The organism is Mycobacterium sp. PSTR-4-N (genome assembly GCF_022348085.1).
GTDB lineage: Bacteria > Actinomycetota > Actinomycetes > Mycobacteriales > Mycobacteriaceae > Mycobacterium.
Genome location: NZ_JAKRFN010000001.1, coordinates 568,256 through 625,433, shown reverse-complemented (window position 1 = coordinate 625,433; position 57,178 = coordinate 568,256). Strand labels below are relative to the sequence as shown.

54 protein-coding genes (2 of these 54 cut by a window edge) are annotated in these 57,178 nt (G+C 68.8%); 34 read left to right on the top strand and 20 right to left on the bottom strand.

What is annotated here, in order from left to right:
* The 7 genes in view from alr to MHN84_RS02950 are tightly spaced (each overlapping or abutting the next) and all read left to right on the top strand, a layout consistent with a single transcriptional unit that may run on beyond the window.
* Positions 1–1,057 carry the 3' portion of an alanine racemase gene (gene alr, locus MHN84_RS02980; protein ID WP_241203126.1) on the top strand. It extends 95 nt beyond the left edge of the window, so 1,057 of the gene's 1,152 nt are visible here — the last part of the coding sequence; its start codon lies off the left edge, out of view; it ends in the stop codon at positions 1,055–1,057.
* Positions 1,054–2,142 (top strand): alpha/beta fold hydrolase, encoded by a 1,089-nt coding sequence (locus tag MHN84_RS02975; protein ID WP_241203125.1) that lies wholly within the window; start codon positions 1,054–1,056, stop codon positions 2,140–2,142. The genes alr and MHN84_RS02975 overlap by 4 nt, the downstream gene beginning before the upstream one ends.
* Positions 2,135–2,596, top strand: a complete 462-nt coding sequence (tsaE, locus tag MHN84_RS02970; protein WP_241203124.1) for a tRNA (adenosine(37)-N6)-threonylcarbamoyltransferase complex ATPase subunit type 1 TsaE — start codon at positions 2,135–2,137, stop codon at positions 2,594–2,596. The genes MHN84_RS02975 and tsaE overlap by 8 nt, the downstream gene beginning before the upstream one ends.
* Positions 2,593–3,219: a tRNA (adenosine(37)-N6)-threonylcarbamoyltransferase complex dimerization subunit type 1 TsaB gene (gene tsaB / locus MHN84_RS02965; RefSeq protein ID WP_241203123.1), complete on the top strand. Its 627-nt coding sequence runs from the start codon at positions 2,593–2,595 to the stop codon at positions 3,217–3,219. Before tsaE ends, tsaB begins: the two co-directional genes overlap by 4 nt.
* Complete coding sequence (rimI, locus tag MHN84_RS02960) at positions 3,216–3,668, top strand: ribosomal protein S18-alanine N-acetyltransferase (RefSeq protein ID WP_241203122.1); 453 nt, start codon at positions 3,216–3,218, stop codon at positions 3,666–3,668. The genes tsaB and rimI overlap by 4 nt, the downstream gene beginning before the upstream one ends.
* Complete coding sequence (gene tsaD / locus MHN84_RS02955; protein ID WP_241203121.1) at positions 3,665–4,687, top strand: tRNA (adenosine(37)-N6)-threonylcarbamoyltransferase complex transferase subunit TsaD; 1,023 nt, start codon at positions 3,665–3,667, stop codon at positions 4,685–4,687. Before rimI ends, tsaD begins: the two co-directional genes overlap by 4 nt.
* A complete protein-coding gene (locus tag MHN84_RS02950) occupies positions 4,684–5,115 on the top strand; it encodes a nuclear transport factor 2 family protein (RefSeq protein WP_241203120.1) in 432 nt (143 codons plus the stop codon). Before tsaD ends, MHN84_RS02950 begins: the two co-directional genes overlap by 4 nt.
* On the opposite strand, the gene MHN84_RS02945 is transcribed toward MHN84_RS02950, so the two are convergent.
* On the bottom strand, positions 5,112–6,743 hold the full coding sequence (locus MHN84_RS02945; protein WP_241203119.1) for an HNH endonuclease signature motif containing protein: 1,632 nt from the start codon (positions 6,741–6,743) through the stop codon (positions 5,112–5,114). The genes MHN84_RS02950 and MHN84_RS02945 overlap by 4 nt on opposite strands.
* 263 nt (positions 6,744–7,006) lie before the next feature.
* Here MHN84_RS02945 and groES point away from each other — a divergent pair, with 263 nt between their 5' ends.
* From groES to MHN84_RS02930, 3 genes are all read left to right on the top strand, one after another.
* The gene (gene groES / locus MHN84_RS02940; protein ID WP_032668542.1) at positions 7,007–7,309 is read left to right on the top strand and encodes a co-chaperone GroES; all 303 of its coding nucleotides are present in this window, start codon (positions 7,007–7,009) and stop codon (positions 7,307–7,309) included.
* A gap of 89 nt (positions 7,310–7,398) precedes the next feature.
* Positions 7,399–9,030: a chaperonin GroEL gene (gene groL, locus MHN84_RS02935; protein WP_241203118.1), complete on the top strand. Its 1,632-nt coding sequence runs from the start codon at positions 7,399–7,401 to the stop codon at positions 9,028–9,030.
* A gap of 83 nt (positions 9,031–9,113) precedes the next feature.
* Positions 9,114–10,646 carry an adenylate/guanylate cyclase domain-containing protein gene (locus tag MHN84_RS02930; RefSeq protein ID WP_241203117.1) on the top strand — a complete coding sequence of 511 codons (1,533 nt, stop codon included), beginning with the start codon at positions 9,114–9,116 and terminating at the stop codon, positions 10,644–10,646.
* Here MHN84_RS02930 and MHN84_RS02925 read toward each other — a convergent pair.
* The gene (locus tag MHN84_RS02925) at positions 10,625–11,908 is read right to left on the bottom strand and encodes a carboxylesterase family protein (protein WP_241203116.1); all 1,284 of its coding nucleotides are present in this window, start codon (positions 11,906–11,908) and stop codon (positions 10,625–10,627) included. The genes MHN84_RS02930 and MHN84_RS02925 overlap by 22 nt on opposite strands.
* Positions 11,909–12,041: 133 nt before the next feature.
* Here MHN84_RS02925 and MHN84_RS02920 point away from each other — a divergent pair, with 133 nt between their 5' ends.
* On the top strand, positions 12,042–13,469 hold the full coding sequence (locus MHN84_RS02920; RefSeq protein WP_241203115.1) for a threonine/serine exporter ThrE family protein: 1,428 nt from the start codon (positions 12,042–12,044) through the stop codon (positions 13,467–13,469).
* On the opposite strand, the gene MHN84_RS02915 is transcribed toward MHN84_RS02920, so the two are convergent.
* The 4 genes from MHN84_RS02915 to MHN84_RS02900 all read right to left on the bottom strand — a co-directional run bounded on the left by MHN84_RS02915 (position 13,466) and on the right by MHN84_RS02900 (position 15,760).
* Complete coding sequence (locus MHN84_RS02915; RefSeq protein WP_241203210.1) at positions 13,466–13,780, bottom strand: thiocyanate hydrolase; 315 nt, start codon at positions 13,778–13,780, stop codon at positions 13,466–13,468. The two genes, MHN84_RS02920 and MHN84_RS02915, sit on opposite strands and share 4 nt — an antisense overlap.
* A 26-nt stretch (positions 13,781–13,806) precedes the next feature.
* Positions 13,807–14,469, bottom strand: coding sequence for a thiocyanate hydrolase subunit gamma (scnC, locus tag MHN84_RS02910; RefSeq protein WP_241203209.1), 663 nt, complete (start codon positions 14,467–14,469; stop codon positions 13,807–13,809).
* Between the two features lie 79 nt (positions 14,470–14,548).
* Positions 14,549–15,385: an SH3-like domain-containing protein gene (locus MHN84_RS02905; protein WP_241203114.1), complete on the bottom strand. Its 837-nt coding sequence runs from the start codon at positions 15,383–15,385 to the stop codon at positions 14,549–14,551.
* 84 nt (positions 15,386–15,469) lie between these two features.
* Positions 15,470–15,760: a WhiB family transcriptional regulator gene (locus MHN84_RS02900; RefSeq protein ID WP_046365189.1), complete on the bottom strand. Its 291-nt coding sequence runs from the start codon at positions 15,758–15,760 to the stop codon at positions 15,470–15,472.
* Between the two features lie 392 nt (positions 15,761–16,152).
* Here MHN84_RS02900 and MHN84_RS02895 point away from each other — a divergent pair, with 392 nt between their 5' ends.
* The 3 genes from MHN84_RS02895 (at position 16,153) to MHN84_RS02885 (ending at position 18,825) form a co-directional block, all read left to right on the top strand.
* The gene (locus MHN84_RS02895) at positions 16,153–16,956 is read left to right on the top strand and encodes a hypothetical protein (protein WP_241203113.1); all 804 of its coding nucleotides are present in this window, start codon (positions 16,153–16,155) and stop codon (positions 16,954–16,956) included.
* 98 nt (positions 16,957–17,054) lie between these two features.
* A complete protein-coding gene (locus MHN84_RS02890; RefSeq protein WP_241203112.1) occupies positions 17,055–17,633 on the top strand; it encodes a sigma-70 family RNA polymerase sigma factor in 579 nt (192 codons plus the stop codon).
* A complete protein-coding gene (locus tag MHN84_RS02885; protein WP_241203111.1) occupies positions 17,626–18,825 on the top strand; it encodes an anti-sigma-D factor RsdA in 1,200 nt (399 codons plus the stop codon). The genes MHN84_RS02890 and MHN84_RS02885 overlap by 8 nt, the downstream gene beginning before the upstream one ends.
* A 19-nt stretch (positions 18,826–18,844) precedes the next feature.
* Here the strand turns inward: MHN84_RS02885 and MHN84_RS02880 are convergent, their stop codons facing one another.
* Positions 18,845–19,249, bottom strand: a complete 405-nt coding sequence (locus MHN84_RS02880) for a DUF5319 domain-containing protein (protein ID WP_043406106.1) — start codon at positions 19,247–19,249, stop codon at positions 18,845–18,847.
* 160 nt (positions 19,250–19,409) lie between these two features.
* Here MHN84_RS02880 and guaB point away from each other — a divergent pair, with 160 nt between their 5' ends.
* The 4 genes from guaB to guaA all read left to right on the top strand — a co-directional run bounded on the left by guaB (position 19,410) and on the right by guaA (position 25,565).
* The gene (gene guaB, locus MHN84_RS02875; protein ID WP_241203110.1) at positions 19,410–20,963 is read left to right on the top strand and encodes an IMP dehydrogenase; all 1,554 of its coding nucleotides are present in this window, start codon (positions 19,410–19,412) and stop codon (positions 20,961–20,963) included.
* A gap of 42 nt (positions 20,964–21,005) precedes the next feature.
* Entirely contained in the window at positions 21,006–22,133 is a 1,128-nt protein-coding gene (locus tag MHN84_RS02870; protein WP_241203109.1) for a GuaB3 family IMP dehydrogenase-related protein, read from the top strand.
* 67 nt (positions 22,134–22,200) lie between these two features.
* Positions 22,201–23,967, top strand: coding sequence for a GMC family oxidoreductase (locus MHN84_RS02865; RefSeq protein WP_241203108.1), 1,767 nt, complete (start codon positions 22,201–22,203; stop codon positions 23,965–23,967).
* Between the two features lie 29 nt (positions 23,968–23,996).
* On the top strand, positions 23,997–25,565 hold the full coding sequence (gene guaA / locus MHN84_RS02860; protein WP_241203107.1) for a glutamine-hydrolyzing GMP synthase: 1,569 nt from the start codon (positions 23,997–23,999) through the stop codon (positions 25,563–25,565).
* 26 nt (positions 25,566–25,591) lie between these two features.
* Here the strand turns inward: guaA and MHN84_RS02855 are convergent, their stop codons facing one another.
* From MHN84_RS02855 to MHN84_RS02835, 5 genes are read right to left on the bottom strand one after another with little or no spacing between them, the layout of a single operon-like run.
* Positions 25,592–26,464 (bottom strand): MerR family transcriptional regulator, encoded by an 873-nt coding sequence (locus MHN84_RS02855; RefSeq protein WP_241203106.1) that lies wholly within the window; start codon positions 26,462–26,464, stop codon positions 25,592–25,594.
* An 11-nt stretch (positions 26,465–26,475) separates the two neighbouring features.
* Entirely contained in the window at positions 26,476–27,975 is a 1,500-nt protein-coding gene (locus MHN84_RS02850) for an NAD(P)/FAD-dependent oxidoreductase (RefSeq protein WP_241203105.1), read from the bottom strand.
* Between the two features lie 3 nt (positions 27,976–27,978).
* Entirely contained in the window at positions 27,979–28,908 is a 930-nt protein-coding gene (locus MHN84_RS02845) for a ferritin-like domain-containing protein (protein ID WP_241203104.1), read from the bottom strand.
* Between the two features lie 12 nt (positions 28,909–28,920).
* Positions 28,921–29,748, bottom strand: coding sequence for an SDR family NAD(P)-dependent oxidoreductase (locus MHN84_RS02840; protein ID WP_241203103.1), 828 nt, complete (start codon positions 29,746–29,748; stop codon positions 28,921–28,923).
* Positions 29,749–30,741, bottom strand: coding sequence for an alpha/beta hydrolase (locus MHN84_RS02835; protein ID WP_241203102.1), 993 nt, complete (start codon positions 30,739–30,741; stop codon positions 29,749–29,751).
* Between the two features lie 139 nt (positions 30,742–30,880).
* On the opposite strand from MHN84_RS02835, the gene MHN84_RS02830 reads away from it, so the two are divergent.
* The 3 genes from MHN84_RS02830 (at position 30,881) to MHN84_RS02820 (ending at position 33,666) form a co-directional block, all read left to right on the top strand.
* Positions 30,881–31,579 carry a hypothetical protein gene (locus tag MHN84_RS02830; RefSeq protein ID WP_255729754.1) on the top strand — a complete coding sequence of 233 codons (699 nt, stop codon included), beginning with the start codon at positions 30,881–30,883 and terminating at the stop codon, positions 31,577–31,579.
* A complete protein-coding gene (locus MHN84_RS02825; protein ID WP_241203100.1) occupies positions 31,580–33,166 on the top strand; it encodes a DNA polymerase Y family protein in 1,587 nt (528 codons plus the stop codon).
* A gap of 77 nt (positions 33,167–33,243) precedes the next feature.
* Positions 33,244–33,666, top strand: a complete 423-nt coding sequence (locus MHN84_RS02820) for an organic hydroperoxide resistance protein (protein ID WP_241203099.1) — start codon at positions 33,244–33,246, stop codon at positions 33,664–33,666.
* Here the strand turns inward: MHN84_RS02820 and MHN84_RS02815 are convergent.
* Complete coding sequence (locus tag MHN84_RS02815; protein ID WP_374238298.1) at positions 33,653–34,687, bottom strand: nucleoside hydrolase; 1,035 nt, start codon at positions 34,685–34,687, stop codon at positions 33,653–33,655. The genes MHN84_RS02820 and MHN84_RS02815 overlap by 14 nt on opposite strands.
* A complete protein-coding gene (locus MHN84_RS02810) occupies positions 34,684–36,672 on the bottom strand; it encodes an SDR family oxidoreductase (RefSeq protein ID WP_241203098.1) in 1,989 nt (662 codons plus the stop codon). Before MHN84_RS02810 ends, MHN84_RS02815 begins: the two co-directional genes overlap by 4 nt.
* A gap of 88 nt (positions 36,673–36,760) precedes the next feature.
* On the opposite strand from MHN84_RS02810, the gene MHN84_RS02805 reads away from it, so the two are divergent.
* Both MHN84_RS02805 and MHN84_RS02800 read left to right on the top strand, forming a co-directional pair.
* On the top strand, positions 36,761–37,483 hold the full coding sequence (locus MHN84_RS02805; RefSeq protein WP_241203097.1) for a GntR family transcriptional regulator: 723 nt from the start codon (positions 36,761–36,763) through the stop codon (positions 37,481–37,483).
* 53 nt (positions 37,484–37,536) lie between these two features.
* Complete coding sequence (locus MHN84_RS02800; RefSeq protein ID WP_241203096.1) at positions 37,537–39,093, top strand: NCS1 family nucleobase:cation symporter-1; 1,557 nt, start codon at positions 37,537–37,539, stop codon at positions 39,091–39,093.
* A gap of 1 nt (position 39,094) precedes the next feature.
* Here the strand turns inward: MHN84_RS02800 and puuE are convergent, their stop codons facing one another.
* Positions 39,095–40,006, bottom strand: a complete 912-nt coding sequence (puuE, locus tag MHN84_RS02795; RefSeq protein WP_241203095.1) for an allantoinase PuuE — start codon at positions 40,004–40,006, stop codon at positions 39,095–39,097.
* Between the two features lie 88 nt (positions 40,007–40,094).
* Here puuE and MHN84_RS02790 point away from each other — a divergent pair, with 88 nt between their 5' ends.
* The 4 genes from MHN84_RS02790 to MHN84_RS02775 all read left to right on the top strand — a co-directional run bounded on the left by MHN84_RS02790 (position 40,095) and on the right by MHN84_RS02775 (position 46,271).
* A complete protein-coding gene (locus tag MHN84_RS02790; RefSeq protein ID WP_241203094.1) occupies positions 40,095–40,961 on the top strand; it encodes a MaoC/PaaZ C-terminal domain-containing protein in 867 nt (288 codons plus the stop codon).
* Between the two features lie 140 nt (positions 40,962–41,101).
* Positions 41,102–42,256: a diguanylate cyclase domain-containing protein gene (locus MHN84_RS02785; protein ID WP_241203093.1), complete on the top strand. Its 1,155-nt coding sequence runs from the start codon at positions 41,102–41,104 to the stop codon at positions 42,254–42,256.
* A 32-nt stretch (positions 42,257–42,288) separates the two neighbouring features.
* The gene (locus MHN84_RS02780; RefSeq protein ID WP_241203092.1) at positions 42,289–45,594 is read left to right on the top strand and encodes an error-prone DNA polymerase; all 3,306 of its coding nucleotides are present in this window, start codon (positions 42,289–42,291) and stop codon (positions 45,592–45,594) included.
* A gap of 14 nt (positions 45,595–45,608) precedes the next feature.
* Complete coding sequence (locus tag MHN84_RS02775) at positions 45,609–46,271, top strand: nitroreductase family protein (protein WP_241203091.1); 663 nt, start codon at positions 45,609–45,611, stop codon at positions 46,269–46,271.
* Between the two features lies 1 nt (position 46,272).
* Here MHN84_RS02775 and MHN84_RS02770 read toward each other — a convergent pair whose 3' ends face one another.
* A complete protein-coding gene (locus tag MHN84_RS02770; RefSeq protein WP_241203090.1) occupies positions 46,273–46,737 on the bottom strand; it encodes a tRNA (cytidine(34)-2'-O)-methyltransferase in 465 nt (154 codons plus the stop codon).
* 21 nt (positions 46,738–46,758) lie between these two features.
* Entirely contained in the window at positions 46,759–46,911 is a 153-nt protein-coding gene (locus MHN84_RS02765) for a hypothetical protein (RefSeq protein ID WP_241203089.1), read from the bottom strand.
* A 243-nt stretch (positions 46,912–47,154) separates the two neighbouring features.
* Between MHN84_RS02765 and MHN84_RS02760 the strand changes: the two genes are divergently transcribed.
* Genes MHN84_RS02760 through MHN84_RS02740 form a run of 5 tightly spaced genes read left to right on the top strand, consistent with a single transcriptional unit; the run spans position 47,155 to position 51,348 of the window.
* Complete coding sequence (locus MHN84_RS02760) at positions 47,155–49,473, top strand: sensor histidine kinase KdpD (protein ID WP_241203088.1); 2,319 nt, start codon at positions 47,155–47,157, stop codon at positions 49,471–49,473.
* On the top strand, positions 49,470–49,862 hold the full coding sequence (locus MHN84_RS02755) for a roadblock/LC7 domain-containing protein (RefSeq protein ID WP_241203087.1): 393 nt from the start codon (positions 49,470–49,472) through the stop codon (positions 49,860–49,862). The genes MHN84_RS02760 and MHN84_RS02755 overlap by 4 nt, the downstream gene beginning before the upstream one ends.
* 7 nt (positions 49,863–49,869) lie before the next feature.
* On the top strand, positions 49,870–50,226 hold the full coding sequence (locus MHN84_RS02750) for a DUF742 domain-containing protein (RefSeq protein WP_241203086.1): 357 nt from the start codon (positions 49,870–49,872) through the stop codon (positions 50,224–50,226).
* Positions 50,207–50,791 (top strand): ATP/GTP-binding protein, encoded by a 585-nt coding sequence (locus MHN84_RS02745; protein WP_241203085.1) that lies wholly within the window; start codon positions 50,207–50,209, stop codon positions 50,789–50,791. The genes MHN84_RS02750 and MHN84_RS02745 overlap by 20 nt, the downstream gene beginning before the upstream one ends.
* 5 nt (positions 50,792–50,796) lie before the next feature.
* Positions 50,797–51,348: a pentapeptide repeat-containing protein gene (locus MHN84_RS02740; protein ID WP_241203084.1), complete on the top strand. Its 552-nt coding sequence runs from the start codon at positions 50,797–50,799 to the stop codon at positions 51,346–51,348.
* A gap of 2 nt (positions 51,349–51,350) precedes the next feature.
* On the opposite strand, the gene MHN84_RS02735 is transcribed toward MHN84_RS02740, so the two are convergent.
* Both MHN84_RS02735 and MHN84_RS02730 read right to left on the bottom strand, forming a co-directional pair.
* Entirely contained in the window at positions 51,351–51,917 is a 567-nt protein-coding gene (locus MHN84_RS02735; RefSeq protein ID WP_241203083.1) for a TetR-like C-terminal domain-containing protein, read from the bottom strand.
* 100 nt (positions 51,918–52,017) lie between these two features.
* Positions 52,018–54,585: an FHA domain-containing protein gene (locus tag MHN84_RS02730; protein WP_241203082.1), complete on the bottom strand. Its 2,568-nt coding sequence runs from the start codon at positions 54,583–54,585 to the stop codon at positions 52,018–52,020.
* A gap of 286 nt (positions 54,586–54,871) precedes the next feature.
* Between MHN84_RS02730 and MHN84_RS02725 the strand changes: the two genes are divergently transcribed.
* The gene (locus MHN84_RS02725) at positions 54,872–55,447 is read left to right on the top strand and encodes a TetR/AcrR family transcriptional regulator (RefSeq protein WP_241203081.1); all 576 of its coding nucleotides are present in this window, start codon (positions 54,872–54,874) and stop codon (positions 55,445–55,447) included.
* On the opposite strand, the gene MHN84_RS02720 is transcribed toward MHN84_RS02725, so the two are convergent.
* Positions 55,431–56,639, bottom strand: a complete 1,209-nt coding sequence (locus MHN84_RS02720; protein WP_241203080.1) for an NADH:flavin oxidoreductase — start codon at positions 56,637–56,639, stop codon at positions 55,431–55,433. The two genes, MHN84_RS02725 and MHN84_RS02720, sit on opposite strands and share 17 nt — an antisense overlap.
* A gap of 28 nt (positions 56,640–56,667) precedes the next feature.
* Between MHN84_RS02720 and MHN84_RS02715 the strand changes: the two genes are divergently transcribed.
* Positions 56,668–57,178 carry the 5' portion of a bifunctional methylenetetrahydrofolate dehydrogenase/methenyltetrahydrofolate cyclohydrolase gene (locus MHN84_RS02715; protein ID WP_241203079.1) on the top strand. It continues 347 nt past the right edge of the window, so only the first 511 of its 858 coding nucleotides appear in the window; it begins with the start codon at positions 56,668–56,670; its stop codon lies off the right edge, out of view.

Below are 57,178 nucleotides of genomic sequence, written 5' to 3'. Positions count from 1 at the left end.
CGGCTCGGCCGCAGTCATGGCCGTCGTCAAGGCCGACGGCTACGGCCACGGCGCGACCGCCGTCGGGCGGGCAGCGCTGGCCGCGGGCGCAGCCCAGCTGGGCGTCGCGACCGTCGACGAAGCGCTGGCGCTGCGCCGCGACGGCATCACGGCGCCGGTGCTCGCCTGGCTGCACCCGCCGGGGATGGACTTCGCGCCCGCGGTGTCGGCCGACGTCGAGCTCGCGGTCTCGTCGGCGCGACAGGTCAGCGAGGTGCTGTCGGCGGTCGAGCGGACCGGACGTACGGCCACCGTGACCATCAAGGCCGATACCGGTCTGAGCCGCAACGGAGTGTCACCGGAGGATTTCCCGGCCGTCGTCACCGCGCTGCGCAACGCCGCATCCGACGGTGCCGTGCGCATCCGCGGCCTGATGAGCCACCTCGCGCACGGGGACGCGCCCGAGCACCCGTTCAACAGCGTGCAGGGCCAGCGGCTCGGCGAGCTGGCCGCGGCCGCGCGCTCGGCGGGGGTGGGCTTCGAGGTCGTGCACCTGAGCAACTCCCCGGCGGCGCTGACGCGGCCCGACCTGGCGTTCGACATGGTGCGGCCGGGCATCGCGGTCTACGGGCAGACGCCGATCCCTGAGCGTGGCGACATGGGGCTGCGGCCGGCGATGACGGTGACGTGCCCGGTGGCGATGGTGCGCTCGATCCGTGCCGGCGACGGCGTCTCCTACGGGCACACATGGGTCGCGACGGCGGACACCACGGTCGCGCTGATCCCCGCGGGGTATGCCGACGGGGTCTTCCGCTCGCTGAGCAACAAGATGACGGTGCAGATCAACGGCCGCCGCTACCCCAACGTCGGACGCGTCTGCATGGACCAGTTCGTCGTCGACCTCGGACCGGGTCCGGTCGAGGTCAGCGAGGGCGACGAGGCCATCCTGTTCGGCCCGGGCACCCGGGGCGAGCCGACGGCGCAGGAGTGGGCGGATCTGCTGGGCACGATCAACTACGAGGTGGTGTGCAGCCCGCGGGGCCGGATCACCCGCGCGTACCGAGGGGGCGTGCGATGAGCCCGCGGGCGGGCTGGCTCGCGGGTGCGGCGGGAGTCGCCGCCGTCGGCTCGGCCGCCGGGGTCACGGCGGCGCGGTCGTTGCGCCGCCGCGTGACGGACGTCGATCCGCACCGCGACGAGGATTTCGAGCTCCTCGACGCCGATCGCAGCACGGTCGTCACGACACCGGACGGGGTGCCGCTGGCGGTGCGCGAGGTCGGCCCCACCGACGCGCCGCTGACGGTGGTGTTCGCGCACGGCTTCTGTCTTCGCATGGGCTCCTTCCATTTTCAGCGAGCCCGGCTCAGCGAGCAGTGGGGCGCGCAGGTGCGCATGGTGTTCTACGACCAGCGCGGCCACGGCCAGTCCGGGGAGGCGCCCCCGGACACCTACACAGTCGAACAGCTGGGCCGAGACCTCGAGAGCGTGCTGGCGGTCATGGCCCCGCGCGGACCCGTGGTGCTCGTCGGACACTCGATGGGCGGGATGACGGTCCTGTCCCACGCGCGCCAGTATCCGCAGCGCTATCCGACGCGCATCGTCGGCGCCGCGATCATCGCCTCTGCTGCCGAAGGGGTTTCGCGATCACCGTTGGGGGAGATCCTGAAGAACCCCGCGCTGGAGGCGGTGCAGTTCACCGCTCGCTACGCACCGAAGACGGTGCACAGGTTCCGGGGTGCCGCCCGGTCGATCATCGGGCCCATTCTGCGGGCAGCGTCCTACGGCGACGAGAAGATCAGCCCGAGCGTGGTGGCGTTCTCCGAGCGGATGATGCACGACACGTCGGTGACCACGCTCGTCGAATTCCTGCACGCGTTGGAGGTGCACGACGAGACCGCGGGTTTGGTTACGTTGCAGAAGGTGCAGACTCTGATCGCCTGCGGTGACCGAGATCTGCTGACTCCTGCCGAGTATTCACGGGAGATGGCGGCGGCACTGCCGAAGTCGGAACTGGTGATCGTCGGTGGCGCAGGACATCTCGTGCAGTTGGAACAGCCGGAGATCATCGACGAGGCGCTGGTGCGGCTGGTCGAGCGGTCGATGCCGTCGAAGCTTGTCGCCTTGACCCGGCGGGTGCGGGAGCGGGTGCGCAACAATGGCTGACTCGGGGGTGCAGCAGCTGGCCGGCGCCGAGGACACCTTGGCGTTCGGGGCGGAGCTGGGCCGCGGGTTGCGCGCGGGCGACCTGGTGGTGCTGTCGGGTCCACTCGGGGCGGGAAAGACCGTGCTGGCCAAGGGAATCGCGCAGGGCATGGACGTCGAAGGTCCGGTGCTGTCACCCACGTTCGTCCTGGCGCGCGTGCACCGGGCGCGTCGGGCCGGAGCGGCGGCGATGGTGCACGTCGATCTGTACCGCCTTCTGGACGAGAGCTCGGTGGACCTGCTCGCCGAACTCGACTCCCTGGACCTCGACACCGATCTCGACGAAGCGGTCGTCGTCGTGGAATGGGGCGAGGGGATCGCTGAGCGGCTGTCGGAGCGTCACCTCGACATTCGGCTGGAGCGCACGGCCGGCAGTGACGTGCGCACGGCGATGTGGCAGTGGAGCAAGCCGTGAGCAGGCTCGTGCTGGCCGTCGACACCGCCACCCCGGCGGTGACCGCTGGTGTGGTGCGGCTCGACTCCGGGATCGAGGTGCTGGCCGAACGGGTGACGCGCGATCCGCGCGCGCACGCAGAGACGTTGACGCCCAATGTCGTCGGAGCCCTGGCCGACGCCGATGTCGAGGTGAGCGCACTGACTGCTGTGGTGGTCGGGTGCGGGCCGGGACCGTTCACGGGGTTGCGGGTGGGCATGGCGACCGCGGCGGCGTTCGGGCATGCGCTGGGGATACCGGTGCACGGTGTGTGCAGCCTGGATGCGATCGCGGCGGGGACGACGGGAGAGCTGCTCGTGGTCACCGATGCGCGCCGGCGCGAGGTGTACTGGGCGAGGTATCGCGACGGGGTCCGGGTGGATGGGCCCGCGGTCAACGCCGCGGCCGACGTGCCGGCCGGTGCGGCCACGGTGGCAGGCTCGCCCGAGCACGCGGCACTCTTCGAGCTGCCGCGGCTGGCGCCGGTGTCTCCTTCTGTGGCGGGACTCGTTGCCGCCGTGGCAGATTGGGATGCCGAACCGGAGCCCCTGGTGCCTCTGTATCTGCGCAGGCCCGATGCGAAGCCGTCGGCGGTCCCGCGATGAACGTGGAATACGCCACACTGGTGGCCGCCGACGCGGCGCGGTGCGCCGAACTCGAGGCGCAGGTGTTCGACGGGGACGATCCGTGGCCGGAGCGTGCCTTTCTGGCCGAGATCGCGGCCAAGCAAAACCACTACGTGGCGGCGCGCGCCGACGACAAGCTCGTGGGGTATGCCGGCATCGCGCGACTCGGGCGGAGCAAGCCGTTCGAGTACGAGGTGCACACCATCGCGGTCGATCCCGCCTATCAGGGCCACGGCATCGGCCGGGAGATGTTGCGCAGGCTGCTCGCCTACGCCGACGGCGGCGCGATCTTCCTGGAGGTGCGCACCGACAACGAGGCCGCGATCGCGCTGTACGAGAGCGAGGGTTTCACGAGGATCGGGCTGCGCAAGCGGTACTACCGCGTCAGCGGTGCCGACGCCTATTCGATGAAGCGGGAGCCGCGATGATCATCTTGGCGATCGAGAGTTCGTGCGACGAGACCGGAGTCGGTATCGCGGACCTGAGCGACGACGGAACGGTCACGCTGCTGGCCGACGAGGTCGCCTCGAGCGTCGACGAGCATGCCCGATTCGGCGGTGTGGTGCCGGAGATCGCGTCGCGGGCGCATCTGGAGGCGTTGGGTCCGACGATGAGACGTGCGCTGCAGACGGCGGGAATCGACCGGCCGGACGTGGTGGCGGCGACGATCGGGCCCGGACTCGCCGGTGCGCTGCTCGTGGGTGTGGCCGCGGCCAAAGCGTATGCGGCGGCCTGGCAGGTGCCCTTCTACGCGGTGAACCACCTCGGCGGTCACTTGGCTGCCGATGTCTACGATCACGGCCCCCTGCCGGAGAGCATCGGGCTGCTGGTCTCGGGTGGGCACACGAACCTGCTGCACGTGCGCTCGCTCGGGGAGCCGATCGTGGAGCTGGGCTCGACGGTCGACGACGCGGCGGGGGAGGCCTACGACAAGGTGGCGCGACTGCTGGGCCTCGGCTACCCGGGTGGCAGGGTGCTCGACGACTTGGCCCGCGAGGGCAACCCTGCTGCGATCACGTTTCCCCGCGGGATGACGGGTCCGCGCGATGACCGGTATGCGTTCAGTTTCTCGGGGCTCAAGACCGCGGTCGCGCGCTACGTGGAGAGTCATCCGGAGGCCTCGCAGGCCGACATCGCGGCGGGCTTCCAGGAGGCGGTCGCCGATGTGCTGACAGCGAAGGCGGTGCGCGCGGCCGAGGAGCTGGGTGTGTCAACGCTGCTGATCGCCGGCGGTGTGGCGGCGAATTCGCGTCTGCGGGAGCTGGCCGAGGAGCGCTGCGCGGCAGCGGGATTGACGCTGCGGGTGCCGCGTCCGCGGTTGTGTACCGACAACGGGGCGATGATCGCGTCGTTCGCGGCGCACCTGATCGCGGCGGGCGCGGAGCCATCGCCGCTCGATGTGGCCAGCGATCCAGGGCTGCCGGTGGTGCGGGGGCAGGTCGCGTGAGTGATCGTTCGGTGATCACCGAATTGCTGTACCGCTACGCCGAATTGATCGATGCGGGCGACTTCGACGGCGTGGGTCAGCTGTTGGGTCGGGGCAACTTCATGGGTGTAGCGGGCAGCGAGCCGATCGCGGCCCTGTTCGCCGCGACGACCCGTCGTTTTCCCGATCGCGGCAACACCCCGCGCACCCGTCATCTGGTCCTAAATCCCATCGTCGATGTCAGCGGCGACACTGCGGCCGCGCGATCCACGTTCTGCGTCGTCCAGCAGACCGATACCGTTGCGCTGCAGCCGATCGTCGTCGGGCGGTACGCCGACACCTTTGCCCGCGACGGGCACGGCTGGTACTTCACGGAACGCACCGTCGACGTCGAGATGATCGGCGACGTGTCGGACCACCTGCTCATGAATCCCGACCAGCTTCGCTAGAACGGCGGCGGGTCATCGCCGGTGGGTGGGGTGGAGTAGGTGCTCCAGTTGTGTTGTGGTGGGGCGGTTTCGGTGTGTTGTCGGGTGCGTTCGCGGTGGTTGAGTGCGCGTTCTCTTCGGATGTAGGCGGTGTGGTTCTGGGTGCGGCTGCGGTGGCGGGTGGGCATCTTGAGGTGGCGGCCCGGGGTGGGTCGCTGCGCGGTGTTGGTGGGGGTTGGTGGGGGTCCGGTGCGGGTGTTCCAGGACGGGAACAGCAGCGCTGATAGCGGGGTGGTGGTGTAGCTGTGGCCGGTGGGGCTGATCAGGTGTAGGCGCCCGTCGGGGGTTTGTTGTTCGGTCCAGCCGTCCCAGAACGTTTTCAGCAGATGATGGTGGCGGCACAGGCATTTGGTGTTGGCCGGATGGGTCGCCCCGGTGGGGTAGGGCACGGTGTGGTCGATGTCGGCGTGGGTGGCGGGGCGGTCGCAGCCGGGGAAGCGGCATGTCAGGTCGCGGGTGCGCACGAACCGGTCCAGCGCCGTCGACGGGCGGTAGCCCTCGGTGGCCAGACCGTCGGTTGCCCCGACGAAGCGGACTGTGGCGCCGTGGGCGATGAGTTCGGCCAGCAGCGGTGCGGGCACGATGCCCCCTCCGGGGCCCACGATCAGCGCCGCACGACGGGGTTGTGCGGTGGCGGGTGGTGCCGGCTGCGGCGGGGTCGGCTGGTCCGCCTCCAGAGGTGCTGCCGGCTCCGGCTTCTGCTCGGCTTTGTCGGTCTCGGCGGGGGTGGTGTTGCGTGGTGTGTAGTTCGGTGGGGGTGCTTCGCCGTGCAGCTGCGGATCGGGGTGAGCGTCAAGGGTGGCGTGGTCGGCGATCACGGTGACGGTGATGGACGAGGCGCGCCCGTCATCGATCTGGGCGGCCGCGCAGTCGGGGCGTCCGCAGCGGCACGCCAACGCGGTGGCTCCGGCGGCGATCGCGCCGACAGCATCGGCGCGTTTCTGATCCCGGGTGCGGGGATCGTGTTCGCAGACTGAGGCGATCATCATCGCCAACCGGGTCGCCAGCAGCGCCGCATCGGGGGTGGCCAGCCGCCCGTACACCTCGGTGACGCCCGAGCTGTCATGGCGATCCCCGATGGTGAACGACCGATCCCGTGAGCGCTGACGCACCCGCCGTACCGCGTCGGGGTCATAGGTCTGGATCCACACGTCGATGGCGGCCTCGAGCTTCTTCTGCGACAACACCCCCCACCCCGCCACAGCCTCGGCGAAATGGTGGTCGAGCAGCCGCAGGGTCGACGGGTCGAGCACCAGCGCGGTCCGCGACACCACCGCCCTGACCACGTCCAGGCTGACCTGCCCGTCGGCCAGCAGTGCCCCCAGCCGGGGGAAGCGGTCACGCATCGCCACCGCCAGGTCCATCTGCACCGACGCCCGCCCCGCACTGATCCCCAGCGCGGCGCCGACCTCGGCGGCCGCGGCATCCCAGCCCGCGCATACCCAGCGCTCCCGCTCGGGGCGGCGGCGCCGCCGCCACAGTTCGGCGATCGCGGCCAGCTTCATCGCCTCCGCCCGCGCGGCAGCGGCTGCGGAGCTGGTCATCACCTCGACCAGATCCGCCTCCACCACCCGCGTCAACTCGAACACATGTACGAATCTACCCACCGTCACCCCCGCTCGAGAGCACCAAAAACCCAGCCTGGGGATAACCCGGAGGCTGGGGATGAATCCGTCGGCGTTCGCCCGAGGCGTACACGCGAACCCCGACCTTGAGCACCTAGCACTCTCATGTATAGAGTGCTAGGCGGCAGTCGGTTCAACCCTGTGTCGGCACCCGCGACGACGGCGCGAGGGCGGTCACCGACCGCCGTGTACGCACACCCACATCAATACTGAGTGAAGGGGCTCCAATCGTGGCAGTCAACATCAAGCCACTCGAGGACAAGATCCTCGTTCAGGCCAACGAGGCCGAGACCACGACCGCTTCCGGTCTGGTCATCCCCGACACCGCCAAGGAAAAGCCGCAGGAAGGCACCGTCGTCGCAGTTGGCCCCGGCCGCTGGGATGAGGATGGCGAGAAGCGGATTCCTCTGGACGTGTCTGAGGGCGACGTGGTCATCTACAGCAAGTACGGCGGCACCGAGATCAAGTACAACGGCGAGGAGTACCTGATCCTGTCGGCCCGCGACGTGCTGGCTGTCGTCTCCAAGTAAGCGAATCGTGTTCCGCCCCGGACGTTCCCGCATAGACGGGTGATGTCCGGGGCGGTGCGCGTCATACCCGACTTGAGGGAAAGAAACTTATGAGCAAGCAAATCGAATTCAACGAGACCGCGCGTCGCGCCATGGAAGTCGGCGTCGACAAGCTCGCCGACGCGGTGAAGGTGACGTTGGGCCCGCGCGGCCGCCACGTCGTGCTCGCCAAGGCTTTCGGTGGCCCGACGGTCACCAACGACGGCGTCACGATCGCCCGTGACATCGACCTCGAGGATCCGTTCGAGAACCTCGGCGCCCAGCTCGTCAAGTCGGTCGCCACCAAGACCAACGACATCGCCGGGGACGGCACCACGACTGCCACTGTGTTGGCCCAGGCCATGGTGAAGGCCGGTCTGCGCAACGTGGCGGCGGGCGCCAACCCCATCGCCCTCGGCTCGGGCATCAGCAAGGCCGCCGACGCCGTGTCCGAGGCGCTGCTGGCCGCCGCCACCCCCGTCAAGGACAAGAAGTCCATCGCTCAGGTCGCCACCGTCTCCTCGCGTGACGAACTGGTCGGCGAGCTGGTCGGCGAGGCCATGACCAAGGTGGGGACCGACGGCGTCGTCACCGTCGAGGAGTCCTCGACGCTGAACACCGAGCTCGAGGTCACCGAAGGCGTCGGCTTCGACAAGGGCTTCATCTCGGCCTACTTCGTCACCGACTTCGACAGCCAGGAAGCGGTTCTCGAAGACGCACTGGTGCTGCTGCACCGCGAGAAGATCAGCTCGCTCCCCGACCTGCTGCCGCTGCTGGAGAAGGTCGCAGAGGCCGGCAAGCCGCTCCTGATCGTCGCCGAAGACGTCGAGGGTGAAGCGCTGTCGACGCTGGTCGTGAACGCGATCCGCAAGACGCTCAAGGCCGTCGCCGTCAAGGCGCCGTTCTTCGGGGACCGTCGCAAGGCCTTCCTCGATGATCTCGCGGTCGTGACCGGCGGTCAGGTCGTCAACCCCGACGTGGGTCTGGTGCTGCGCGACGTCGGCCTCGAGGTGCTCGGCACCGCGCGCCGTGTCGTCGTCAGCAAGGACAGCACCGTGATCGTCGACGGTGGCGGCACCCAGGACGCCATCGAGGGCCGCAAGGCGCAGTTGCGTTCGGAGATCGAGGCTTCCGATTCCGACTGGGATCGGGAGAAGCTCGAGGAGCGCCTGGCGAAGCTCGCCGGTGGCGTCGCGGTCATCAAGGTCGGTGCGGCCACCGAGACCGACCTCAAGAAGCGCAAGGAAGCCGTCGAGGACGCCGTGGCAGCTGCCAAGGCAGCCGTCGAAGAGGGCATCGTCGTCGGTGGCGGAGCCGCGCTGGTCCAGGCTCGTAGCGCCCTCGACTCGCTGCGTACGGAACTGAGCGGTGACGAGGCGCTCGGCGTCGGCGTGTTCGCGGCCGCGCTCTCCTCGCCGCTGTACTGGATCGCCACCAACGCCGGTCTGGACGGTTCGGTCGTCGTCAACAAAGTGGCGGAACTGCCTGCGGGACAGGGCTTCAACGCCGCGACACTGGAGTACGGCGATCTGATCGCCCAGGGTGTCGTCGACCCGGTCAAGGTGACCCGGTCCGCCGTCGTCAACGCGGCGTCGGTGGCGCGCATGGTGCTCACCACCGAGACCGCCGTCGTCGACAAGCCGGCGGAGCCTCAGGACGACGGTCATGGCCACAGCCACGGCCACGGTCATCACCACCACTAGGACGTAGCGCCAGAAACACCCCCGGTCCGTTGGGCCGGGGGTGTTTTGGTACCACGGTGGCTGCGCCAGCCTTAATCTCGGTCATGGACCGCATCTGGCAGTGGGCCTGGGACCGATTCGGGGCGAGACACCGCTGGGCGGGGCTTGCCGTGGTCGTGCCGGCGGGACTGCCGATCTACCTCTTCTTTTCGTTTCTCATCGTCGGTCTCGAACACTCCCGCCACTATGTCGAGGCCGTCGTCGTGACCCTGGCCGTTCTGCTGGGGATCAATGCATACGCCGGGGTCGCCGATCGCAAGAGCTACCGCCCTGTCGAGCGATGGGCGGATGGCCACGACGTCGATCGGGCGACAGCGTTGGAGGCCACCTACACCTTCGCCCGGAGCGCGGCTCTGCGCGCCGTGTGGCTGGGTGCGGTCGGGTTCGCCGTGATGTCGGTGGTCGTCGCTGTGTTCGTGGGAGCGGATGGACCACGCCTGGCGCAGTACGGACTGCTCGGCGCCGCGGTCGGAACCGCCACGTACCTCATCAGCGTGCACAGCATGTTGGAGGCGACGGCTCGACCGGCGCGACTCGCGATTGCCGGAAACACGAATATCGGTGACTCCCTACCCCGCGCCCGACCGACGATCGCCTGGTGGTCGAGCATGACGGTGCTGGGAACTGCGTTCATCTTCTCCGTCGAGGGCGCGATGTTGGGAGCCGCGATCATCGGGGCCAGTCCAGCGCCGTTGCTGTTCCTCGGTGTCGGCGCTGCGATGACCGTCGGGTTCGGAATCCCGATGGTCGTGGGCGTCGGTTTCTCGCCGTCGATGCGGCCGATCCGCGATCTCACCGAGGGAACCGAACGGGTCACTGCCGGCGACTACGGCATGCGGGTACCGGTGGTGCAGGATGACGATCTCGGAGTGCTGGCGGCGTCGTTCAACCGCATGCAGGCGGGACTGGCTGAGCGGCAACGACTTCAGGCCGCCTTCGGGGCGTACGTCGACCCGGTTCTCGCCGCGCGGTTGCTCGAGCAGGGTGATGACGTGTTCACGGGCGAACGGCGCGAGGTCACCATGATGTTCGTCGACATCCGGGACTTCACGCCGTTCGCCGAGCAGAACACCGCCGAAGACACCGTCGCTCGACTCAACGCCCTGTTCGAGATCGTGGTGCCGGCAGTCGTCGATGCCGGTGGGCACGTGAACAAGTTCCTCGGTGACGGTGCGATGGCCGTCTTCGGCGCGCCCAACGATCTCGCTCACCATGCCGACGCCGCGGTCAGCGCCGCTGTGCAGATCCACCGCCTCGTCGCCCGTCGCTTCGACGGTGAGCTGCGGATCGGAATCGGGATCAACACCGGCACGGTGATCGCCGGCACCATCGGCGGTGGCCACCATCTCGAATTCACGCTGATCGGCGACACGACGAACGTCGCTGCCCGCGTCGAACAACTCACCAAGACAACCGGCGACCCCATCCTCCTCACCGAGCGGACCGTCCAAGCGATGGCCTCTCGCCCAGCCCACTTGATCGATCGTGGATCGCATGCCCTCAAGGGCAAGTCGGCCCCCACTGCGGTATTCGGTCTGGACCCTACGCAGGGCGGTCAGCGGCGGTCCGAGAGCTGATCACGATCTTCGCGCACTCGGCCGTGGGCGAACGCGCTCCACTGCGCGCGAACACGGACAGCCAACTCCTCGTCGACGCCGTCATCGCCCAACATCGGTGCGTCCGACCAGGTTTCGCGAGACCCGAACAGCAGCGGCAGCTCGATGCAGTGGCACGCGCCCAGCGGGCCGGGTGTCCAGTCGACGCGGTACGTCTGTGCACGACCGCCGGCTGCGCGCCACGAGTGGGCGAGCGCGATCGCGGGCGCGCCGAACGCCCGCCGGGTGAGCGCCCGTCCCGCCGCCGACGCGGCCGCACCGCCGACCGGGCCCAGCCGGCGTAGCCGAGCGCCGCGCGGATCGAGCAGCACGAATGGCAGCGCGTCGTCGCGGGTGTATCCGACCAGGATGTCGACGCGCGGGGCCGCCGCCGTCGTCGCCGCAGCCACCGGCGGCATGCTCACCGTCGGCCCGAACGGCATCTTGCCGACCATGCCGAACGGCGCGGCAGCATTGAGGGCTGCCACTTGCGCCTCCAGTAGCAGGTCGATGTCGGCACCGCCGGGCGTGACGCCCCTCAACCGTGCCACGGCAGCCTCGCGCATGGCCGTGACCATCGCGGTGCGATCGACACCGTGAATCCCCAGGGGCGCGCTCTGCAGGATGGCCCGCGAGAACAGCGTCTCGGTCTCCGGGCACATCATCAGCGCCAGCGCCGAATAGCCGCCCGCGGACTGGCCGAACACCGTGACGCGGCGGGGGTCGCCGCCGAACGCGGCGATGTTGTCCTGCACCCACCGCAGTGCGGCGATCTGATCCCGCAACCCGAGGTTGTCGCAGTCGGAGTCGGCGAGGTCGAGGAAGCCCAGGATGCCGAGCCGGTAGCTCACCCGCACGACGACCACGCCGCCATCACGCACCAGATCGTCAGGGTCGTAGATGGCGGCCTCGCCACTTCCCGACACGTAGGCCCCGCCGTGGAACCACACCATCACCGGCAGGCCCGCTGCGTCGGCCGGCGCGGTGACGCTCAGGACCTGGCACCGCTCGCTCATCGGGAGTCCGTCGACCACCGGCCCGGTGACGAAGGCGAGCCGCGAGGGGAGTTGCGGGCAGGCGGGACCCCGCGTTGTGGCGTCGACGACGTCAGGACATGCCGGCACGGGGATGGGTGGCGCGAACCGTTCGGCAGTCGCGTACGGCACTCCGCGGGCCTGGATCAGACCGTCGACCTCTTCGACCAGCAGCCGGCCGCCCGTCGAGGAGATCAGACGCGTGGACACATCTCCACCCTAGGGCGGTGTGCCCACGCTCACCCTGACAGCCCCTGGTCAACGGGCGTGCCATGAGTAAAATGAATTTTGCTCATGACCTTTCGACGGCTGAGCGAATCCGACGAAGCAGGAGGGTACGGCCGTGGGCGCGCAGTCACGTCAGCGCGGGCTTCTGAGCCGAATGGTGCGGGAGACCGACCCGCCGACCGGCGCCATGCCGCGGCTCCCGGCCGCGCACGCGGATATCGACGAGGCCTACTACGCCCGCGTCGGCGAGGTGCTCGACCTGGCGGGCAACATCGGCGCCATCCTGATGGCGTCCGGCACCCCCGCCACCGCCACCATGGATCAGGTCACCGCGATCACGTCGGCCTACGGCGTCGAACGCTGTGAGGTCGATGTCATCAACACCACGATCCACATCGCCGCCTACCGCGGACCGTCGTCGCCGGTCAGCACGCTGCACATCGTGCAGTCCCGGTCCATCGACTTCAGCCGGCTGGCGGCCGTGGACCGATTGATCGCCAAGATCCGCGCCGGCGAGATCTCGCCGACCGATGCCCGCGCCGAACTCGACGAGATCATCATCGCTCCGCACCCGTACCGCCGGTGGATCGCCACCCTGGCGTGGGGCGCGCTGGCCTTCGCGACCGCGGGCACGCTCGGCGCGGGCTGGCTCGGCTGTGTGATCAGTGCGCTGAGCACCATGACGATCGACCGGGTGAACCGCCGGCTCAACCGGCACGGGCTGCCGTTCTTCTTCCAGTACGCGGTGGGCGGGATGATCGCCGCCGCGCCGCCGATCATCCTGTACTGGCTCACCCCCCGACTGGGTCTGCACTTCGAGCCGAGCATCGCCATCGCCGCCGGCCTGGTCGTGCTGCTCGCCGGGCTGTCACTGGTGGGGTCGGTCGGCGACGTGATCAGCGGAGCGCCGGTCACCGCGGCCGGACGCTTCTTCGAGCTGGTGATGATGACGGGAGCGACGATCGCCGGTGTGGCGCTGGTGCTGCATCTCGCCAACCGCTTCGGTGCGCCGTTCGTGGCCATCGACGCGCACGCGCCGCCGGCACTGGCCGAGTTCCCCGCCCGCGTCGCGTTCGGTGCTGCGAGCGCGGCGGCCTACGCGCTGGCCTGCTACGCCGAACGGTCGGCTGCCATCGCGGCCGCGTTCGGTGGGGCGGCCGGCACCATCGCGTTCCTGCTCGCCCAGGGTGCGGGCCTGGGAGCCGTGGTGGCCTCGTTCGTGGCAGCCGTGCCGATCGGACTGGTCGGACGGCTGATGGAACGTCGCAACCTGGCGCCGCCCATGGTCGTCTCGATCGCGGGCATCGTGCCCCTGCTGCCGGGTCTGTCCCTGCTGCACGGCATCTACGCGATCCTCAACGACCAGAGCGCCGTCGGTTTCGCGTCGGTGCTGGGTGCTTTCGCCATCGGCACCGCGCTGGCCGCGGGTGTGACGCTCGGCGAGTGGAGCTCGTGGAAGGTCCGCCGCCGGCGGCTTCAGGCCCGGCGCACGAACAGGAGCTTGAAGCTGCCGGGACGCTCGCCGCTGAGCTCCGCGGACTAGGTGGCCTCCAGGCGGGCCCGCACGGCGGCCATCCGCTGCTGCAGGTCCGCCTCCGAGATCACCCCACGCGCCATCAACGAATGCGCGAGAGCGACGAGCTGGTTCTCCGGGTAGGGCAGATCCGAGTAGGTGCTCGCCACCAACGCGTCCTCCTCGTCCCGGCGTTCCTGGAACGTCGGCACGTCGGCCTCATCCGCCGCGTGGTCCAGCGCGTCGCACAACCCGTCGAGGCTGGTCTTCCACGGCGGCACCGGGTTGTCCACGCCGTACTTGGCCGCCACCCGCGGCCACACGTGGTCGCTGTCCACCATCTGGCGCAGTACCGAACCGTCCACCGTCACTCCGCGATCGGGTGCAGCGCGGGCCGGGTAGCGGTGACGACGTTGGTGGTCACGCCCGGTTTGGGCAGCGCGACACCGATCAGGCAGTCGCGGGTGACGATCTCGGCGAGCTGATCTTCGGTCCACCCGTCGGTGCCTGCCGGACGCATCGGCATCACCATGAAGCGGTGCTTCTGGTTGGAATCCTGCACGCGGACCTCGACGTCGTCGGGGAGGTACAACCCGAACTCGGCGAGGACCTGACGGGGCCAGCGCACCAGCCGACGGCGATAGTTGGGGGTGCGATACCACTCGGGCGAGTTCCCCAGGATCGGCCGGGGATAGCACGAACACAGCGCGCACACGATGACGTGGTGCACCCCGGGAGAATCCGCCAGGATCTCGAAAGCGGTGAAATCGCTGGGTGTTCCGAAGCCGGTCGGTTCCATCCAGTCGACCCCGACCGCCTTGCTGGCCGACATGGGTTCGGTCAGCGCGAGCTCCCTGAAATCCGGATCCAGCCATGCCCGGGCCACCAGCCGCGCGGCCGGTGTCGGACCGATCTGCTCGGCGAACTCGGTGAACCGCCGGTGGTCCTCCGCGGTGAAGATGCCCTTTTCGATGCAGAGCTCGCGCAGCGCGATCTCGAGCACCTCGAAATCGGTGATCTCGTCGACCATCGGCTTGACGGTCCGGTCGTGATCGTGATCATGCGAGTGGTCATGCGGCACGGTCGATTCCCTTCTCGGACAGAGCAATTCAGCGCGGCGCCAGCCAACGCTCGGGCAACTCGGTGCGCAACGTGTCCGAGGCGGTGCCGGTGTAGCCGTCCCAGAGCTCGCTCTGGATGAACTCGACGACGTAGAACCACTCGGGGCGGGCGTCGGGGCGGTCCCAGGTCTCGTCCTCGGCCGCCGGACTCTCGTAGGCCACGGTGGCGATGCGCCCGGATGCGCCGCGCACGTACTCGGGCGTGCGGGTGTAGAAGATCACCGGCAGGTCGCGCACGACGACCTGATCGCCGACGGCGAAGCGCGGCGGTCCGGCCTGTCCGGCGTAGACCTGAGGGTCACCCTTGCCGACGGCGTGCCGGTGGTGGGCGTTGCGGGCGACTCCGGCGCCGTCGCCGTGCGATTTCGGTTGTGCCTCCGGCGTGCGTCCCGCCAATCCACCGGCGTAGCGCTGCGCGACCTCGGCCATGCGCTCGCTGAGCTCACCGAGGCTGATGTGGTGCTTTTCGACGAGCACCCGGGCCACGGCGAGCAGCCACCGACCGTAGTAGGGCAGCCCCAAATACTCGGCGCGGCCCACGTCGACGTTGCCGATGCGGCGGCGTTCCTCGGACAGCCAGATACCCCGTGCGGCGAGCACCTCGCACATGACGTAGGTGAGCTCTTCCCACTGCTCGTACTGCTTGTTCTCGTACTTCATCGGCGCGTCGGGTTCGCCGCCGACGTCGTGAACTGGCTTGAGATAGGCCTTGATTCGCGCCGCATCGAGCAGATCGGGCGGGGGAGCGTCGGGCAGTTCAGGGAACGCGGACTTCAGCCGCGCCACCAACTCGAGCTGCGCGGCGCGCTCGGCGGCAGTACTCATCCCTTGCGACCCCCAGGGTGGCGACGTTGCCTGGCGGTCCGAGCCTAACCTCGGCCCACCCGGCCCCGGGTGGTTTCGGGTCGATCAGGCCGAGCGGCGAATGCCCCGCTTCAGCAGGAGTTCGCGCTCGGATTCACTCAAACCGCCCCAGATGCCGTAGGGCTCACCCACAGCAAGCGCGTGCGAACGGCACTGCGTGATCACAGGGCAACTGCGGCACATCTCCTTGGCGCGCATCTCGCGCTGTGCACGGGCGCGACCACGCTCGCCGTCGGGATGGAAGAACATCGCGGAATCGACACCCCGGCAAAGACCCTGCATCTGCCAATCCCAGATGTCGGCGTTCGGACCGGGAAGCTGCTGCGGCTGTGGCACTGCGAAACCCCTCTCTGCACATCCCTTTTCTCACTCGTGGATGCGTCAGTCGTGGAACGAATCCGAGCACAGTCGCCGATGACCACTCGTGCACACAACGTAGAAGGGCTTCGGATTTTCCGTCAATAGCCGCCCCTGTGCGAAAGCGCATAGGGCCAGGCCCAGAATTAACATCACGTTCATCGGTGGTAATCCTTCGCAACGACTGAGGTGATAGGCGCTTCGGGCCCACCGCCCATTTCGGCGTCATTTGGCCCGGTCAGTTAATGTCACGTTGCGAGAACGGAACTCGACACCCGTCGACCAGTTTTCCTGTTCGTAACAAGACGAGCATGAACTGTTAACTGACGGCCGTATCAGATTCGCCGGAGTTGATAACGTCGGCTCTCGACATGGGCTCCGACACGGACACCGGATGGGACACCGGACTGAATTCGGCGGCGTTCGGCAGCAATCCCGGCGTGTGGCCGCTGCCGGCTGCGACCACCCCCGAGGAGCGGTGGCTGCGTGCCGTCGCTGCCGGCGGACAAGGCCGCTACGCCGCCGCGGTGGCCGACCTCGATCAGCTACTGCGCGCCGTGGACCGCGGGCCGCTCGCCTCACTCGCGCTGAGCACCCGAGGTTCGTTTCTGCGTCAGCTCGGCTGGCACAAACGGGCCCGCTCGCTCGACGGTGCGGCATGGGGCCGGTCGGACGGAACCGGTGATGCGGGGGCGGACGCACTGATCGGGCTGGCCGCCGACGCTCTGGGCGTCGGCCGGTTCGCAGCATCTGAACGGGCGCTCGTGCGAGCGGCCGAGGTCCTACCGACCGCGCGGTCTGCGCGCCTACCGATCCGGCTGGCATGGGTGTCGGCCGAGCTCGCGATGGCACGGGGTGACGCCGCCGCCCTCGACCACGCGCAACGAGCAGTCGAGCTGGCAGGCCGGATCCCGTCGGTGCGGCACCGCATCAAGTCGCTCCTCGTGCGGGCCGCGGCGCACTGCGCAACCGGTGACATCGACGCGGCCCGCCGAGACGGCGATCGCGTCCTGTCGCACACCGCGGAGCACGGGCTGGTCCCGCTGCGCTGGGCGGCTGCGTCGCTGCTGGCGGGCATCGGAAGCGTGGACTTCCCCGAACGCGAGATCACAGACGTTCGCTCCAGTTGCGCCGAAACCGTGATCAGACGTGGCGGCGTGTGGCGCTCGCGCTAACGGGGTTGCGCCCCGAGCGGTCGTTATTGTTTAGCTGAGCCACACAACCGACACCTGAATCCGGTGTCCCCGACGTAACGCTGGAGAGCCTGCTCACGATGACAATTTCGGGAGAACGTCTCGATGCTGTCGTGGCAGAAGCCATCGCCGGCAACCGGGATGCACTCCGGGAGGTGCTGGAGACCATCCGCCCCCTCGTCGTCCGGTACTGCCGGGCACGGGTGGGAACCGCGGAACGCAGCGGTCTGTCAGCTGATGACGTTGCTCAGGAGGTGTGCTTGGCTGCCATCACGGCGCTGCCGCGGTACAAGGATCAGGGACGACCGTTTCTGGCCTTCGTGTACGGCATCGCAGCGCACAAGGTTGCCGACGCACATCGGGCCGCCGGACGAAACCGGGCCGACCCGATGGAGGTGGTGCCGGAACGCTTCGCCGGTGAGGCCGGTCCCGAGCAGATGGCCATCGACTCCGAGTCGTCGGCCAGGATGAACGCCCTCCTGCAGATCCTTCCCGAGAAGCAGCGCGAGATCCTCATCCTGCGCGTCGTCGTCGGCATGAGTGCCGAAGAGACCGCCGAGGCGGTCGGCAGCACGGCGGGTGCGGTCCGGGTGGCCCAGCACCGTGCGCTGTCTCGACTCAAGACGGAGATCATGGCGACGGGACGTGACCATGCCTGACTTCGGACGCTGGAACAACAGTGGTGGGGATCCGTCGCTGAACGAGATCAACCGCACCGACCAGTTCCTCGACGCATTGGCCGGTCAGCAACCGACCTACGCGACCGACCGCGGCGAGGCCGAACTGGCCCGCTTGCTGGCCGGCTGGCGCGACGACGTGCGCGAGACACCGATGAACGACGTGCTGACGATGCAGGACGCCGTCGCAGCCCTCGATCGGGTGAATTCGCCCGGTCGCCGGCGCCGTCTGTCGCTGGCCGTGGTCGGTTCGGCCGCGGCCGCGGTGCTGTGCCTCGGTGGGTTCGGCGCCGTGATCGCAGGCTCCGGCCCGGGTGATGCGCTCTACGGTCTGCGCACCGTGCTGTTCGGCGGACAGGAACAGACGCGCGACGACGCGGTCGCCCTGGCCGCGCAGACCGAGATGCAGCAGGTACAGAAGCTGATCGAGCAGGGCGACTGGCAGGGTGCCCAGGCCAAGCTCGAGGCGGTCACCACGACGGTCGCGACGGTCGGCGACGATCAGCGCAAAGCCGAGCTGGTGTCCCAGTGGCAGGAGTTGACGGTCAAGGTCGAGGCACAGGATCCCGCCGCGACCGTGGCGCCGGGTGTGCCGCTGCCCACCTTCCCCGCCGTCAGTGTCGATCCGAATGCCGTCCTGCCGTCCTCGCCGACGGAGACGTCGTCGGTGACCTCTCCGTCGGACACGTCGTCGGTGACCTCTCCGTCGAACACGACCTCGGCGACCTCCCCGTCGAACACGACCTCGGTGACGACCTCGGGAGGGGCCCCGTCGTCGAGCACTGATGCGACCCAGCCCTCGGCCACCCCGTCGGCCACGCCGTCGTCGCCGCTGGAGGCGACCCCGTCGAGCACGGCCGTCCCGGCCCCGTCGTCGACGACCCCGCGTACGACTGCCGCCCCGTCCTCGACGACCTCGCCGTCGACCACAGCGGCGGTCACGCCCACCACGACGACATCGGTCGTGGTTGCGCAGTCGACGACGACGGCAGCCTCGCGGGCGACCACGGCGGCTCCGACGTCAGTAGCTCCGACGCCAGTGGCTCCGACGTCAGTTGCTCCGGCGAGCACGACCGCACCGGCAGTCGCGGTCCCGTCGAGCGCACCCGTCACGGTAGAGCCGGCGGTTCCGACCACGACGACACTGCCGGTCGAGCCGCAGGAGCCCAACTGACGACGGGCAGATTCAGCCCTCAGCGATAGCCGTCGGACTCCGAGGCCGCCTCGTTCAGCGACGCATCGGCGTAACCGCGGCAGTAGTCCCAGGTGACATACGAATCCGGCTCGGGGTCGTAGGCCGGTTCGTGCGGGCGGACGGTGCCGTCGACGAGCAGCTGGAGCAGGTTGGCCCGCAGCATGTCCCAATCGTGGTAGTGGTCCTGCTGGCATTCGTCACAGCAGACGACGAGGCCGCGAATTCCCTTGTGCGCCAACAGCGCCTCATACACGGCCAGGTCGGCCAGGTCGGCCTCCACGGCGGTACGTTCCTGCGGATCCAGCGGCTGCCCCGGCTCGAGCGCATCGAGGGCTGCCGACGGATCGCTCGGGTCGTCGGCGAACGGGTCAGGCGGCAATCCTGGCGGCAGGTGGTCTCGCACGCCACAAGACTACGCAGCCCTGCGGGTATCGCGCCAGCACTCTCGCGGCACGTCATGGCGAACACAAATGCCGAGCTTGATGCCGATAAGATGGGCTTTTCAGGTCGCGTTCGTTTCTCGATCGCATGGCCTGTCCCGCGTTGTGTTGATGGAGGCTCCCATGTCGATCGCCGAGAGCAGCATTCCCCTGGCCGTGCCCGTGCCCACCGGCGGTGATGACCCGACCAAGGTGGCCATGGTGGGTCTCACGTTCGACGATGTCCTGCTGCTGCCCGCCGCGTCCGATGTGATTCCCGCCACGGCGGACACGTCCAGCCAGCTGACCCGCAAGATCCGGTTGAAGGTGCCGCTGGTCAGCTCGGCGATGGACACCGTGACCGAGTCGCGGATGGCGATCGCGATGGCGCGTGCCGGCGGGATGGGGGTGCTGCACCGCAACCTTCCCGTCGCCGAGCAGGCCTCGGCCGTGGAGACCGTCAAACGATCCGAGGCCGGCATGGTGACCGACCCCGTCACCTGCTCTCCGGACAACACGCTCGCCGAGGTCGACGCGATGTGCGCGCGCTTTCGCATCTCGGGCCTGCCGGTGGTCGACACCGCCGGCGCCCTCGTCGGGATCATCACCAATCGCGACATGCGTTTCGAGGTCGACCAGTCCAAGCCCGTCCGGGAAGTGATGACCAAGGCTCCGCTGATCACCGCGCAGGAGGGCGTCTCGGCCGAGGCGGCGCTGGGATTGTTGCGCCGCAACAAGATCGAGAAGCTGCCGATCGTCGACGGCAACGGCAAGCTGACCGGTCTGATCACGGTGAAGGACTTCGTCAAGACCGAGCAGTTCCCGCTGGCCACCAAGGACAGCGACGGCCGGCTGCTCGTCGGTGCAGCCGTCGGCGTCGGCGAGGACGCGTGGACCCGGGCGATGACGCTGGCCGACGCCGGAGTGGACGTGCTGATCGTCGACACCGCCCACGCCCACAACCGCGGGGTGCTCGACATGGTGCACCGGCTCAAGGCCGCCATCGGTGACCGCGTCGAGATCGTCGGCGGCAACGTCGCGACGCGGGCGGCCGCCGCAGCGCTGGTCGAGGCGGGGGCCGACGCGGTCAAGGTCGGCGTCGGGCCCGGTTCGATCTGCACCACGCGTGTGGTCGCCGGCGTCGGCGCCCCGCAGATCACCGCGATCCTCGAAGCCGTGGCCGCGTGTGCGCCGCACGGCGTGCCGGTGATCGCCGACGGGGGACTGCAGTACTCCGGCGACATCGCCAAGGCGCTCGCGGCGGGGGCATCGACGGCGATGCTCGGCTCGCTGCTCGCCGGCACCTCGGAGTCGCCCGGTGAGCTGATCTTCGTCAACGGCAAGCAGTTCAAGAGCTACCGCGGCATGGGCTCGCTGGGTGCGATGCAGGGTCGTGGGGCGGGTGGCAACCTGCGCGGTTCCTACTCAAAAGACCGGTACTTCCAGGACGACGTGCTGTCGGAGGACAAGTTGGTGCCCGAGGGGATCGAGGGCCGGGTACCGTTCCGCGGTCCGTTGTCCACGGTGATCCATCAGCTCGTCGGCGGCCTACGCGCGGCGATGGGGTACACCGGCTCGGCCACCATCGAGGCTCTGCAGCAGGCGCAATTCGTGCAGATCACCGCGGCCGGTCTCAAGGAGAGCCACCCCCACGACATCACGATGACGGTGGAAGCCCCGAACTACACCACCCGCTAGGGTCGTCGCGGGATCAACAGGGGAGTGGACAACATGCGAGACATGGTCGAGATTGGTATGGGCCGAACCGCGCGCCGTACCTACGAGCTCGGCGACATCAACATCGTGCCGTCGCGGCGCACCCGGTCGTCCAAGGACGTCTCGACGGCATGGCAGCTCGACGCCTACCGGTTCGAGATCCCGGTGCTGGCCCACCCGACCGATGCGCTGGTGTCCCCTGAGTTCGCGATAGAGCTGGGCCGCCTCGGTGGTCTGGGCATCCTCAACGGCGAGGGTCTGATCGGCAGGCACGCCGACGTCGAGGCACGCATCGTCGAGGTGATCGAGGCCGCTTCCAAGGAGTTCGATCCGTCGGCGTCGGTTCGGCTGCTGCAGCAATTGCATTCTGCGCCAATCGATCTCGATCTTCTCGGCGCCGCGGTTGCGCGGATTCGGGAGGCCGGCGTCACCACCGCGGTGCGCGTCTCGCCGCAGAACGCGCAGGCGTTGACGCCGACGCTGGTGGCGGCCGGGATCGACCTGCTGGTCATCCAGGGCACGATCATCTCCGCCGAGCGCGTCGCTTCGGACGGCGAGCCGCTGAACCTGAAGACCTTCATCTCCGAGCTCGACGTGCCGGTGGTCGCGGGCGGTGTGCTGGACCACCGCACCGCACTGCACCTGATGCGCACCGGCGCCGCCGGTGTGATCGTCGGATACGGCTCCACCGCCGGGGTCACGACGTCCGATGAGGTGCTCGGCATCAGCGTGCCGATGGCCACCGCGATCGCCGACGCGGCGGCCGCTCGGCGGGAGTACCTCGACGAGACCGGCGGCCGGTATGTGCACGTGCTCGCCGACGGTGACATCCACACCTCGGGTGAGCTGGCCAAGGCCATCGCCTGCGGCGCCGACGCCGTCGTGCTCGGCACCCCGCTCGCGTCAGCGGCCGAAGCGCTGGGCGGCGGCTGGTTCTGGCCGGCTGCGGCCGCCCACCCGTCACTGCCGCGCGGCGCGCTGCTGCAGGTGGAGTCCGGGGAGCGGCCCGCCCTCGAACAGGTGTTGAACGGCCCGTCGGACGACCCGTTCGGTGCGTTGAACCTGGTCGGCGGCCTGCGGCGGTCGATGGCCAAGGCGGGCTACTGCGATCTCAAGGAGTTCCAGAAGGTCGGTCTGACCGTCGGCGTCTGACCACCATTGTGTCGCGGGCCACTTTACAAAGTTGGCCGTCATGTCGAGAGGCCGCATAATGGACGGCATGAAGCCTGACTACGACGTCGTGATCATCGGTTCGGGGTTCGGCGGCAGCGTGAGCGCGCTGCGACTTACCGAGAAGGGCTACAAGGTCCTGGTCCTCGAGGCGGGCAAGCGCTACGAGGATCCCGACTTCGCCAAGACGTCGTGGAACCTGCGCCGATTCCTGTGGGCTCCGCGCTTCGGCATGTTCGGTATCCAGCGCATCCACCTGCTCAACAACGTGATGATCCTCGCGGGTGCGGGGGTCGGCGGCGGCTCGCTGAACTACGCCAACACGCTGTACGTGCCGAGGGAGCCGTTCTTCAACGACCCGCAGTGGCGCGACATCACCGACTGGCGTTCCGAACTGCTGCCCCACTACGACCAGGCGCAGCGGATGCTCGGCGTCGTCACGAACCCGACGGTGACCGACGCCGACCGCATCATGCAGGAGGTCGCCGAGGACATGGGCTGCCGAGACACGTGGGTGCCGACGCCGGTAGGGGTCTTCTTCGGCCCCGACGGTGAGAAGCGGCCCGGTCAGCTCCTGCCCGATCCGTACTTCGGCGGCGCCGGGCCGGCGCGCACCGGCTGCATCGAGTGCGGGTCGTGCATGACGGGCTGCCGCTTCGGCGCCAAGAACACGCTGATCAAGAACTACCTCGGGCTGGCCGAGAAGGCCGGCGCACACATCGAGCCGATGACCACGGTCACCGACTTCAGCGAGCGCCCCGACGGCACATGGCAGGTCCGCACGGTGCGCACCGGCAGTTGGGTGCGGCGCACCCGTCGCACGTTCACCGCGAACCAGGTGGTCGTCGCCGCCGGCACCTACGGCACGCAGCGACTGCTGTTCAAGATGCGTGACACCGGCCGTCTGCCGAAGCTCTCGGATCGCCTCGGCATGCTCACCCGCACCAACTCCGAGTCGATCGTCGGGGCCGGCCGGTTGCGGGTCGCCGACGACTTGAATCTGACCCACGGGGTGGCGATCACGTCGTCGATCCACCCGACCTCCGACACCCACGTCGAGCCGTGCCGGTACGGCAAGGGGTCCAACGCCATGGGTCTGCTGCAGACCCTGATGACCGACGGGGCCGGACCGGAGGGCACCGACGTGCCGCGCTGGAAGCAGCTGGTCCGCACCGCCCGCGAGGATCCGAGAGGCACGCTGCGCCTGCTCAATCCCCGCCGGTGGAGCGAGCGCACCATGATCGCGCTGGTCATGCAGAACCTCGACAACTCGATCACGACGTTCACCAAGCGCACCCGGTTCGGCTTCCACCGCTACCTCAGCAAGCAGGGCCACGGCGAGCCCAACCCGTCGTGGATTCCCGTCGGCAACGAGGTGACGCGGCGCATCGCCAAGAAGATCGACGGTGTCGCCGGCGGCACGTGGGGCGAGCTGTTCAACATTCCCCTCACCGCGCACTTCCTCGGCGGTGCGGTGATCGGGGACAGCCCCGAGCACGGGGTCATCGACCCCTACCACCGGGTGTGGAACTACCCGACGCTGTCGGTGGTCGACGGTGCGGCGATCTCGGCGAATCTCGGTGTGAACCCGTCGCTGTCGATCACCGCGCAGGCCGAACGCGCGGCCTCGCTGTGGCCGAACAAGGGCGAGCAGGATCTGCGGCCCGCCCAGGGTGAGCCGTACCGGCAGCTGGCTCCGATCGAGCCCGCGCATCCGGTGGTCCCCGCAGGCGCACCCGCCGCTCTGGACTGGGGCGTGAGTGCCGAGACCGTCAATCGGCGCGACCCCACCACCGCGGAAGCGCAGGGCGCCTGACCCTGGAAGCACCCCACTAGACTGTTCGGGTGGATTCTGCTGCTCCCCGCCCGGTACTGGTCGTCGACTTCGGCGCCCAGTACGCCCAGCTCATCGCACGGCGGGTGCGGGAGGCGCGGGTGTTCTCCGAAGTCATCCCGCACACCACGACCGTCGACGAGATCAAAGCGCGCAACCCGCGCGCAGTCGTGCTCTCCGGCGGACCGGCCAGCGTCTACTCCGACGGTGCACCGCAGCTCGACCCGGCGCTGTTCGACCTCGACATCCCGGTCTTCGGCATCTGCTACGGCTTCCAGGCGATGGCGCAAGCGCTCGGTGGCACGGTCGCGCACACCGGGACCAGTGAATTCGGCCGCACCGAGCTCAATGTGGTGGGCGGAGAGCTGCATTCGGATCTGCCCGCGAGGCAGCCGGTCTGGATGAGCCACGGTGACGCGGTCACCGAGGCTCCGGCCGGGTTCGACGTCGTGGCCACCAGTTCGGGCGCCCCGGTCGCGGCGTTCGAGAACCGGGCGCGCGGATTGGCGGGCGTGCAGTACCACCCGGAGGTCATGCACAGTCCGCACGGCCAGCAGGTACTCAGCCGGTTCCTGCACGAGTTCGCCGGCATCGACGCGACGTGGACGCCGGCCAACATCGCCGACGCGCTCGTCGAGCAGGTCCGCACCCAGATCGGCGACGGACGGGCCATCTGCGGGCTGTCCGGCGGAGTGGATTCCGCGGTCGCGGCGGCCCTCGTGCAACGCGCCATCGGCGACCGGCTGACGTGTGTGTTCGTCGATCACGGATTGCTGCGCGCCGGCGAGCGCGCCCAGGTGCAGCGCGACTTCGTGGCCGCCACCGGCGCGAACCTCGTCACCGTCGACGTGGCCGACCGATTCCTGGAAGCGCTGTCGGGAGTGACGAACCCCGAGGGCAAGCGCAAGATCATCGGCCGTGAGTTCATCCGGGCGTTCGAGGGCGCTGTGCGCGACGCGCTGGAGAGCCCGAAGGGCTCGGATGTCACTGTCGAATTCCTGGTCCAGGGCACGCTGTATCCCGACGTCGTCGAATCGGGCGGCGGCACCGGCACCGCGAACATCAAGAGCCATCACAATGTCGGCGGCCTGCCGGGAGATCTCAAGTTCAAGCTCGTCGAACCGCTGCGGTTGCTGTTCAAGGACGAGGTCCGCGCGGTTGGCCGCGAACTCGGCCTGCCCGAGGACATCGTTGCGCGCCAACCTTTTCCGGGGCCCGGGCTGGGTATCCGGATCGTCGGCGAGGTCACCGCGGACCGGCTGGACACGCTGCGCCGCGCCGACGCGATCGCCCGCGAGGAGCTGACCTCGGCCGGCCTGGATCACCAGATCTGGCAGTGCCCGGTGGTGCTGCTCGCCGACGTGCGCTCGGTCGGCGTGCAAGGCGACGGCCGCACCTACGGGCACCCGATCGTGCTGCGCCCGGTGTCGAGCGAGGACGCGATGACCGCGGACTGGACCCGCGTGCCCTACGAGGTGCTGGAACGGATCTCGACCCGCATCACCAACGAAGTTCGCGAAGTGAATCGGGTCGTCCTGGACATCACCAGCAAGCCGCCGGGCACCATCGAGTGGGAGTGACGGTCGGTCCGGCTTCCGACACTTGATCAGTCGCCGGAGGCACTTTTCTCGATGAGATCGCCGAGCATCGTCGCGACTGTGGTCTCCACCGCGGACTCGATCGAAAACGCCAGTGTCGCACTGACGGCACCCACGGCCTGGGTGCGGAACCGCACCAGCGTGGTGATGAGTTCGGCGACCTTGACGTCGTCGGGCATCGCGGCGCCCGGATTGATCTTGTCGACGACCTCCTCGAGGCCGGCCTGCACGAGGATCGCGCTGATCTGGTCCAGCAGCGGGCTCACCTGTTCGTGGATGTCGACGAGCTTGTCGTACGCCACGCCGTAGCGGTGGATCTCGGTGAACGCCGCGACCAGCGTGGGCCGCACCACCGTGGCGTGCTCACCGTCGACGCGGATGATGTCGAGCGAGACCATGCGATCGAACGCGGCATCGTCGCCGATGGTCTCCCGAGCCTCGGCGAGTGCCATCCGCTGCGGCTTCTCGGTGGCCCAGCTGCCCGCGATCGCCGACTCCAACCCGAGCATGTCGCCGATGTCCTTGCCCTGCTCCCATGTCGAGAGCATCTCGTTGACGTGGGCCAGGTTGTAGCCGCGGTCGAGCAGAGACGTGATCAGCCGCAGCCGGGTGAGGTGGGTGTCGTTGTACAGCGCGATCCGGCCGACCCGCAACGGCGGGTGCAGCAATCCGCGATCCCGGTAGACACGGACGTTGCGGGTCGTCGTCCCACCCAGGCGGGCCAATTCGTCGATGCGGTATTCACCGGATTCCGTGACACCGTGCGGTTGCACTGCGGCGTCGAACAACTGGGACACCGCGGCCTCGACGACGTCGCGGGAACCGCGGCGGATCCGTCGCAGGATCGTCGGGATCGGTCCACCGGACCTGGGCTGGGACATCGCGGTCGCGGTCAGGCGGTGGAGGGCACGGCGCGTACTCGCGCGCCGTGTGCCACCGCGGCGTAGTCGTCGAACCGGAATTGGCGCATCTGTCGAAGATACTGTGTCGCCAGTCCCGGGTACATCGACGCGTTGAAGCCGTCGGCGGTCAGATACCAGCTGCGGCATCCCGACATCCACGTCGTGTTGGCCAACCGCCGCTGGATGCCGGCGTTGTAGCGGCGCTGCACATCGGCGCGCACGTCGAGGTAGCGCAGGTTCTGCTTCAGGATCGTGGTGATGCCGGCAACCGCGTAATCGATCTGCCCTTCGATGTAGACGAGCAGAGAGTTGTGGCCGGGCCCGGAGTTCGGGCCGGTCATCAGGAACAGGTTGGGATAGCCGTGCACGCTGGTGCTCTTGTGCGCCTCGGCGTGTGCAGCCCAGTCCTGCTGAAGTGATCGACCTCCGAGGCCGGTGACGGGAAAGGGCGGTCCGGACAGGTGGACGTCGTAACCGGTGGCGAACACGATCGCGTCGAGGTGGTGTTCGATGCCGTCGCTGGTGCGGATCCCGACCGGGCTCAACGTCGCGATCGGCCAGTCGATGAGCTTGCAGTTCTCCCGTTGCAATGCGGTGTAGTAGTCGTTGGAGATCAGCATCCGCTTGCACCCGGGGGTGAAGTCCGGCGTGAGCTGGCGGCGCAGCCACGCATCCTTGACCCGCAGGCGCAGGTGTGCGCGACCCAGTACCGACACCAACCCGGTCAGCGGGGTGTTCCACACCAGCGCGGCGGCGCACGCCTCGTGCCCCCAGAACAATGCTTGGCGCGTCAGCTCCTGTGCGGCAGGTACTTTGGCGAACAGCTGTTGGATCGAATCGGGGATGCCGACATCGGGGCGGGGCAGTACCCAGCCGGGAGTGCGCTGGAACACCTTGACGAAGGCGGCGTCCTTGGCCAGTTCGGGAACGAGCTGCACGGCGCTGGCGCCCGTGCCGATCACGCCGATCCGCTTACCGGTGACCTCGAAACCGTGATCCCACGAGGCGCTGTGGATCTTGGTGCCCGTGTACGTCTCGATCCCCCGGATGTCGGGCAGGCTGTGATCGGCCAGCGGGCCCGAGGCCAGCACGACGGTTCGCGCTCGGATCTTCCTGCGGCCGTCGACCGTTGCCGTCCACACCCCGGTGTCCTCGGCGAAGCTCAGGCCGGTCACCTCGGTGCCGAATCGGATCAACCGGCGCAGACCGTGCTGATCGGTGAGAGCTTCGATGTGATCGCGGATCTCGCCGCCGGAGGGGTACATGCGTGACCAGGCCGGGTTACGGGCGAACGAGAACGAATACAACATGGTGGGGATGTCGCAGGCCACCCCGGGGTAGGTGTTGTCCCTCCAGGTCCCGCCGACCTCGTCGGCGCGTTCGACGATGGCGATGTCCTCGACACCTGCCTGCCGTAGTTTGATGGCCGCGCCCAGCCCCGTGAAGCCGGCGCCGACGATCAGGGTGTCGTGTACGCGTGTCAGGGCCATGGGTCAGGCCGCCGGCTCGTGGGTGAGCTCTTTGAACCAGGAGGGGATGGGCCGCAGCAGCATCTTGGGGTAGTAGTCGGATGCCCACACCATGGGGTTGGCGAGCCAGTGGTAGGGATTGCGCGGATTGATGACGGCGCGCCCGTGATACTTGAGCAGTTGGTATGTCGGTACCCGCCAGGTCTTTTCGCCGCGTTCGCCGAGGGTCTGGAAGCGCTTCATGGCGTTGTAGAGCTTCTCGGGCTGCAGACCCATCTCGATGATGTTGTTACGCATCCGGTTGAGCAGCGGGACGTACAGCATCATGCCCATGATGAGGCCAGGCGAGGCGATGTTGCCGACGAACTGTACGAGCAGATGGCGCAGATCACCGTGGCCGATCATGTCGAGAACTGCGAAATCGACGGCGATATGCCGGGATTCGTCGTTGTTGATCTTCTCGAACACCTGGTGGCAGACGGGGTCGTGCACTTCTTCGAGGAGGAACTTGAGCAGCGCCCCGTCGAGGGCCACCTCGAGCATCGGGATGACGGTGCCCAGGATCGACAGCGACATGTCGTCGGAGTAGGTGTCGAGCCAGTCGATGGCCAGCCGGATGTTGACATTCGGTTCCGGCATCTCCCCGTCGTCGAGCATGCCCCACCGCTTCATCAGCGCCAGTTCGGCATTGGCGTGGCGCTGCTCCTCGGCGTGGAAGTACCGGTAGATCTCGGCGATGGTCGGGGTGGGAGCCTTCTTGGCCAGCGCGGCGAACCCGCGGGCTCCGACGTTCTCGATCCAGCACAGGTCGGCCATGAAGGCCTTGAGCTTGGGCCGCATCTCGTCGGTGATCGTCTCGGCGCCCGGTGCGTCCCAGTCGATGTCGGCCAGTGCCCACTGCCGGTCCTTGATCTTGGCCAGCATGGCGTCCATGTCCATCGTGGCTTGTGCCATCGGTGTCTCCTCCTAGGTGGTGACGCGGGTGATCAGACCGGCGGCGCGGGTGTACACCGTCGGGGTGAAACGCTTGATGCCCCAGCCGATCCGGGCCTCTGGTTGGGGCATGCAGTACAGGCCGCCGCGGTCGAGGGTGTCCAGGCACATGCGGGCGACACGGTCGGGCGAGAAGCCGATCCAGCGCATGAGGTTGTCGGCGAGATGGGTGGATGTCTCGGATATCCGGCCCGCGCTGACGATATTGGTCTTGACGAACGTGGGGCACAGTGCCGTCACGGTGATGCCGGTGCCGGCGAGTTCGGCCGACAGCGTCTCCGACAGCGACAGTGTGCCCGCCTTGCTCACGTTGTAGGCGGCCATCCCCGGCGCGGCGCCGAAAGCGGCTGCGGAGGCGACGTTGACGATGCCTGCCGGGCGGCCGGCGTCGCGCAGGATCGGCGCGAACACGTGGCAGCCGTGGATCGGACCCCACAGGTTCACGCCGAGCACCCACCTCCAGTCGGCGAGGTCGATCTCGCCGATCGGGGCGCCGCCGGCACCGACGCCGGCGTTGTTGATGACGACGGTGGGTGCGCCGCCGAAGAACGAGTGCGCCGCGTCGGCGAGGCGGTGCACGTCGTCGACGTCGGTCACGTCGCACCGGAGCGCCGATGCGTCGGTTCCGGTGCTGCGCAGCAACTCGGCCGTGGCGGTGGCGGCGTCGAGATCGATGTCGCTGCACAGCACCCGGCCGCCGCGACGAGCCAGCTCGGTGGCGAACGCGGCGCCGATGCCGCTGCCCGCGCCGGTGATCACCGCGTCGGCGCGATGACTGCGTTTGGTGCCGAAGAAGCCCATCTACCCGGCCTGTTCGATCACGGGCTCGGCGAGGACGTCTGCGATGAAGCCGGCCACGTCGCGCATTGCGGGCACCGCTTCGGGAGTCAGCCGTGGCAGGGCCTGGAAGACGTGGACCTGGTCGGGCCAGATCTGCAGATGCGCCTCGCCGCCGGCGGCCCGCAGCCCGTCGGCGAGCGCGATGGCATCGGCGGCAAGCATTTCGGCGCCGCCGGTCTGGATCAGGGCAGGTGGCAGCGTTCGTCCCCCGGCGACATCGAGTGTCAGCCGGGGATGGGTGGGTTCGATTCCCCGGCAGTACAACTCGACCAGTCGAGCGGCGTCACGGGAGCGGATCGCGGGGTCGGGGCGGCTGCGTTCCCGCGACCGGGCCAACGCGAACGTGAGATCCAGCAGCGGCGACATCAACACCATGCCCGCGGGGTGGCGGATGTCGGACTGGAGCAGGAGGTCGGTGATGAGGTGGCCGCCGGCGGAATCGCCGGCGATCACCATGCGTTCGGGCGCGATGCCCTCCTCACCGGTGAGCCATTCCCAGCCCCGGCGGACATCGTCTGCGGCGGTGGGGAATCGGTGCCGCGGTGCCAGCCGGTAGTCGATGCTGAAGACGCCCATTCCGGTCAGCCGGGAGAGCCAGGACACCAGTCGGCGGTGCGTGCGGGTGGAGCAGAGCGCGAAACCGCTGCCGTGGACGAAGTAGATCGCCCGGGTGGTGTCGCGCGGAACGCCTCGGCCCCAGACCCATTCGCCGACCACACGTTCGCCGTCGGAGGTGCGGACGTCGACGGGTTCTGTCCGGGTGCCGGCCAGTGAGGGCCCGAACGTGTCCATCAGGCGGGCGACGATCTGCCGGGAGGTCCACAGCCCCCATGGCTGATCGGGCGGGAGGACCAGGCTGAGCTGACGCAGGGTGAGGCCGGCGAGTGCGGCGGCGCGGCGGGAACGGTGGGAGCCGCGGTGGGGTAGTTCGGCGGTGAGCACGGTTGGATACAACGCCCAATGATGACATTTGTCAATGACACTATTTTGCGATGGCACGGTCGCGGTGCGGATGACTGGTTGACGATGTCGGAGGGCGGGTGTTTACTGGCGGAGTCGAACAAACATTCGAACATCGGGTGAGGCGGATGATATGCACGGTGCAGTTGTGACAGGGGTGAAGGCGGTGAGTCGATGCCCTGTCACCCGTGCTGAGCAGCTGGAACAGCTCCGTCGGCAGATGGCGTCGGTGTCGGGGAAGGTGGGAGGCAGTCGTCGGCCCGCGCCCGTGGCGGCAGTCCCGGTGGAGACATCGCAGCCCACAGATTCTTTGCTGGAAGTGTCGGATCTGGGGTCACTGCCACGCGGAACCGTGGCAGTGATGTCGGGGGCGCGGTCGCTGGAGTTGAAGATCGTCGCTGCCGTGACGGCCGAGGGGGGTCATGTCGCGATCATCGGCCAACCGGACGTGGGGCTGCTTGCGGCGGTGGAGATGGGGGCGGATCTGAGCCGGATCGCCGTGATCCCGGAACCGGGGGCGGATCCGGTCGAGGTGGCCGCGGTCCTGATGGACGGGATGGATCTGGTGGTGCTCGGCCTGGGCGGTCGGTCGGTGCCGCCGTCCCGGGCCAGGGCAGTGGTGGCTCGTGCACGCCAGCGGGGATGCACGCTGCTCGTCACCGACGGCACCTGGCAGGGCGCCTCCACTCGGCTGGAGGCCACGGTGAGCGGGTTCGACATCGCCGGTCCGGGCGGTGGGGCCCCCATGCCGGGCTGCGGGCGGATCAGCCGGGTGCATCTGGCGATGCGTGCCCGGGGGCGGTTGGCCGGGCCGCGTGTGGTGAACGGTTAGATGGCCGCCTCCCGATCGTCGGGCAGGGTGCTGGCGCTCTGGTGCATGGACTGGCCGGCGGTCGCGGCTGCGACGGCGGCCGGTCTTCCACCGACGGTGCCGGTCGCGGTCACTCTCGCCAACCGGGTGGTGGCGTGCTCGGCGGCGGCGCGGGCTGCGGGGGTGCGCCGCGGGATACGACGACGGGAATCGCAGGCCCGGTGCCCGGATCTGCATGTCGTCACTGCCGATCCGGCGCGCGATGCCCGGCATTTCGAACGGGTGACCGTGGCCGTCGACGAGCTCGTGCCCCGTGCTGAGGTGTTGCGGCCGGGCCTGCTGGCGCTGTCGGTGCGCGGGGCCGCCCGGTATTTCGGGTCGGAGCAGGTGACGGCCGAACGGCTGGTCGACGCAGTGGCGGCGGTCGGTGCCGAGTGTCAGGTCGGCATCGCCGATCAGCTGCCCACTGCCGTGTTCGCGGCCAGAGCGGGACGGATCATCGACCCGGGGGCGGATGCGGAGTTCCTGTCGGGGTTGTCCGTCAAGGCGCTGGCCACCGAACCCAGCCTGGCCTCCGGCACGCGAGCAGAACTCGTGGATCTTCTGTGGCGCATGGGAATTCGGACGATAGGACAATTCGCCGAGGTGTCCCGCAGCGATGTGGCGTCCCGCTTCGGAGCCGACGCGGTGGTCGCCCACCAGCTGGCGCGCGGTGAGCCCGGCCGGGGGCCATCGGGGCGCGAGCCCGATCGGGAACTCGACGTCGAGATGGACTGCGATCCGCCCATCGAGCGGGTGGATGCAGCGGCCTTCGCCGGGCGGGCGCTGGCCGGCCGGCTGCATCGCAGCCTCGAGGCGGCGGGAGTGGGCTGTACCCGACTGGCGATCCATGCGGTGACCGCGAACGGTGGCGAGCTCGAACGGGTCTGGCGATGCGCCGAGCCGCTCACCGAAGACGCCACCGCCGACCGGGTGCGGTGGCAGCTCGACGGATGGCTCAACCGCCGGCGGGAGCAGGACCGTCCCGGGGCGCCGATCACGATGCTGCGGCTGCGCCCGGTGGAGGTGGTCTCGGCCGAGGCGCTGCAGCTCCCGCTGTGGGGTGGGATCGGGGAGGAGGATCGGCTCCGTGCGCGTCGGGCGCTGGTGCGGGTGCAGGGGTTGCTCGGGCCCGATGCGGTGAAGGTCCCGGTCCTCAGCGGCGGACGGGGCCCCGCCGAGCGGATCACCCTCACCCCGCTCGGCGACGAGCTCGTCCCCCGGGCCGATCCCCGGCAGCCGTGGCCCGGGCAGCTTCCCGAGCCCTCGCCGTCGGTGCTGCTCGACGACCCGGTGGAATTGCTCGACGAGCACGGCGATCCGGTCCGGGTCACCTCGCGGGGATTGTTCTCCACCGATCCGGCCCGCCTGGCCGCGCCCGGCCGGTCCGGTCGGCTGTCCTGGTGGACCGGACCGTGGCCGGTCGACGAACGGTGGTGGGACACCGCGGCGGCCGGCGGCGGCCGCACCGCGCGCGCCCAGGTCCTGCTCAACGGTGGTGATCGGCAGGAGGCGCTGCTTCTCTGCTACCGGCAGCGCAGGTGGTACCTGGAAGGGAGATACGAGTAACACAATATTGATTGCACACAACTCAATTGCGTCCTATTGTTCAGGTGCATGCCCTGTTCACTCTGAAAGGACGACACGTGAAGACGCTCTACACCGCAGAGGCCCTCGCCACCGGGGAAGGCCGCGACGGCCACGGCCGGTCCTCAGATGGTCGGCTCGACTTCGATTTGGCCATTCCCACGGAGATGGGCGGCAGCGGCAACGGCACCAACCCCGAGCAGCTCTTCGCCGTCGGCTACGCGGCGTGCTTCCACTCCGCGCTGCGCCTGGTTGCCCGCCAGGACAAGGTCGACGTCTCGGATTCGGCGGTGGGCGCCCGGGTGTCGATCGGTCAGCTCGACAACGGCGGATTCGGCCTGGCGGTCGAACTCGAAGTCACGCTGCCCAACGTCGACGCCGAGACCGCCCGCCAGGTGACCGAGAAGGCCCACCAGGTGTGCCCGTACTCCAATGCCACGCGTGGCAACATCGACGTGAAGCTCACCGTTACCGACGACTGAGCGTCCGCGCGAACGCCCCCACCCGCTCGATGAAGTGGTCGAAGAACGCCGCCGGATCGACGTCGATGCCGATCAGGGCGTTGGGTTCGCGGCCCCAGTGGCCGCTCCAGTCGGCGATCGTCATACCGCGCGTCAGAGTTCCGGCGAGCTCGACATCGACGGGGGCAGTTCGGTAGGTCACCAGACCGGGGTCCAACGCCACTGCCGCGGCCAGCGGATCGTGCAGGTGGGCCAGGTACCCCTCACCCTGATCGTGGTGGAATTCGAAGTAGAACCGCATCGCGTCTTCGAGCACCCGGATCACGGGGTTCTCGGCCGTCGAGGCGGTGCCGCGCGGGTCGTGCACCGACATCGCTCGCGACGGCGCGCCCGCGGCCTCGGCGAGCCGGCTGAGCAACTCCGGGGTCATCGCAATGTTCTCGGTGACGTTGAGCCCCAACACGATCGGCAGATTGTCCGCACCGTCCCAGGCTGCGAACACCTCGGCCGCCGACTCCGGGTCGACGCTGGTGTTCCACTCCGCGACCGGGGTGGTGTTCCCGCGATAGTCGAACGAACCGCCCATGATGACCAGTCGGCGCAGCAGTTTCGGCAGCTCCGGCTCCGCGCGTACGGCCAGCGCGAGATTGGTGAGCGGTCCGGTGGCCAACCCGATCAGCTCGCCCGGACGGGCGTGCGCGGCCCGCACCCAGGCCTGCGCGGCGTCGTGGTCGGTGAGGCTCGCCGTGGGGGCAGGTAGCTGCGCATAGCCCAGTCCTTGCGGGCCGTGGGTGTCCTCGGCGGTGCGCAACGGCGTCGCCAGCGGCGCATCCGCACCCTTGGACACCGGAACCCCTGTGATGCCGCACAATTCGAGAAGGCCGAGGTTGTTCTGGCATACCTGTTGCACACCGACGTTCCCCGCGGTCGAAGCGATACCCACCACCTCTGCCTCGGCACTGCCGAACAGGTACACCAGCGCCATCGCGTCGTCGACGCCGGTGTCGACGTCGCAGAAGACCGGCAGACGTGCTGCCTTCACCAGTGCACGCCGGGCACCAGTCGCACCGCCTGCTTGACCGGACGCGGCACGCGCACCGACGGCACCGTGCGCCGCGGCCGCCGGGAACGAGGGGCCACGGCAGGCCGGTGCTCGGCGACACCGCGGGCGGCAGGCGAATCCGGATAGCCCAGATACAGCTGGTGCAACACCCGCCGCGAGAGCCGAGGCGTGAAATACGTACCGATATCGGAGAGCGTGCCGACCGGCGTGTCGATACGCGGCGGCTTGTCGACCAGCCCGCGGATGACCATGGCGGCCGCGTGTTCGGCGGTGATCGGAGGCATCGGGTTGAGCCTACGCGACGGCGCGATCATCGGGGTGGCGACAAGGGGCATGTGGATGTTGGTGAACGTGATGTGATCCGAAAGGGTCTCGGTGCCAACGACTTCGGAGAACGCATCCAACGCCGCCTTGCTGGGGATGTAGGCGCTGTACTTCGGGTTGCCCGCCTGCACGCCGGCGCTGGAGACGTTGACGACGTGACCGAACTGCCGCTCGCGCCAGTGGGGGAGAAGGGCGAGCACCATCCGCACCGGGCCGAAGTAGTTGACCGCCATCACGCGTTCGTAATCGTGCAACCTGTCCGTCGATGCGATCACCGAGCGCCGGATCGATCGCCCGGCGTTGTTGACCAGGTAGTCGACGTGCCCGAACCGCTCGAGGATGTCGGCGACGGTGTGCTCGACGGCCGCCGAGTCGGTGACGTCGCAGCAGAACGCGTGGGCAGCTCCGCCGGCGGCGCGGATCTCGGCCACCACCTCGTCGAGTGCGTCGGCGTTGCGGCCCAACGCGAACACGCACGCGCCCCGGGCGGCCACCGCGATCGCCGAGGCTCGGCCGATCCCGCTCGAGGCGCCGGTGATGATGACGTGCCGGCCGACCAACGGATCGTCGCGTCGCGCCCGGTTCGGGTCCAGATGCTGCGCCCAGTAGCGCCACAGCCGCGGCGCGTAGTCGGCGAACTCGGGCACGGTGATTCCGGTGTCGCGCAACGCCTCGTCGGTGTGCGCACGGGTGAAGGTCGGTTCCAGTTCGACCACGTCCAGGACCTCGGCGGGCACACCGACCTGGGTGGCGGCCATGTCCCGCACCACTTTTGCGCGACCGCGGACATGGAGGACCGGGTTGGCCACACTCCGCGGCAGCGACCCCACGAGCCGGGGCAGACCGGCCGCCGGCGCGACACCCCGGTAGATGCCGCGCAGCCCGGTCGTCGTCGGGGCGGTCAGGTGGAAGGTCTGGCCGTCCCGGCCGTCGAGGTGGCTCAGCGCCGTGATCGCGTCGACCACGTAGTCGACGGGGACGAGGTTCGTGCGGCCGGCGGCGGGCAGCATCATCGGGGTGAACCGGGGCAACGCGGCCAGGGCGGCCAGGATCGGGAAGAAGTAGTACGGACCGTCGACCTTGTCCATCTCACCCGTCCGCGAATCGCCGACGACCACCGCGGGCCGGTAGATCCGGTGGCGCAGTCCGGTGGCCGACCGAACCAGCACTTCGGCCTCGAACTTGGTCTGGTGATACGGCGTCGGCAGCCGCTGGCCGACGTCGAGATCGTCCTCGGTGAACTCGCCCCGGAACGTGCCCGCGACGGCGATGGAGGAGACATGGTGCAGCGTCGCGTCGAGGCGGCGGGCCAGCGCGATGACCGACCGGGTGCCCTCGACGTTGGCGGCGCGCTGCAGTTCCTCCGGTGCGGTGATGTCGTAGAGCGCAGCACAGTGCATGACGTGGTAGATGCGGCCCAGCCGCGCGAGTTCCGCGTCGCCGAGACCGAGCGCCGGTGCGGTCAGGTCGCCGACCAGCGGCGATACGCGCTGGTCCCAACCTTCGGCCAGGTGCGCGAACCTGTTCAGGGATTGACCGCGCACCAGAACGTGCACCGCCTCGGTGCCGGGGCGGGCCAGCAGCCGGTCCACGAGATGACGTCCCAAGAATCCGGTACCGCCGGTAACGACATAGCGCATGGGGGACATGCTCACCTGCCCGCCGAGAAACGTCAACACCCGTTTCCCGGTTAGCACGGCCGAAACATCGACCCCCTAGTGTTCGGTGATGCCGTCCCGTCGACGGTCCGCCCTGCTCGACAAACTCGTCGTCGAGAAGCCCGGCCGGCCCCAGCACGCGATCCTCGACGAGCTGCGCCGCGTCATCCTCTACTGCGCGGTGCCGCCGGGAAGCCCCATTCCGCTCGCCGAGGTCGCCGACCTTTTCGGCGTGAGCCAGATCCCGGTGCGCGAAGCACTCAAGACCCTGATCGGTGAGGGGTTGGTGTCGCACCGCAGTAACGCCGGATATGCGGTCGCGCAGCTGACCCGCCAGGAACTGCGCGAAATGTACATCGTCCGAGAGACATTGGAGTCGGCGTCGCTGGCGGCGGCGATCGCCAACGCCACCGACGCCGATCGCGCCGCGGTCACCGCCGCCAACGACGTCCTGCACGACGCGCTGCGCGCCGACGACCCGGCGGCCTACCACAGGCGCAGCCGCGAGTTCCACCTCGCGCTCGCCCGGCCGTCGCGGATGTACCGACTGCTGCACATGCTCGAATCCGCCTGGAACGTCACCGAACCTGTGCAGTCGATGGTGCACGTGCGGGCAGCAGATCGAGCCGATCTGCACGCCGACCACTGCCAGATGGTGCGCGCGTTCCTCGCCGGCGACGTGGAGGAGCTGCTCACCGCGTCCGAGACGCACTCCCAACGCCTGAACGCCCTGATCGCCACGCTTCCCGCCGGCACCGGCCTGCTCGCAGCGGATATATCTTCCCCGCAATAGCGGGGTGTTTCGGCGGAAACACCGCCGCAACACATCCTGGTTACCGTCCGGCCATGACCGATATCGACTCTTCGCAGACCGTCAAGGATCTCCCGCCCGGCACGGTCGTCGGCGCAGGTGACGTCGTCGAAGCATCGGGTCACCCCGTCGGGGGTGGCGTCATCAAGCCCGGTTACGACCCCCGGTTGACGAACGAGGATCTGGCGCCGCTGGGCAAGCAGACCTGGTCGTCCTACAACATCTTCGCGTTCTGGATGTCCGATGTGCACAGCGTCGGCGGATACGTCACCGCGGGCAGTCTGTTCGCGCTCGGGCTGGCCAGCTGGCAGGTGCTCGTCGCGCTGCTGATCGGCATCGTGATCGTCAACGTGTTCTGCAACATGGTGGCCAAGCCGAGCCAGGCCACCGGGGTGCCGTATCCGGTGATCTGCCGCAGCGTGTTCGGTGTGCTGGGCGCCAACATCCCGGCGATCATCCGCGGGCTGATCGCGGTGGCCTGGTACGGCATCCAGACGTATCTGGCCTCGGCGGCCCTGGATGTGGTTCTGCTGAAACTGTTTCCGGGCCTCGCCCCGTACGCGGACGTCGACACGCACGGGTTCCTCGGGTTGCCGCTGCTGGGCTGGGGCAGCTTCATCCTGCTCTGGGTGCTGCAAGCCTGCGTGTTCTGGCGGGGCATGGAAGCGATCCGGCGGTTCATCGACTTCTGCGGCCCCGCCGTGTACGTCGTGATGTTCCTGCTGTGCGGGTACCTGATCTACAAGGCGGGCTGGGGTGCGATCGACCTCAACCTCGGTGACGTCACCTACACGGGCCTCGATTCGGTGCCGGTCATGCTCGGCGCCATCGCCCTGGTCGTCTCCTATTTCTCCGGGCCGATGCTCAACTTCGGCGACTTCTCCCGCTACGGCAAGTCTTTCGCCGCGGTCAAGCGCGGCAACTTCCTCGGCCTGCCCGTCAACTTCCTGCTGTTCTCGCTGCTGGTGGTCGTCACCGCGTCGCTGACCGTCCCGGTGTTCGGCGAACTGATCACCGATCCTGTCGCGACCGTCGCGCGCATCGACTCGACATTCGCGATCGTGTTGGGCGCGTTGACGTTCACGATCGCGACCATCGGCATCAACATCGTGGCCAACTTCATCTCCCCGGCGTTCGACTTCTCCAACGTCAGCCCGCAGCGGATCAGCTGGCGCGCCGGTGGCATGATCGCCGCGGTGGGATCGGTCCTGATCACACCGTGGAACCTGTACAACAACCCCGAGGTCATCCACTACACGCTCGAGACGCTCGGCGCGTTCATCGGCCCGCTGTTCGGTGTGCTGATCGCGCACTACTACCTGGTGCACAAGCAGAAGGTCGACATCGACGCGATGTTCACCCTCGACGAGCACGGAACCTACTGGTACACCCGCGGTTACAACCCGGCGGCGGTCATCGCGACTGTGGTCGCCGCCGTGGTGGCGGTGGTCCCGGTGCTGCTGGGCGGCTCTGTGGTCGGCATGTACACCGCGGCGCAGTACAGCTGGTTCATTGGATGTGGCATCGGGTTCGGCCTCTACTACGTGCTGGCCACCCGGACGGCGCGGTTCGCCGTCGCACCGATCGGGTGATCTACCGCCGCGGCGGATGCCTCTGGCGCCAGTGCTCGGCGATCTCGATGCGCCGGGCCAGCCACACCCGCTCATGGGACTGCACATGGTCGAGGAATCGCTCGACGGACCGGCTGCGGGCGGGCCTGCCTGCCAGCCGACAGTGCAGTCCGACCGACAGCATCTTGGGCCGTCCGGCGAGACCCTCGGCGTAGAGCACGTCGAAGGCGTCCCGCAGATGGGCAAAGAATTCCTCGCCGTTGGAAAAGCCTGCGGGAGAAGCGAACCGCATGTCATTGGTGTCCAGCGTATAGGGCACCACGAGATGGTCGGTGTCGTGGACGCGGACCCAGTAGGGCAGATCGTCGGCGTAGGAGTCGGAATCGTAGGTGAAGCCGCCGTGCTCCACGACGAGCGCACGGGTGCGGGGCGAGTCGCGTCCGGTGTACCACCCCTGCGGTGGCGCTCCCGTCAGCTCTTGCAGGATCTGAACCGCCTCGGCCATGTGCCGGCGTTCGACGTCTTCGGGAATGTGTTGATAGGAGATCCATCTCAGGCCGTGGCAGGCGATCTCGTGGCCCAGTTCGGTGAACGCGCTCACGGCGTCCGGGTTGCGTTGCAGGGCGCGGGCGACGGCGAAGATCGTCAACGGGATGCCCCTGCACGAGAACACGTCGAGCAGCCGCCACAGCCCGGCACGCGAGCCGTACTCGTAGAGCGACTCCATGCTCATGTGCCGGTCGCCGAACGCCTCGGCAGGCGTCATCTCCGACAGGAACGTCTCCGAGGCCGGATCGTCGTCGAGCACCGAATTCTCGGCACCCTCCTCGTAATTGAGGACGAACTGCACGGCGATCGCGGCGCCGCCCGGCCACTGCGGGTCAGGCGGGGTGCGGCCGTAGCCGACCATGTCACGGGGATAGCTCTCGGCCATCGGATCATCGTCACAGAAGACGCACTCCCGGGCGCGCCGAAGACGAAAGGCTTGCCAAGGCGCACCGCGATGGCATAGGCAATGACTCATGCCCATCGATCCGAACGCCGTTGGCGTCACCACCCCGCCGCAGACCTACCGGTGGAAGGACCGCGACACGCTGCTCTATGCGCTCGGCGTCGGAGCGGGTACGGCTGATCTGGCGTTCACCACCGAGAACAGCCACGACATCGCGCAGCAGGTGCTGCCCACCTACGCGGTCATCGCATGCTCTCCGTTCGCCGCGGCCGGGGCAATCGGATCGTTCGACTTCTCCAAGCTGCTGCACGGCTCGCAGAGCATCCGCCTGTTCGCGCCGCTGCCGGCCGCCGGCGAGCTCAGCGTCGTCAACGAGGTCGCCGACATTCAGGACAAGGGTGAGGGCAAGAATGCCATCGTCATGCTCAAGGCCACCGGCAGCGATCCGGAGACCGGCGACGCGGTCGCGGAGACGTTGACCACGCTGGTGATCCGTGGTGCCGGCGGCTTCGGCGGTCAGCCCGGAACGCGGCCGGCCGCGCCGGAGATCCCGGATCGCGCGCCCGATGCCACGGTCGTTCTGCCGACCCGGGAGGACCAGGCGCTGCTGTATCGGCTCTCTGGTGACCGCAACCCGCTTCACAGCGATCCGTGGTTTGCTGGATTGGCCGGTTTCCCGAAACCGATCCTGCACGGACTGTGCACCTATGGGGTTGCCGGACGCGCGCTCGTCGCCGAACTGGGGGCCGGTGACGCCACCCGCGTCACGGCGATCTCGGCGCGGTTCACCTCTCCGGTGTTCCCCGGCGACACGCTGTCGACGTCGATTTGGCGCTCTGGCGCGGGCCGCGCGGTCTTCCGCACCGAGGCGGCCGGTCCGGATGGATCCAACGCCCGGCTGGTGCTCGAGGACGGGGACGCGGAGTTCCTGGACTGATACAGGCTGACACGGTGTGACACTTCTCCCGGTCATTTCTGTGGGCAACTATTTGCTGCGCTGGTAATCTTCGCCTGTGGGTGGGGGTTGTGACCTGAGCCGCAACGGGGCTCGATACGGGGACGGACATGCTTGACCGTTTGCGTGTTTCACGGCTCGGCGGTATCGGCGCTGCGCTGTGGGGTGCCGATCACTTCTACTGGTTTACTGCGATCCTCGCCGCCCGGGGCATGCAGACCGCCACCTGCCGGCTGATCGCCCTCTGCATCGCCTCTCTCGGCATCCTCCCTCTCGGACTTCTCGCCAGCCCGGCGGGCCCTCAGACGTCGGCCGGGGAGACCGCCACCGTGGTCATCGCGGTCAGCTGTTTCGCGCTGTCCATGCTGTGGCTGCGGGCGCACTGGCCCTCGCGTGCGCAGTCGCTGCTGTGCGTGCTGGTGGCGTCGGTGGCCATCGGGGTGTCAGTGCTCATCCAGACCAATCCGGTGGTCGGGCTGACCGGGGCGGCCAACTACGCGGTGCTGACGGCGTTCGTGGTGAGCTTCCACACGCCGCGCCTGCTGGCGATGGTCTGGTCGGTGGGCGCGGTGACGCTCGGTGTACTGATCATCCACGTGGGCGCGAGCGATCCGGCGCTGGCCGTGTGCGCGGCCGGGATCATCGTGTTGCTCAACGTGTTCGTCGCGTTCGCCTGCCGGGCGATGCTCGTGCTGATCCAGCCCGACACCCACCACGGCGACATCGAGCAGCTGACCGGATTACTGCACCGGGATGCGTTCTATCAGGCGGTGGCGACGCTGCTCGCGTCGCGCAGCCGCAGCGACGACCGGTACCTGGTGGTCGTCGCGGTCAACATCGACAGCTTCTCGCTGCTGCTGGGCCTGAGTGGGGCCAGCGGGGGCATCCGGGCCCGGGTGGCGGTCGGACAGGCACTGCGCGAGACCGTCCGACACAACGCGAGCGTCGCGCATGTCTCCGACCACGACTTCCTCATCGCCGACACGTTCACCACCGCCGACGCCTCTCCGCTGGTCGAGCGGGTCCGCGGCGCGATCGCCGCGACGCCGCAGCGGCTCACAGCCAGCATCGGCGTGGTCTGCACACCGCTGCCGCCGCTCGCGGCCGAGCCTCCCGACGACGTGCTGGACAAGCTGATCGCGATCGCCAACCAGGCGATCGAACAGGCCAGGATGGCCGGCGGAAACCAGGTCCGCTACGTGCTGCGACCGACGCTGGACGAAGAGCCGGACGACAACGGTGACGAGCCGCATCCCGGCAACGGCAGGATCGCCTGACGCCTCGAACGCGTGTTCGATAGACTGGCCGGGTGGGTTGGCACAACGGTCCGCCGGGCTGGGGCGAGATGGAGCGCGTCCTCACCGGCAAGCCGCGCCGCGCCGGCTGGCCCATCGACCAGCAGGTCGGCGACGGCGGAGACAGCCCGGCGTGGTCGCGTAAGCGGGGGGAGTACCAGCCACCGGACGCGCCCACCCGTCCGCGCTCGGCCCCGCATTCGTCGATACCGTATGCCGAACTGCACACCCACTCCGCCTACAGCTTCCTCGACGGCGCGAGCACGCCGGAAGAACTCGTGGAGGAGGCCGCCCGGCTGGGTCTGCGGGCCATCGGGCTGACCGACCACGACGGGCTCTACGGCGTGGTCCGATTTGCCGAGGCGGCGAGGGAACTCGACATGGCAACTGTCTTCGGCGCCGAATTGTCCCTCGGGGGAGGAAGCCGCACCGACGATCCCGATCCGCCGGGGCCGCACCTGCTGGTGCTGGCGCGGGGGCCGGAGGGATACCGGCGGTTGTCCCGCGAGCTGGCCGCCGCTCACCTGGCCGGCGGGGAGAAGGGCGTGCTGCGCTACGACTACGACGCGCTGACCGACGCCGCGGGCGGGCACTGGCAGATCCTCACCGGCTGCCGAAAAGGACATGTGCGCCGAGCGCTGGCCGCCGGCGGCCCGGACGCCGCGGCCGCCGCGCTCGCCGATCTGGTCGACCGGTTCGGCCGTGACCGGGTCACCGTCGAACTCACCCACCACGGGCATCCCCACGACGACGAACGCAACGCCGCCCTGGCCGCGCTGGCGCCGCGCTTCGGTGTCGGTGTCGTCGCCACCACCGGTGCACATTTCGCCGAGCCGGGGCGGGGCAGGCTCGCGATGGCGATGGGGGCGATCCGGGCCCGGCACTCGATGGACGAAGCCGCGGGGTATCTGGCTCCGCTGGGTGGTGCCCATCTGCGCTCGGGGGAGGAGATGGCACGGGTGTTCGCTCACTGCCCCGAAGTGGTCAGTGCCGCAGCCGAACTCGGTGAGCAGTGTGCGTTCGGCCTGGCGCTCATCGCACCACAGTTGCCGCCCTTCGACGTGCCGGCCGGCCACACCGAGAACAGCTGGTTGCGGCACCTGGTGATGCAGGGTGCGCGGGAGCGCTACGGCCCGCCAGATCGGTCGCCGCGGGCCTACGCCCAGATCGAGCACGAACTGCGGATCATCGAACAGCTGAACTTCCCGGGGTACTTCCTCGTGGTCCACGACATCACCCGGTTCTGCCGGGAGAACGGCATCCTCTCCCAGGGCCGCGGGTCGGCGGCCAATTCGGCGGTCTGCTACGCGTTGAAGGTCACCAATGTCGATCCGGTGGCGAATGATCTGCTCTTCGAACGCTTTCTCTCACCGGCCCGCGACGGGCCACCCGACATCGACATCGACATCGAGTCCGATCTGCGCGAGGAGGCCATCCAGTACGTCTACCGGCGCTACGGCCGCGAGTACGCCGCGCAGGTCGCCAACGTGATCACCTATCGCGGACGCAGCGCCGTCCGTGACATGGCTCGTGCGCTCGGCTTCTCCCAGGGTCAGCAGGATGCGTGGAGCAAGCAGCTCAGCCAGTGGGGCAACCTGGCCGACGTCGCCCACGTGGAGGGTATCCCCGGGCAGGTCATCGATCTGGCGCAGCAGATCTCGAATCTGCCGCGGCACATGGGGATTCACTCCGGCGGCATGGTGATCTGTGATCGGCCCATCGCCGATGTGTGTCCGGTGGAGTGGGCCCGCATGGAGAACCGCAGCGTCCTGCAGTGGGACAAAGACGACTGCGCGGCCATCGGTCTGGTCAAGTTCGACATGCTGGGGCTCGGCATGCTCTCGGCGCTGCACTACTGCATCGACCTGGTCAGCGAGCACAAGGGCATCGACGTGGACCTGGCGACGCTGGATCTGTCCGAGGCCGCGGTCTACGAGATGCTGCAGCGCGCCGACTCCGTCGGGGTGTTCCAGGTGGAATCGCGCGCGCAGATGGCCACTCTGCCCCGGTTGAAACCTCGGGTGTTCTACGACCTGGTGGTCGAGGTGGCGCTGATCCGGCCCGGCCCGATCCAGGGCGGGTCGGTGCACCCGTACATCAAGCGGCGCAACGGTGAAGAAGAGGTCACCTACGACCACCCGTCGATGGAGTCGGCCCTGCGAAAGACATTGGGAGTGCCGCTGTTCCAGGAGCAGCTCATGCAGCTGGCCGTGGACTGTGCGGGCTTCTCGGCCGCCGAGGCCGATCAGCTGCGCCGCGCCATGGGCTCGAAACGCTCGACAGAGAAGATGCGGCGGCTGCGGGGTCGGTTCTTCGACGGAATGGCCGAACTGCACGGCATCACCGGGGACGTGGCGCAGCGGATCTACGAGAAGCTCGAGGCGTTCGCGAATTTCGGCTTCCCCGAGAGCCATTCGCTGAGTTTCGCCTCACTGGTGTTCTACTCGTCGTGGTTCAAGCTGCACCATCCGGCGGCGTTCTGCGCCGCGCTGCTGCGTGCGCAGCCGATGGGCTTCTACTCGCCGCAGTCCCTGGTCGCCGATGCCCGTCGCCACGGCGTGGTGGTGCACGGCCCGGACGTCAACGCCAGCCTCGCCCACGCCACGCTGGAGAACGCGGGGACCGAGGTGCGCCTTGGGCTCGGGGCCGTCCGGCACATCGGCGACGACCTGGCGCAGCGACTGGTCGAGGAGCGGGCCCGCGGACCGTTCACCTCACTGCTCGACCTGACCGGGCGCGTGCAGCTCAGCGTGCCGCAGACCGAGGCGCTGGCCACCGCCGGTGCGCTGGGCTGTTTCGGCATCACCCGGCGGGAAGGGTTGTGGGCTGCCGGGGCGGCCGCCGCCGAACGTCCCGACCGGTTACCCGGGGTGGGTTCGTCGTCGCATGTCCCGTCACTGCCCGGGATGACGGAGCTGGAGCTGACCGCCGCCGATGTGTGGGCGACAGGGGTGTCGCCCGATCGGTATCCGACCGAGTTCCTGCGCGAGGATCTGGCTGCGATGGGAGTCGTGCCGGCCGATCAGCTGCTGTCGGTGCCCGACGGCACCCGCGTGCTGGTCGCCGGTGCGGTGACTCATCGGCAGCGGCCGGCGACGGCGCAGGGGGTGACGTTCGTCAATCTCGAGGACGAGACCGGGATGGTCAACGTGCTGTGCATGCCGGCGGTGTGGGCGCGGCACCGCCGGTTGGCCCAGACCGCGGCGGCGCTGGTGGTGCGGGGCATCGTGCAGAACGCCACCGGCGCAGTGACGGTGGTGGCCGACCGGATGGGCCCGCTGAGCTTGAAGGTGGCGTCCAAATCCCGCGACTTCCGCTGAGTATTCTCGGCACAGTGACATCTCATGGGACGAACCCGACGCTCAACCTGTCCGCCGATGACGTTCTGACCACGACCCGCTCGGTGCGAAAGCGCCTCGATTTCGACAAGCCGGTGCCCCGCGAGGTGCTGATGGAGTGCCTCGACATCGCCCTGCAGGCGCCGACGGGCAGCAACAGCCAGGGTTGGCAGTGGGTCTTCGTGACCGACCCCGACAAGAAGCTCGCGCTCGCCGAGATCTACCGCACCAACGCCACGCCGTACCTGAACGCCGAGAAGCCCACCTACGGCGACGAGCGTGACGAGCGGGCGCCGAAGGTGATGGACTCCGCGAGCTACCTCAACGACAACCTCGAGAAGGCTCCGGTCATGTTGATCCCGTGCCTGGAGGGCAAGCCGCGCGACACCGTCTCGGGTGCCAGCGCGGGCTACTGGGGATCGCTGCTGCCCGCGGTGTGGAGTTTCATGCTGGCGCTGCGTTCGCGGGGACTCGGCTCGGCGTGGACCACGCTGCATCTTCTCGGTGACGGGGAGCGTCAGGCCGCCGAGCTGCTCGGCATCCCGTTCGACTCCTACAGCCAGGCCGGGCTCTTCCCGATCGCCTACACCAAGGGCACTGACTTCAAGAAGGCCAAGCGGCTGCCCGCCGAGCAGCTCACCCACTGGGACACGTGGTGACTCACACGCTGCCCGCGAAGTCGTGCTGACGCCACGCTTCGTAGACGGCGACGGCGGCGGCGTTGGACAGGTTCAGTGACCGCCGCCCGGACAGCATCGGGATGCGCACCCGGGCGGTGACGTGCGGGTCGGCCAACGTCTCGGCGTCCAGCCCGGTTGGCTCCGGCCCGAACAGCAGCACGTCGCCGGGTTGATAGGCGATGTCGGCGAACGACGCGTCGGCATGGGCGGTGAAAGCGAAGACCCGCGCCGGCATGACGGCCGACCACGCCGACTCCAGATCGGCGTGCACGGTCACCGACGCCAGATCGTGGTAGTCGAGCCCCGCGCGACGGAGCTTGGGCTCGGACAGGTCGAAGCCCAGCGGCTCGACCAGATGCAGTTCACACCCGCTGCCCGCGACCATGCGAATCGCGTTGCCGGTATTGGGCGCGATACGCGGCGAGTAGAACATCACCCGAAACACCCTTGGCAGGGTAAACGGGTGTCAGTCCAGACAGGTCTCGTAGCTCGCGATCGAGATCAGGCCGGCGAGAGTGTCGGTGTCGACCATCTCGCTGCTCATCGCTCGCATCAGGGGTGAATCGCCGATCTCGGACGCATCGGCGAGTAGTGCCATCTCCACGCCATTGTGGGTCATTGCTACTCCTCCAAAAGGGGTCACCATCGATTGTGCCTGCAGATCAGCGGTACTTCACCCTCTGACACGCAACGGGTCTGAAACGAAATCGCAACGCCCACAACAGACTCGGAGCCACCGTCTTTGCTGGTTCTGCACCTGTGCGTCGAACTCTGGCGACCCGATGACCGGGCTGGCATACTCAGCGCATTCGCCAGGCGCTTCACGCCCGCCCGACGAGGGCGCCATCAGCCAGGATGCTTCATGAATCACGCTCGATCCTCGATCAAGCGGCCGCCGCGGTGGGCGCTGTCCAACTGGCCGGTCCGCGTCAAGGTCGTGGCCATCGTGTTGGTGCCGCTGCTGCTGGCCGGCGTGTTCGGCGGGCTGCGCATCCACGCCGCGACCTCGGCCGCTCAGACGTTGCGGCTCGCAGCTGCCCGGGCGGAGATGGTGCCCGCCGTCGCGCAGTACCTGGCCGCTGTGGAAGCGGTGCTGGTGAGCGCGACGGACGGTGGTGACGTGCCCGCGAGCGTCTCCGCGTTCGAGTCCCAGGCCGCCGACCTGCAGCGTCGACTGAGCTCGACCGACGTCGACGACGCGGTGCGCCTGGCGACGAACACGCTGCTCGATTTCGGGCGCGATCTCGTCGGCAAGAGCACGTCGGGCGGCAACGATCTGCGCAGCCGGGTCATGACGTACGCCCCGCTGCTGATCACCGCCGAGACCGCGATCACCGGCTTGGTGGCCGGAGACGACGAGACGGTCCGCACCGCCGGCGAGGCGCTTGCGAGAGCGGTCGGTGCCCGCGGCCAGATGACGATGCAGCAGATGCTCGTCGACCGTGGAGCAGATTTGCCCGAGCCGGAATTGCGCTCGTCGATGATCACGCTGGCCGGTACCGAGCCGTCCACGGTTTCGGCGATGGGCGCCTTCCTCGGTGGCTCCACCGACGCCGCGGCGGCGCTGCGGTCGGAGATGGTCAAGCGGATGTCGCTGCTCTCCGACCCGGCCGTGGTGCTGCCGAACAACCCTGACCTCCTGGCGTCGCAGCGCGTCACCCGCGACATCGCCGACGGGATCATCACCGATACGTCCCGGTCGATCCCGGCGACCGTCTCCGACCAGGCCGCGGCCGCTCGGACCGCCGCGATCCGCGACGCCGCGGTCGTCGGCGCGGTGCTGCTGATCGCACTTCTGTTGGTCACCCTCGTGGCGCGCAGCCTGGTCCGGCCGCTGCGCACCCTGCGCGACAGCGCTTTGAAGGTGGCGCACGAGGACTTGGCCCGGGAGGTCGAGCAGGCCCGCATCGACGGCAAGACGCCCACGGTCGCGCCGCTCTCGGTGCCCACGTCCGAGGAGATCGGCCAGGTCGCCCACGCCGTCGACGAACTGCACGAGCAGGCGGTGGTGCTCGCGGCCGAGCAGGCGCGGCTGCAGATGCAGGTGACCGACATGTTCGAGACGCTGTCGCGGCGCAACCGAACGCTGGTGGACCAGCAGCTCGCCGTGATCGACCAGCTGGAGAACGACGAACAGGACGCGGACCGGCTGCAGAGCCTGTTCCGCCTCGATCATCTCGCGTCGCGGATGCGCCGCAACGGGGCGAACCTGATGGTGCTGGCCGGGGCCCGCATCCCCCGCGAGGACGCCGAGCCCGTCGCTGTCGTGGCGGTCGTCCACGCCGCCGCGTCCGAGGTCGAGGACTATCACCGGATCAGCGCCGAGGGCCTTCCGGACAGCGCAGTGACCGGCGCGGTGGCCGGTGACCTGGTACATCTGCTGGCCGAGCTCCTCGACAACGCGCTGCGGTACTCCCCGCCGACGGCCCCGGTGCAGGTCTCGGCGGCCCGTACCAGCAACGGCGGCCTGGTGCTCGAGGTCGCCGACGCCGGCCTGGGGATGAGCGAATCCGATCTGCGGGTCGCCAACAGCAGATTGCAGTCCGGCGGTGAGGTCAACCCGTACACCGCCCGGCACATGGGGTTGTTCGTGGCGGGCCGGCTGGCCGGCCAGCACGGTCTGGTCGTGCGGTTGCGCAACACCGTCGCGGGTCGGCCGTCGTCGGGCACCACCGCCGGGGTCTACGTGCCGGCCGAGCTGCTGGCAGCACCCCCGGCCCCGCCGCAACCGGCACCCCCGGCACGCCCGGCGCCCGCACCCCCGGCGCCCGCCCCCCGGCCCGTCGTCGCCCCCGCGCAGAACGGCCACACCCGCGCGCGGCACGCCAGGGACGACTCCGACGACGACGCGATCTATCAGACGATGCTCTCCGAGTGGCTCGTCGACCCGCACGAGCTGTCCCACAGCACCGACCTGAACTGGCAGACCGTCTGGGATCACGGCTGGTCGGCGGCGGCCGCCGCCCAGGCTGCACCCGTGCAGGAACGCACCCCCGAGGGTCTGCCCATCCGCCGTCCCGGTGCCCGGCTGGTCCCCGGCGCCGCGCAGCACACCGATGCGGCGGGCGGCGCCCCCCTGGTCCGCGATCCCGACGCGGTGCGCGCCGGCATGGCCAGCCACTTCGGCGGAGTGGCGGCCGGGCGGCGGCACGCCCGCGAGGATCGAGAGGACAGCAGATGAGCGAGTCGCTCGATTGGCTGGTGTCGCGGTTCGCGCGGGAGACACCGGGGGTGTCGCACGCGATCCTCGTCTCGGCCGACGGCCTGCTGACGGCGGCCAGCGAGCACATGCCCGCGGAGCGTGCCGATCAGATGGCTGCGGTTGCCTCCGGGCTGGCCAGCCTGTCGGCCGGCGCCGCGCAGCTGTTCGACGGCGGGTACGTGCTGCAGTCGGTGGTCGAGATGGAGAACGGCTACCTGCTGTTGATGCGGGTGGGTGACGGCTCCAATCTGGCCACGCTGGCCGCGCGCGGCGCCGACATCGGTCAGATCGGTTACGAGATGGCCGTGCTCGTCGAACGTGTGGGCGCCGCAGTCGCCTCGCCACCACGAAATCCGTTGCGCTCATGAGACACCGGTGACCGAAGAGCCGGGACCCCGCCTCGTCCGTCCGTACACGCTGACCGCAGGGCGCACAGACGCGGGCGTCGATCTGCCGTGGGAGGCCCCGGTCGGGCCCGCGCCGACGCCGCCGCCGTGGAACTGGCCGAGTGCCGATGTGCGGGCGCAGATCATGGCGGTGTGTCCGGCCAGGTTGTCGGTCGCCGAGATCGCTGCGCACTTGGGGCTGCCTCTCGGCGTGGCGCGGGTCGTGGTCGGGGATCTGGTGGTGCAGGGTTATGTGACGGTGCACGACACCCTGTCCGCGACGACGACCACCGACGAGCGGCGGGACCTGATCGGAAGGACGCTGCGTGGCCTCCGAGCGCTTTAGGCCAGGGCATGCCAGGGCCGCTTCGACGAAGATCGTCGTGTCCGGTGGCTTCGGCGCGGGCAAGACCACGTTCGTCGGCGCGGTGTCGGAGATCGTGCCGCTGCGCACGGAAGCGCTGCTGACAGACGCCTCCGCAGGCGTCGACGAACTCGCCGGGTTGCCCGACAAGACCACGACGACGGTGGCGATGGATTTCGGCCGCATCAGCCTCAGCGACGATCTTGTGCTGTACCTGTTCGGCACTCCCGGACAGCGCCGCTTCTGGTTCATGTGGGACGACTTGATCCAGGGCGCCATCGGGGCGATCATCCTCGTCGATGTCCGCCGTCTGGAGGACAGCTTCGCCGCGGTCGACTTCTTCGAGGCCCGCGATCTACCGTTCCTGGTGGCGGTCAACGAGTTCGACGGTGCGCCGCGCCATCCACCGGCCGCGGTGCGGACCGCGTTGGCCCTGCCCGATCACGTCCCTTTGATCACCGTCGACGCGCGGGATCGCGAATCGACGAAATCGGCGCTGATCGCGGTCACCGAGTACGCGCTGAGCCGGTTGACCCCGGCCGGCTGACCGCGATGGACGATCAGACCGACCGTGAGTTCACCGACGCCGATTTCCGCGACGAGGATCTGAGCCGGTTACGCACGGAGCGGGTGGTTTTCGACGCCTGCGACTTCTCCGGCGTCGACCTGTCGGAATCCGAGCATGTCGGGAGCGCCTTTCGGAACTGCACCTTCCGGCGTACCTCGTTGTGGCACAGTGCCTTTCGGCACTGCAGCTTCCTCGGCTCGACGTTCGTCGAATGCCGGCTGCGGCCGGTGACGATCGTCGAGTGTGATTTCACGCTCGCCGTCCTCGGGGGAGCGGACCTACGCAAGATCGATCTGTCGGAGTGCCGCTTGCGTGAGGTCAGCCTCGTCGGCACCGATTTGCGCGAGGCGGTGCTGGCGCGTGCGGACCTGACCGGGGCCCGGGTTCAGGGCGCTCGCCTCGACGACGCGGATCTGCGAGGGGCGCGCGCGGACCCGACGTTCTGGACGACGGCCACGCTGCGCGGCGCCAAGATCGACATCGAGCAAGCACTCGCGTTCGCTGCCGCGCACGGTCTCGACATCCACGGCGGCTGAGGTCAACTCGCGGTGCTGACCGCGCGCGTCACCAGGTCGGCGACTGCGCGGCAATAGTCGTGTTCGACCCGCGCGCTGGTGTACAGCGCGCAGGTCTGCAGCGGCGAAACGAGCAGTTGCAGCACGGTGATGGGCCGAACCTCGGGACGGAATTCGCCGCGCTGGGTGGCGCGCTCGACGATGGTTTCCATCATCTGGAGGTGCCGGCGCCACAGCAGCAGCCTGGCCTCGTCGTCCACGGTGTGGGACTTGCTGTCGATGACGAGCATCCGCGCGATGCGGCGGCCGACGGGATCGTTCAGGTAGGCGCTCACCGATTCCGCGAGCGCACCCAGATCGTCGGCGAGGCTGCCGGTGTCCGGTGTGCCGATCGTGACCGACGTGGAGCTCAGCAGTGCGTCGACGATCAGATCCTGCGGGCGGTGCCATGAGCGGCGGATCAGATCGGCGTCGAGTTCGGATCGTTGGGCGACGCCCTCGATGCTGAAGCGGTCCACACCCCACTGCTGCAACTCCGCCAATGCCGCATCCAGTGCCACGGCACGCAACGCCGCATCGCTGTCGCTCACGTGATGAATCCCCCCTTGCAGAACCCCGCTCATCCTATTGCGTGTGCAAGGGCCCTCCGTGCAGAGAATTCGTCGTCACGACTCCTCGCTGCGCTCGTCGTCACGCGGCCTTCAGCCGGATCTTCCACCTCACGAACCCGACGTACACCACGCTGATCGCCACGAGCATCCCCACGTCGAACAGCCAGGCGCCCGAGGTGTGCTTCCAGTGATCGTCCTGCGGAGTCAGCGGTCCGGGCACCAGCCGGATCAGGTCGATCGTCGATGCCGACGCGGCGAAACCCCAGCGCGCCGGGGTGGCCCACGACATCTGGTCGAGCACGATCCGGTCGGTCACCGGGATCATGCCGCCGGAGAACACCAGCTGGCTCATGATCGCGACGACCAGCAGCGGCATGATCTGTTCGGCCGAGCGCGCCAGCGCCGACAGGGCGAGGCCGACCATGGCCGCGGCGACCGTGGTGAGCGCGATGTCGACGAACAGTTCGAGGCTGCGATTCCCGATCACCGCACCGGAGTCGACGGCACCGGGCCCCCAGCCCTTACCGATGATCGCGATCGCTGTCACGATCGCCGACTGCACGATCGCGAACGCGGTGAACACCACCATCTTGGCCAGCAGATACGCCGACGTCGAGAGTCCCACCGCCTGCTCGCGCCGGAAGATCGCACGTTCTCCGATGAGCGCACGGATCGTCAGCGCGGTCCCCATGAAGATCGCACCGACATTGAGCATCACCAGGATCTGGCCGGGTTCGTTGGGGGCTTCCCCGCCCTGCACCGCCGTCACCGGCACGCCGAACCCGACATCGCCGGGGACTGACAGGGACAGCACACCCATGATGAACGGCAGCAGCATCAGGAACGCGAAATAGCCGCGGTCCGAGACCACCAGCCGGATCTGTCGGCGCGCGATCGTGGACAGCTGCCTGCGCAAGCTGGTGCGTGTGGGGTTGCCGAGCTCCGACGGTGTCAGCGCCGGCGGCTGCGGCGGTGGGGGACCGTGCTGGTCGAGATAGCGCTGAGCAGCTGCATCCGGATCACCGGCGACGGCGGAGAAGATGTCGGCCCAGTTGGTGGTCCCCATCGAGGGCCCGATCTGGCTGGGCGGTCCGTAGAACGCGGTCTTACCGCCGGGCGCCAGCAGCAGCACCTGATCGCAGACGTCGAGATAGGTCAGGGAGTGCGTGACGACCAGCACGACGCGTCCCGCGTCGGCGAGCTGGCGCAGCATCGTCATCACCTGCCGGTCCAGCGCAGGGTCCAGACCCGACGTCGGTTCGTCGAGGATCAGCAGTGACGGGCCGGTCAGTAGTTCCAGCGCCACCGAGGCACGTTTGCGCTGGCCGCCGGAGAGTTTGTCGACGCGGGTGTCGAGGTGCTTGGTCATCTCGAGTTCCTCGAGCACCTCGTTGACGACCTGTTCCCGGTCGGCCTTCGTGGTGTCGGGCGGCAGCCGCAATTCCGCGGCGTACATCAGGGCCTGCCGCACGGTCAGCTGGCCGTGGACGACGTCGTCCTGCGGCACCATCCCGATCCGGGAGCGCAGCGAGGCGTACTCGGCGTGGACGTCATGACCTTCGAACGACACCTGCCCCGTCGTCGGGTGGGTGTAGCCCGCCACCAGACGGGCGAAGGTGGACTTGCCCGCACCCGACGGGCCGATCACCGCGGTCAGCGTGCCCGGCCGGGCGGAGATCGAGATGTTGTCGAGCAGCGTCTTGTTGTTCTCGATCGTCCACGTCACCCCGTGCACGTCCAGACCGCCGGTCGCCGTCGCGGCCGCTGTCTCGGTGCGCCGGACCAGCGTGCCGTCCCGGAAGACCAGGTCGACGTTGCCGATCGTGACGGTGTCGCCGTCGGCCAGCAGCTGCGTCTCGATCCGTGAGCCGTTGACGAACGTGCCGTTGATGCTGCGGTTGTCGCGGATCTCGGTGCCGGCCGGCGTCGTGACCAGGGTGGCGTGGTGCCGGGAGGCCAGTACGTCGGGGATGACGATGTCGTTGTCGCTGGCGCGGCCGATCTTCACTGAGCCCGGCGGCACCTCCGGCGCACGCCCGGGCCGCAGGATCTTGAGCATGCTGGTCGCGAGGTTGCCGTCGCCGCTCGAGCGGGGGGCAGCGGCGGGTCCCATCACGGTGGCCGTCGACTCCATCGCCGGCGACGAGATCGGTGGCTGCTGGACGGGGCGCGACGGCGGCGGCGGGTAGCCGGTGCGCGGTCCGGCGGTGGGGTAGGAGCGCGCGGCGGGCGGCCGCGTGGGGGCGCCCGGATGGCTGACCGGCTGGCTCGGCCACTGACCGCTCGGGCGGCTCGGCACCGGGACCGCGGTGGTGGGTGTCGTGCCCGCCGAGCCCTGGTGCCTGCCCACCTCGAACGTCAGCAACGGGCCGTCGGGATTGCCGATGTGCAGCTGGGCACCGTCGGTGATGTCGACGACCGGCACCCGGCGGCTGTTGACGAACATCCCGTTGAGCGAGCCGTTGTCGATCGCGAGCCAGCGGCCCTGGTCGAAACGCAACACGAGGTGCGCACGGGAGATCAACGGGTGGGCGATCCGCACGTCGGCGCGCAGGTCCCGGCCGACGACGACGTCGTTGCCGGCGGCGAAGGTGCGGGTGGACCCGTCGTAGCGCACCGTCAGCGCAGGGGGTGCGGATCGGGTCACAGAACCGCTCCGGCGGCGACAGTAGACATCGCGCGCAACTCTATCGGTAGGCCCCGCTCATCGCCGGTCCGCCTGCGACTCTGTGGGAGAGATGTGGGCGTTCTGTGTCCTGCCCGTGATCTCGCCGTTCCCTGCCGCTGTGGCGACACGCCCATCTCGGGCAGCATGAAATGCACTGCGGCTGCCGGGAATAGCGCAGGGTCAGTATCGTCATGCGGGATCATCGGGAATCCGTCGCACGCGCGCATCGCATTTTAGAGGTAAACCTCTACTTTAGGGTGGAGCAATGCCGCGGCCCGCCCGATACACCGTCGACGTCCTCCTCGACGCAGCGGCGGACCTGTTGGCCTCCGACGGTCCCGGTGCGGTCACCATGTCGGCGGTCGCGCGCAGCACCGGCGCGCCGAGTGGCTCGGTCTACCACAGGTTCCCGACGCGCGCCGCGCTGTGCGGGGAACTGTGGGTGCGCACCGAGGAGCGACTCCTGGATGCGCTGTCCGAGGTGCTCGACGGTGACAGTGACAGCGACGGGGATCCGGCGCACCGCGGCGTGGCCGGCGCGCTCGGCGTGCTCGGCTGGTGCCGAGCTCATCCGATCGAGGCGCACGTGCTGCTGACGGGCCCCGCTCAACTCGGGCTCGAGGACTGGCCCGACCACCTCGTCGGGCGCCGGAAACGCTTGCAGCGCAGGCTCAAGAAGGTGCTCGGCGAAATCCCCGGGGACACCGCGCGGGTCAGCGCGGCGGTGATCGACGTGCCGTACGCGATCGTGCGGCGTCACCTGGGTGCGCGTCAGGCGATTCCCGCGGCTGCCGAAGCGATCGTCGAGGACTGCGCGCGAGCGCTCACCGCCCCGAACTGACCGGCGACGGCGAACCCGTCACGACGCAGTGCGTGTGGCGGTAGATCGTCGCCATGCACTGGTTGCAGTGCGTGCACAGTGATCTGACGGCGGTGCCGTCGGCCCGGATCCGGTTGATCAGATCCGGCTCGGCGAGCAGGGCCCGCCCCATCGCGACGAAGTCGAAGCCCTCGGCCATCGCCAGGTCCATGGTCTCGCGGTTGGTGATGCCGCCCAGCAGGATCAGCGGCATCGAGAGCTCGGCACGGAACAGCCGGGCGTCGCGCAACAGATACGCCTCGCGGTAGGGATATTCGCGGAAGAACTTGTTGCCCGTCATCCGGATGCCCCACCGCAGAGGTGGCTTGAAGGCGCCCGCGAACTGCTTGACGGGTGCCTCGCCGCGGAACAGGTACATCGGGTTGACCAGGGAGCTGCCTGCGGTGAGCTCGATGGCGTCCAGCCCGCCGTCCTCCTCGAGCCACTTCGCGGTCTGCAGCGCCTCCTCGGTCGAGATCCCGCCCCGAACACCGTCGCTCATGTTCAGCTTGGCGGTCACCGCGATCGGCGTGCCCGCCTTCTCGACGGCACGGCGGACGGCGAGCACGGTGCCGCGGGCCACCTTGGCGCGGTTGGCCAGCGAGCCGCCGAACTCGTCGTCGCGCCGGTTGATCAGCGGTGACAGGAACGAGCTGGCGAAGTAGTTGTGGCCCAGATGCACTTCGACGGCGTCGAAGCCCGCGTCGATGGCCATCCGCGCCGCCTGGGCGTGCGCCTCGGTGATGTCGGTGATGTCGTCCCGGGTCGCCCGCTTCGCGAAGCGCATCGACAGCGGATTGAAGAAGCGCACCGGGGCGTAGGCCGTCGTCCCGTTCGACTTCGAGTTCGCCACCGGGCCGGCGTGGCCGATCTGCGCGCTGATCTTCGCGCCTTCGGCGTGCACGGCATCGGTGAGCTTGCGCAGTCCGGCCATCGCGTCGGGCCGCCAGTAGATCTGGTTGCCCTCGGTGCGTCCGCCCGGGGCGACCGCCAGGTAGGCGACGGTGGTCATGCCGACCCCGCCGGCGGCGGGCAGTCGGTGATAGGTGATCAGGTCCTCGGTGACCAGAGCGTTCGGCGTCGCGGCCTCGAACGTCGCTGCCTTGATCACGCGGTTGCGCAACGTGATGGGACCCAGCGCGGCTGGAGTGAACACATCGGGGACAGTTGTCATGTCTAGAGAGCCTGTCACAATGATCGCCGTGGGTGCGATCACTTTGGACGGTAAGGCCACGCGCGACGAGATCTTCGTCGACCTCACGGCGCGCGTGGCGCGGCTCGTGGAGGCCGGTCACACCCCGGGCCTGGGTACCGTTCTCGTCGGGGACGACCCCGGATCGCAGGCCTACGTGCGGGGCAAGCACGCCGACTGCGCGAAGGTGGGCATCACGTCGATCCGCCGGGACCTGCCCGCCGACATCAGCCAGGCCGACCTGATCGCCACGCTCGACGAGCTCAACGCCAACCCCGAGTGCACCGGGTACATCGTGCAGCTGCCGCTGCCGCGGCATCTCGACGAGAACGCGGCGCTGGAGCGGATCGACCCCGACAAGGACGCCGACGGGCTGCACCCGATGAGCCTCGGCAAGCTCGTGCTCAATGAACCCGCCGCGCTGCCCTGCACGCCGCGGGGCATCGTGCACCTGCTGCGGCGCTACGAGGTGGAGATCGCCGGTGCGCACGTCGTCGTGATCGGCCGCGGTGTCACGGTCG

Coding starts and splice junctions, on each gene's coding strand:
- MHN84_RS02790 (WP_241203094.1), top strand. CDS start 40,095: ATGCCCATCGATCCGAACGCCGTTGGCGTCACCACCCCGCCGCAGACC.
- scnC (WP_241203209.1), bottom strand. CDS start 14,469: ATGGTCGACGAGATCACCGATTTCGAGGTGCTCGAGATCGCGCTGCGC.
- tsaE (WP_241203124.1), top strand. CDS start 2,135: ATGGCTGACTCGGGGGTGCAGCAGCTGGCCGGCGCCGAGGACACCTTG.
- MHN84_RS02845 (WP_241203104.1), bottom strand. CDS start 28,908: ATGGCACAAGCCACGATGGACATGGACGCCATGCTGGCCAAGATCAAG.
- MHN84_RS02895 (WP_241203113.1), top strand. CDS start 16,153: ATGGGCTCCGACACGGACACCGGATGGGACACCGGACTGAATTCGGCG.
- MHN84_RS02865 (WP_241203108.1), top strand. CDS start 22,201: ATGAAGCCTGACTACGACGTCGTGATCATCGGTTCGGGGTTCGGCGGC.
- MHN84_RS02740 (WP_241203084.1), top strand. CDS start 50,797: ATGGACGATCAGACCGACCGTGAGTTCACCGACGCCGATTTCCGCGAC.
- tsaD (WP_241203121.1), top strand. CDS start 3,665: ATGATCATCTTGGCGATCGAGAGTTCGTGCGACGAGACCGGAGTCGGT.
- MHN84_RS02810 (WP_241203098.1), bottom strand. CDS start 36,672: ATGCGCTATGTCGTTACCGGCGGTACCGGATTCTTGGGACGTCATCTC.
- MHN84_RS02725 (WP_241203081.1), top strand. CDS start 54,872: ATGCCGCGGCCCGCCCGATACACCGTCGACGTCCTCCTCGACGCAGCG.
- MHN84_RS02850 (WP_241203105.1), bottom strand. CDS start 27,975: ATGGCCCTGACACGCGTACACGACACCCTGATCGTCGGCGCCGGCTTC.
- MHN84_RS02805 (WP_241203097.1), top strand. CDS start 36,761: ATGCCGTCCCGTCGACGGTCCGCCCTGCTCGACAAACTCGTCGTCGAG.
- MHN84_RS02975 (WP_241203125.1), top strand. CDS start 1,054: ATGAGCCCGCGGGCGGGCTGGCTCGCGGGTGCGGCGGGAGTCGCCGCC.
- MHN84_RS02915 (WP_241203210.1), bottom strand. CDS start 13,780: ATGGTGGACAGCGACCACGTGTGGCCGCGGGTGGCGGCCAAGTACGGC.
- MHN84_RS02720 (WP_241203080.1), bottom strand. CDS start 56,639: ATGACAACTGTCCCCGATGTGTTCACTCCAGCCGCGCTGGGTCCCATC.
- MHN84_RS02890 (WP_241203112.1), top strand. CDS start 17,055: ATGACAATTTCGGGAGAACGTCTCGATGCTGTCGTGGCAGAAGCCATC.
- MHN84_RS02800 (WP_241203096.1), top strand. CDS start 37,537: ATGACCGATATCGACTCTTCGCAGACCGTCAAGGATCTCCCGCCCGGC.
- rimI (WP_241203122.1), top strand. CDS start 3,216: ATGAACGTGGAATACGCCACACTGGTGGCCGCCGACGCGGCGCGGTGC.
- MHN84_RS02855 (WP_241203106.1), bottom strand. CDS start 26,464: ATGTCCCAGCCCAGGTCCGGTGGACCGATCCCGACGATCCTGCGACGG.
- MHN84_RS02840 (WP_241203103.1), bottom strand. CDS start 29,748: ATGGGCTTCTTCGGCACCAAACGCAGTCATCGCGCCGACGCGGTGATC.
- MHN84_RS02765 (WP_241203089.1), bottom strand. CDS start 46,911: ATGACCCACAATGGCGTGGAGATGGCACTACTCGCCGATGCGTCCGAG.
- guaB (WP_241203110.1), top strand. CDS start 19,410: ATGTCGATCGCCGAGAGCAGCATTCCCCTGGCCGTGCCCGTGCCCACC.
- MHN84_RS02825 (WP_241203100.1), top strand. CDS start 31,580: ATGGCCGCCTCCCGATCGTCGGGCAGGGTGCTGGCGCTCTGGTGCATG.
- MHN84_RS02760 (WP_241203088.1), top strand. CDS start 47,155: ATGAATCACGCTCGATCCTCGATCAAGCGGCCGCCGCGGTGGGCGCTG.
- MHN84_RS02830 (WP_255729754.1), top strand. CDS start 30,881: ATGCACGGTGCAGTTGTGACAGGGGTGAAGGCGGTGAGTCGATGCCCT.
- MHN84_RS02870 (WP_241203109.1), top strand. CDS start 21,006: ATGGTCGAGATTGGTATGGGCCGAACCGCGCGCCGTACCTACGAGCTC.
- puuE (WP_241203095.1), bottom strand. CDS start 40,006: ATGGCCGAGAGCTATCCCCGTGACATGGTCGGCTACGGCCGCACCCCG.
- MHN84_RS02755 (WP_241203087.1), top strand. CDS start 49,470: ATGAGCGAGTCGCTCGATTGGCTGGTGTCGCGGTTCGCGCGGGAGACA.
- MHN84_RS02930 (WP_241203117.1), top strand. CDS start 9,114: ATGGACCGCATCTGGCAGTGGGCCTGGGACCGATTCGGGGCGAGACAC.
- MHN84_RS02905 (WP_241203114.1), bottom strand. CDS start 15,385: ATGAGTACTGCCGCCGAGCGCGCCGCGCAGCTCGAGTTGGTGGCGCGG.
- groL (WP_241203118.1), top strand. CDS start 7,399: ATGAGCAAGCAAATCGAATTCAACGAGACCGCGCGTCGCGCCATGGAA.
- MHN84_RS02885 (WP_241203111.1), top strand. CDS start 17,626: ATGCCTGACTTCGGACGCTGGAACAACAGTGGTGGGGATCCGTCGCTG.